The sequence below is a fragment of the Bacillus sp. P14.5 genome (assembly GCF_003316765.1).
Classification (GTDB): domain Bacteria; phylum Bacillota; class Bacilli; order Bacillales; family Bacillaceae_B; genus Rossellomorea.
Genome location: NZ_NIJF01000025.1, coordinates 1 through 47,595, shown reverse-complemented (window position 1 = coordinate 47,595; position 47,595 = coordinate 1). Strand labels below are relative to the sequence as shown.

47 protein-coding genes, 5 pseudogenes and 1 riboswitch are annotated in these 47,595 nt (G+C 40.7%); of the genes and pseudogenes, 36 read left to right on the top strand and 16 right to left on the bottom strand.

Annotated features, from left to right (window positions below; all coding sequences use genetic code 11):
- The 4 genes from B9Z54_RS03210 to B9Z54_RS26060 all read left to right on the top strand — a co-directional run.
- The coding region (locus B9Z54_RS03210; RefSeq protein ID WP_113927074.1) for a reverse transcriptase domain-containing protein at positions 1–1,471 on the top strand (1,471 nt) is incomplete at its 5' end.
- A 144-nt stretch (positions 1,472–1,615) separates the two neighbouring features.
- Positions 1,616–1,912, top strand: a complete 297-nt coding sequence (locus tag B9Z54_RS03205; RefSeq protein WP_113927073.1) for a hypothetical protein — start codon at positions 1,616–1,618, stop codon at positions 1,910–1,912.
- A gap of 124 nt (positions 1,913–2,036) precedes the next feature.
- On the top strand, positions 2,037–2,309 hold the full coding sequence (locus B9Z54_RS03200) for a hypothetical protein (protein WP_162785075.1): 273 nt from the start codon (positions 2,037–2,039) through the stop codon (positions 2,307–2,309).
- Between the two features lie 327 nt (positions 2,310–2,636).
- Entirely contained in the window at positions 2,637–2,861 is a 225-nt protein-coding gene (locus B9Z54_RS26060) for a VanZ family protein (RefSeq protein ID WP_113927070.1), read from the top strand.
- Between the two features lie 152 nt (positions 2,862–3,013).
- On the opposite strand, the gene B9Z54_RS03185 is transcribed toward B9Z54_RS26060, so the two are convergent.
- On the bottom strand, positions 3,014–4,249 hold the full coding sequence (locus tag B9Z54_RS03185) for an IS110 family RNA-guided transposase (protein ID WP_113927069.1): 1,236 nt from the start codon (positions 4,247–4,249) through the stop codon (positions 3,014–3,016).
- Between the two features lie 837 nt (positions 4,250–5,086).
- Here B9Z54_RS03185 and B9Z54_RS03175 point away from each other — a divergent pair.
- A complete protein-coding gene (locus B9Z54_RS03175; RefSeq protein WP_113927067.1) occupies positions 5,087–5,446 on the top strand; it encodes a YciI family protein in 360 nt (119 codons plus the stop codon).
- A gap of 412 nt (positions 5,447–5,858) precedes the next feature.
- On the opposite strand, the gene B9Z54_RS03170 is transcribed toward B9Z54_RS03175, so the two are convergent.
- The 4 genes from B9Z54_RS03170 to B9Z54_RS03155 all read right to left on the bottom strand — a co-directional run bounded on the left by B9Z54_RS03170 (position 5,859) and on the right by B9Z54_RS03155 (position 9,090).
- Positions 5,859–6,311, bottom strand: coding sequence for a cyclic nucleotide-binding domain-containing protein (locus B9Z54_RS03170; RefSeq protein WP_113927066.1), 453 nt, complete (start codon positions 6,309–6,311; stop codon positions 5,859–5,861).
- A 158-nt stretch (positions 6,312–6,469) separates the two neighbouring features.
- Entirely contained in the window at positions 6,470–7,171 is a 702-nt protein-coding gene (ric, locus tag B9Z54_RS03165) for an iron-sulfur cluster repair di-iron protein (RefSeq protein WP_113927065.1), read from the bottom strand.
- 87 nt (positions 7,172–7,258) lie between these two features.
- The gene (locus B9Z54_RS03160) at positions 7,259–7,948 is read right to left on the bottom strand and encodes a Crp/Fnr family transcriptional regulator (protein WP_113927064.1); all 690 of its coding nucleotides are present in this window, start codon (positions 7,946–7,948) and stop codon (positions 7,259–7,261) included.
- Positions 7,949–7,965: 17 nt separating this feature from the next.
- Positions 7,966–9,090, bottom strand: coding sequence for a TIGR04053 family radical SAM/SPASM domain-containing protein (locus B9Z54_RS03155; protein ID WP_113927063.1), 1,125 nt, complete (start codon positions 9,088–9,090; stop codon positions 7,966–7,968).
- A gap of 133 nt (positions 9,091–9,223) precedes the next feature.
- On the opposite strand from B9Z54_RS03155, the gene B9Z54_RS03150 reads away from it, so the two are divergent.
- Positions 9,224–9,940: a YwiC-like family protein gene (locus tag B9Z54_RS03150; protein ID WP_113927062.1), complete on the top strand. Its 717-nt coding sequence runs from the start codon at positions 9,224–9,226 to the stop codon at positions 9,938–9,940.
- A 297-nt stretch (positions 9,941–10,237) separates the two neighbouring features.
- Here the strand turns inward: B9Z54_RS03150 and B9Z54_RS03145 are convergent, their stop codons facing one another.
- The gene (locus B9Z54_RS03145) at positions 10,238–10,975 is read right to left on the bottom strand and encodes an Mrp/NBP35 family ATP-binding protein (RefSeq protein WP_345840680.1); all 738 of its coding nucleotides are present in this window, start codon (positions 10,973–10,975) and stop codon (positions 10,238–10,240) included.
- 173 nt (positions 10,976–11,148) lie between these two features.
- Between B9Z54_RS03145 and B9Z54_RS03140 the strand changes: the two genes are divergently transcribed.
- The 5 genes and pseudogenes from B9Z54_RS03140 to B9Z54_RS03120 all read left to right on the top strand — a co-directional run bounded on the left by B9Z54_RS03140 (position 11,149) and on the right by B9Z54_RS03120 (position 15,754).
- Positions 11,149–12,327 carry an MFS transporter gene (locus B9Z54_RS03140; protein WP_205207663.1) on the top strand — a complete coding sequence of 393 codons (1,179 nt, stop codon included), beginning with the start codon at positions 11,149–11,151 and terminating at the stop codon, positions 12,325–12,327.
- A pseudogene (gene fdhF / locus B9Z54_RS03135) lies at positions 12,324–14,449 on the top strand (formate dehydrogenase subunit alpha). The gene B9Z54_RS03140 and the pseudogene fdhF overlap by 4 nt, the downstream one beginning before the upstream one ends.
- A gap of 29 nt (positions 14,450–14,478) precedes the next feature.
- A complete protein-coding gene (locus tag B9Z54_RS03130; RefSeq protein WP_113927061.1) occupies positions 14,479–15,021 on the top strand; it encodes a 4Fe-4S dicluster domain-containing protein in 543 nt (180 codons plus the stop codon).
- Between the two features lie 21 nt (positions 15,022–15,042).
- Positions 15,043–15,570 carry a QcrA and Rieske domain-containing protein gene (locus B9Z54_RS03125; RefSeq protein ID WP_113927060.1) on the top strand — a complete coding sequence of 176 codons (528 nt, stop codon included), beginning with the start codon at positions 15,043–15,045 and terminating at the stop codon, positions 15,568–15,570.
- The gene (locus B9Z54_RS03120) at positions 15,560–15,754 is read left to right on the top strand and encodes a hypothetical protein (protein WP_113927059.1); all 195 of its coding nucleotides are present in this window, start codon (positions 15,560–15,562) and stop codon (positions 15,752–15,754) included. The genes B9Z54_RS03125 and B9Z54_RS03120 overlap by 11 nt, the downstream gene beginning before the upstream one ends.
- A 168-nt stretch (positions 15,755–15,922) precedes the next feature.
- Here the strand turns inward: B9Z54_RS03120 and B9Z54_RS03115 are convergent, their stop codons facing one another.
- Positions 15,923–16,459: a hypothetical protein gene (locus B9Z54_RS03115; RefSeq protein ID WP_113927058.1), complete on the bottom strand. Its 537-nt coding sequence runs from the start codon at positions 16,457–16,459 to the stop codon at positions 15,923–15,925.
- A 151-nt stretch (positions 16,460–16,610) separates the two neighbouring features.
- Between B9Z54_RS03115 and B9Z54_RS03110 the strand changes: the two genes are divergently transcribed.
- The 4 genes from B9Z54_RS03110 to moaD are packed head-to-tail and all read left to right on the top strand — an operon-like array spanning position 16,611 to position 19,611.
- The gene (locus B9Z54_RS03110) at positions 16,611–17,624 is read left to right on the top strand and encodes a MoeB/ThiF family adenylyltransferase (RefSeq protein WP_113927057.1); all 1,014 of its coding nucleotides are present in this window, start codon (positions 16,611–16,613) and stop codon (positions 17,622–17,624) included.
- A 15-nt stretch (positions 17,625–17,639) separates the two neighbouring features.
- The gene (locus B9Z54_RS03105; RefSeq protein ID WP_113927056.1) at positions 17,640–18,884 is read left to right on the top strand and encodes a molybdopterin molybdotransferase MoeA; all 1,245 of its coding nucleotides are present in this window, start codon (positions 17,640–17,642) and stop codon (positions 18,882–18,884) included.
- Positions 18,885–18,910: 26 nt separating this feature from the next.
- The gene (locus tag B9Z54_RS03100; protein ID WP_113927055.1) at positions 18,911–19,381 is read left to right on the top strand and encodes a molybdenum cofactor biosynthesis protein MoaE; all 471 of its coding nucleotides are present in this window, start codon (positions 18,911–18,913) and stop codon (positions 19,379–19,381) included.
- Positions 19,378–19,611 carry a molybdopterin converting factor subunit 1 gene (gene moaD, locus B9Z54_RS03095; protein ID WP_113927054.1) on the top strand — a complete coding sequence of 78 codons (234 nt, stop codon included), beginning with the start codon at positions 19,378–19,380 and terminating at the stop codon, positions 19,609–19,611. Before B9Z54_RS03100 ends, moaD begins: the two co-directional genes overlap by 4 nt.
- 260 nt (positions 19,612–19,871) lie before the next feature.
- Here moaD and B9Z54_RS03085 read toward each other — a convergent pair whose 3' ends face one another.
- Positions 19,872–20,414 (bottom strand): hemerythrin domain-containing protein, encoded by a 543-nt coding sequence (locus B9Z54_RS03085; RefSeq protein ID WP_113927052.1) that lies wholly within the window; start codon positions 20,412–20,414, stop codon positions 19,872–19,874.
- 222 nt (positions 20,415–20,636) lie between these two features.
- Here B9Z54_RS03085 and B9Z54_RS03080 point away from each other — a divergent pair, with 222 nt between their 5' ends.
- The 3 genes and pseudogenes from B9Z54_RS03080 to modB all read left to right on the top strand — a co-directional run bounded on the left by B9Z54_RS03080 (position 20,637) and on the right by modB (position 22,595).
- A complete protein-coding gene (locus B9Z54_RS03080) occupies positions 20,637–21,149 on the top strand; it encodes a MogA/MoaB family molybdenum cofactor biosynthesis protein (protein WP_113927051.1) in 513 nt (170 codons plus the stop codon).
- Positions 21,150–21,159: 10 nt separating this feature from the next.
- Positions 21,160–21,927, top strand: a complete 768-nt coding sequence (gene modA, locus B9Z54_RS03075; RefSeq protein WP_162785074.1) for a molybdate ABC transporter substrate-binding protein — start codon at positions 21,160–21,162, stop codon at positions 21,925–21,927.
- A gap of 9 nt (positions 21,928–21,936) precedes the next feature.
- Positions 21,937–22,595: pseudogene (gene modB, locus B9Z54_RS03070) on the top strand (molybdate ABC transporter permease subunit).
- An 80-nt stretch (positions 22,596–22,675) separates the two neighbouring features.
- Here the strand turns inward: modB and moaC are convergent.
- Positions 22,676–23,161 (bottom strand): cyclic pyranopterin monophosphate synthase MoaC, encoded by a 486-nt coding sequence (gene moaC, locus B9Z54_RS03065; protein ID WP_113927049.1) that lies wholly within the window; start codon positions 23,159–23,161, stop codon positions 22,676–22,678.
- A gap of 110 nt (positions 23,162–23,271) precedes the next feature.
- Between moaC and mobB the strand changes: the two genes are divergently transcribed.
- Positions 23,272–23,778, top strand: coding sequence for a molybdopterin-guanine dinucleotide biosynthesis protein B (gene mobB, locus B9Z54_RS03060; RefSeq protein ID WP_113927048.1), 507 nt, complete (start codon positions 23,272–23,274; stop codon positions 23,776–23,778).
- 40 nt (positions 23,779–23,818) lie between these two features.
- Here mobB and B9Z54_RS03055 read toward each other — a convergent pair whose 3' ends face one another.
- Both B9Z54_RS03055 and B9Z54_RS03050 read right to left on the bottom strand, forming a co-directional pair.
- On the bottom strand, positions 23,819–25,327 hold the full coding sequence (locus B9Z54_RS03055; RefSeq protein ID WP_113927047.1) for a nitrate/nitrite transporter: 1,509 nt from the start codon (positions 25,325–25,327) through the stop codon (positions 23,819–23,821).
- Between the two features lie 169 nt (positions 25,328–25,496).
- Complete coding sequence (locus B9Z54_RS03050; protein WP_113927046.1) at positions 25,497–26,213, bottom strand: Crp/Fnr family transcriptional regulator; 717 nt, start codon at positions 26,211–26,213, stop codon at positions 25,497–25,499.
- A gap of 182 nt (positions 26,214–26,395) precedes the next feature.
- On the opposite strand from B9Z54_RS03050, the gene mobA reads away from it, so the two are divergent.
- From mobA to B9Z54_RS02985, 15 genes are all read left to right on the top strand, one after another.
- Positions 26,396–26,980, top strand: coding sequence for a molybdenum cofactor guanylyltransferase (gene mobA, locus B9Z54_RS03045; RefSeq protein WP_162785073.1), 585 nt, complete (start codon positions 26,396–26,398; stop codon positions 26,978–26,980).
- A gap of 81 nt (positions 26,981–27,061) precedes the next feature.
- A complete protein-coding gene (gene moaA / locus B9Z54_RS03040; protein WP_113927076.1) occupies positions 27,062–28,066 on the top strand; it encodes a GTP 3',8-cyclase MoaA in 1,005 nt (334 codons plus the stop codon).
- Positions 28,067–28,206: 140 nt separating this feature from the next.
- Positions 28,207–28,551, top strand: coding sequence for a cupredoxin domain-containing protein (locus B9Z54_RS03035; protein ID WP_113927044.1), 345 nt, complete (start codon positions 28,207–28,209; stop codon positions 28,549–28,551).
- Between the two features lie 144 nt (positions 28,552–28,695).
- Complete coding sequence (locus B9Z54_RS26055; protein WP_275887773.1) at positions 28,696–28,830, top strand: hypothetical protein; 135 nt, start codon at positions 28,696–28,698, stop codon at positions 28,828–28,830.
- 14 nt (positions 28,831–28,844) lie between these two features.
- Positions 28,845–29,306 (top strand): cytochrome c oxidase subunit II, encoded by a 462-nt coding sequence (locus B9Z54_RS03030; protein ID WP_113927043.1) that lies wholly within the window; start codon positions 28,845–28,847, stop codon positions 29,304–29,306.
- A gap of 14 nt (positions 29,307–29,320) precedes the next feature.
- Complete coding sequence (locus B9Z54_RS03025; protein ID WP_113927042.1) at positions 29,321–31,000, top strand: cbb3-type cytochrome c oxidase subunit I; 1,680 nt, start codon at positions 29,321–29,323, stop codon at positions 30,998–31,000.
- A 173-nt stretch (positions 31,001–31,173) separates the two neighbouring features.
- Entirely contained in the window at positions 31,174–31,791 is a 618-nt protein-coding gene (locus B9Z54_RS03020; RefSeq protein ID WP_113927041.1) for an SCO family protein, read from the top strand.
- An 18-nt stretch (positions 31,792–31,809) separates the two neighbouring features.
- Positions 31,810–32,370 carry a hypothetical protein gene (locus B9Z54_RS03015; protein ID WP_113927040.1) on the top strand — a complete coding sequence of 187 codons (561 nt, stop codon included), beginning with the start codon at positions 31,810–31,812 and terminating at the stop codon, positions 32,368–32,370.
- A gap of 794 nt (positions 32,371–33,164) precedes the next feature.
- Complete coding sequence (locus tag B9Z54_RS24650) at positions 33,165–33,314, top strand: hypothetical protein (protein WP_162785072.1); 150 nt, start codon at positions 33,165–33,167, stop codon at positions 33,312–33,314.
- A 380-nt stretch (positions 33,315–33,694) separates the two neighbouring features.
- A complete protein-coding gene (locus B9Z54_RS26050; RefSeq protein ID WP_113927039.1) occupies positions 33,695–33,943 on the top strand; it encodes a DUF2711 family protein in 249 nt (82 codons plus the stop codon).
- Between the two features lie 11 nt (positions 33,944–33,954).
- The gene (locus B9Z54_RS03005) at positions 33,955–34,419 is read left to right on the top strand and encodes a DUF2711 family protein (RefSeq protein ID WP_113927038.1); all 465 of its coding nucleotides are present in this window, start codon (positions 33,955–33,957) and stop codon (positions 34,417–34,419) included.
- Positions 34,420–34,599: 180 nt separating this feature from the next.
- On the top strand, positions 34,600–34,908 hold the full coding sequence (locus B9Z54_RS03000; protein ID WP_113927037.1) for a hypothetical protein: 309 nt from the start codon (positions 34,600–34,602) through the stop codon (positions 34,906–34,908).
- 156 nt (positions 34,909–35,064) lie between these two features.
- The gene (locus B9Z54_RS02995) at positions 35,065–35,856 is read left to right on the top strand and encodes a GNAT family N-acetyltransferase (protein WP_113927036.1); all 792 of its coding nucleotides are present in this window, start codon (positions 35,065–35,067) and stop codon (positions 35,854–35,856) included.
- A gap of 363 nt (positions 35,857–36,219) precedes the next feature.
- Positions 36,220–37,182: a helix-turn-helix transcriptional regulator gene (locus B9Z54_RS02990; RefSeq protein ID WP_113927035.1), complete on the top strand. Its 963-nt coding sequence runs from the start codon at positions 36,220–36,222 to the stop codon at positions 37,180–37,182.
- 74 nt (positions 37,183–37,256) lie between these two features.
- Positions 37,257–37,889: a type 1 glutamine amidotransferase family protein gene (locus B9Z54_RS02985; RefSeq protein ID WP_113927034.1), complete on the top strand. Its 633-nt coding sequence runs from the start codon at positions 37,257–37,259 to the stop codon at positions 37,887–37,889.
- A gap of 497 nt (positions 37,890–38,386) precedes the next feature.
- Here B9Z54_RS02985 and B9Z54_RS02980 read toward each other — a convergent pair.
- Positions 38,387–39,037 (bottom strand): annotated as a pseudogene (locus B9Z54_RS02980) (YczE/YyaS/YitT family protein); the annotation flags it as partial.
- Positions 39,038–39,623: 586 nt separating this feature from the next.
- On the opposite strand from B9Z54_RS02980, the gene nhaC reads away from it, so the two are divergent.
- The gene (gene nhaC / locus B9Z54_RS02975) at positions 39,624–41,057 is read left to right on the top strand and encodes a Na+/H+ antiporter NhaC (protein ID WP_240189777.1); all 1,434 of its coding nucleotides are present in this window, start codon (positions 39,624–39,626) and stop codon (positions 41,055–41,057) included.
- A 260-nt stretch (positions 41,058–41,317) separates the two neighbouring features.
- Here nhaC and B9Z54_RS02970 read toward each other — a convergent pair.
- The 4 genes and pseudogenes from B9Z54_RS02970 to B9Z54_RS02955 all read right to left on the bottom strand — a co-directional run bounded on the left by B9Z54_RS02970 (position 41,318) and on the right by B9Z54_RS02955 (position 45,010).
- Positions 41,318–42,017 (bottom strand): annotated as a pseudogene (locus tag B9Z54_RS02970) (ABC transporter ATP-binding protein).
- Entirely contained in the window at positions 42,014–42,826 is an 813-nt protein-coding gene (locus B9Z54_RS02965; protein WP_113927032.1) for an ABC transporter permease, read from the bottom strand. The pseudogene B9Z54_RS02970 and the gene B9Z54_RS02965 overlap by 4 nt, the downstream one beginning before the upstream one ends.
- A 337-nt stretch (positions 42,827–43,163) precedes the next feature.
- Positions 43,164–43,640 (bottom strand): annotated as a pseudogene (locus tag B9Z54_RS02960) (nitrous oxide reductase accessory protein NosL); the annotation flags it as partial.
- A complete protein-coding gene (locus B9Z54_RS02955; RefSeq protein WP_113927031.1) occupies positions 43,637–45,010 on the bottom strand; it encodes a right-handed parallel beta-helix repeat-containing protein in 1,374 nt (457 codons plus the stop codon). The gene B9Z54_RS02955 and the pseudogene B9Z54_RS02960, both read right to left, overlap by 4 nt.
- Before the next feature lie 819 nt (positions 45,011–45,829).
- Positions 45,830–45,931: riboswitch (SAM riboswitch) on the top strand.
- A gap of 136 nt (positions 45,932–46,067) precedes the next feature.
- Here B9Z54_RS02955 and B9Z54_RS02950 point away from each other — a divergent pair.
- Positions 46,068–47,171 (top strand): 5-methyltetrahydropteroyltriglutamate--homocysteine S-methyltransferase, encoded by a 1,104-nt coding sequence (locus B9Z54_RS02950; protein WP_113927030.1) that lies wholly within the window; start codon positions 46,068–46,070, stop codon positions 47,169–47,171.
- The last annotated feature ends 424 nt before the right edge of the window (positions 47,172–47,595 follow it).

Genomic DNA, 47,595 nt, shown 5'->3' with positions numbered 1-47,595 from the left:
AAATTTACACAATCACAGCTATGGATTTAGACAGAATCGAAGCACGCATGATGCGAAAGCTAGATTCGAATTTCTAATCAACCAAACAGGACTCTTCCACTGTATTGATGTTGATATAAAAGGTTTCTTTGACAATGTTCATCATGGAAAATTGCTTAAACAAGTTTGGTCATTGGGAATAAAAGATAAGAAGTTATTAGCCATCATTTCAAGACTTTTAAAAGCTGAAATCGAGGGTGAAGGTGTGCCATCACGAGGCGTTCCTCAAGGCGGCATTTTATCTCCACTTTTATCAAACATTGTCCTTAATGAACTAGATTGGTGGGTAAGTAATCAATGGGAAACATTTGAAAGTGATTTTAAATATAAGTTCATTGGCAGTAAATATCAAGCACTGAAAAAACGGTCTAACCTAAAAGAATGCTACATTGTAAGGTATGCAGACGACTTTAAAGTCGTCTGCCGTACTCGGACACAAGCCATTAAAATGAATTACGCTATCAAAGACTTTCTTAAAAAAAGATTACACCTTGAGACGAGCGATGAAAAGTCAAAAGTGGTGAACTTAAAAAAGAATTCGTCAGAATTCCTGGGGTTTTCTATGAAAGTTCAACGGAAAAAGAAAGCAAGGTTTGGGTACGTTGCGAAGTCCAATATGACGAGGAAAGCGAAATCGCAATCATTCTCTAAAATTAAAGATGCAATTAAGACTGTTCAAAAGAACCCTTGTGCCGAAACCGTCTGGCACTTTAATAAGGTTGTCATGGGAATCCAAAACTACTACGCTCCTGCAACCAACATCACAAATAATCTAAGTGAGTTAACCTCTCTGTTAAACAAGACTTTATACAATCGATTAAAGAATCTAAGAAAAGAAGCAAAATTCTCTGATATGACAAGTACACTACAACAACGCTATAAAGGGTATAAACCAAAATATTATAAGATTCAACAAATGGTTTTTGTCCCCATTTATGCCCAACGGCATAAAACAAATCTATGTTTCTCTCAAGAAATCTGCAATTATACAGCAGAAGGAAGAGATAAAATACACCATAACTTAAAAGCGATTGACAAAAGCGTACTTAGTTACATCATGAAAAACTTCATTCCTAATCGTACAATTGAGTACAACGATAACCGCATAAGTAAGTTCATTGCCCAATATGGAAAATGTGCCGTTACAGGTAGTGAACTAGGCAAACATGATTGGCACTGTCATCATAAAGTCCCGTATCATCTCTCCAGAGATGACACGTACTCAAATTTGATTGTGCTGCATGAAATCGTCCACCGCCTGGTTCATTTAAAGGATATTGAAAAGATGAAAGATTTAATGAAAACTCTAGAGTTAAATAAAAAACAAATCCAAAAGGTAAATGAACTCCGAAAACATTGCGGAAACGACTCAATCATAAATTGGAATCAAAGTGCTTCTATTAATTACATAGAAATGAATGAATTGGATTAGTTGGGGCGCCGTATGCGGTGAAAGCCGCACGTACGGTGCTAGCAGGGGGAAAAGGGAGCGATAACTTCAAACCCTTACCTATCTGTCATGAATAAGAAGGTCGGCAATAAAGTTTTAATTTGTTACTGCAAGGAGGTGTATTCTATGAACTATCTTTTATTCATTTTAGTGATTTTCGTTTTGTTGTTCGCCTTGAGAAAAGTCTCTATGATTAAATATTCCAAAAGGCATTCTGCTTTAATAGATGTTCAGCAAAATGCAAAATCATTATTATGGGGAGTTTTAGTAATTTCTGCAATTATATTTATTCCTTATCAAGTTTGGGTTTTAACTGGAAAATCTCATTACTTTGATGCAGTATACATCATCGGCGGAACGGCTCTTTTAACCATAGCTCTAAGTTTTATTTATTATTATAAAAGTGCAGTGAAATATAACTAACGGTTTCGTTTGCCGAACAAGCAGTCGCCCCTGCATTGTTCAATTATTGGGCAGAATAATTGAATATGAAAAAATAATTTGGTTTTAAAAAAAGAGGTGTCTTAAAATGAGCAAGAGAAGTAGGATGTCAAAGTGGAAAAAAGTTAGAGAAAAAGGGAAAAAACATTATATTCTTTTCTATGGAATTTTAGGTTGGGGAATATCAACTGGAGTTCTATTTTTTCTTCTAGGACAAGCTTATGAGCATAAGGTAAACTTTTCGGAATACTTTAGTGGAGATTGGATGGTAACACTCATTATTAATCTAGTGAGCTTTATGCTTGGTGGAACTTTATTTGGTATTTTCTCTTGGGGTGCTAATGAAAATTACTACCACGATAAATATATTAACACTTAGAAAGGTATCTTCCGTTATAGGGGGCGTTTGCTGGATAAAGCAAATGCCCCCGTTTATAGCAAATGTAAGAGAATGTTAGTCCAATGATTATCATATACCTCTTTAATAAGAGGTGATAAAAATGTTAACAAGCAAACAAAATTCTTTAAATATTTTATTCCTGTCTTATTTCTTATTATTGATGATAGTGAGCTTTTTGGGGATTGATATAAATAATTTGAGAACCCCCCTAATCGGAGTAGAAAGTAATCTTGTTCCATTTAAGACTTTAAGTGGTTTTGTCTCCAATTTTGAACACTATAATCTTGATACCTGGCTTTATAATACATTCGGGCCTATTCTTATATTTTTGCCATTAGGATTTTTACTACCAAGAGTCTCCCTAATTCTGAAATTAAGAGGGTAATTTGTTTTTCGTTCTTCCTAAGTATCTGTATCGAGTTTTTGCAGTTTGTAACCAAGTTAGGGGTATTAGATGTAGATGACATAATACTAAATTTAGGTGGGGTAGCATTAGGGTACTTTGTTTCTAGGGCGGTTTTCAAGAAGTGAGAAGGGTTGTTCAATTAAACCAGCTAATAGTTTGTCAACATTTTTCAATAAAAACTTAAAATAACTCATGTTATACTGAAAATACGCATGCCAAATAACCTTCCACTGACTTATGTTTGGAAGGTTTTGTCTTATTTAGCTGGAAATCTTAATTAGGCTATATCTTGGAAAGTGGTTCTGTTTTTTAATATGGCATAGATCCAATGTAAAAGCTTATTAACACAAGCAATGACGGCTACTTTATATAGTTTACCTTCCTCACGCTTCTTATCGTAAAAGGCTCTTAATCTCTTGTTTCTAGGGATGATTTCATCTGTGGTTTTCTGTTTACGACAATCACGAATACCAGAGCGAACAGCCATATATAAGGCATGCCTAAGCCTGCTTGAACCACGTTTAGTAATTCGAACGAGAGTAGCTTTAAACTTACCTGATTCAAACACTTCTGGATCAACCCCAGCGAATGCTACAAGTTTTTTCGGGTGATTAAACCGGTCTATCTCTCCTATTTCAGAAATGATCGTGGCGGCGATCTTTTCTCCGATACCAGGGATAGATTGGATAATCTTATATTCTTCAACTTCTTTTGCGAGAGTGTCTATCTCTGACTCCATTCTGGATAGATGCTCTTTGTATTGAAGAAGCATATCAATATACATACTTAGACTCAGTAAATGACTCTGATAAAGCGTCTTTTTAAATGGATTCCGTGCTGCAGCTTGCTTAAGATCCCGAGCTTTTTCTTCTGCCCATCTTTTAGAGCGACTCTTACAGAATTCCTTGATTTTATCGGCCAACACATCTTCACTCGCAGCCAGAATATCTTCTGATGCGGGAAATTCCTTTAAAAGAAGCAAGGACACAACGGAATATAAATCTCCAAATACACCTCTATACTCAGGGAAGATTTGATCTAACACTGCTTGGAATTGAAGCTTAGTTTGAACGTATATCCCAGTAATATTTTCATGCTGTCTTGTGAGATTTCGCAGGTTCAAAAGCTGAATACCGCGTCTTTCGTAGGGTTCTAAATCCTCTTTGTAATAAAGCTCACAGAGACGATAGGCATCGATGGCATCCGTTTTAACTTTTCGTAAACTAGAGCTTTTAGCTCTGTGAGAAATCAACGGATTTACGATGATTAATAAATAGTTATGCTGCTCTAGAAACTGAACCACAGGTGCGTGGTAATGGCCAGTTGCTTCTAGTACAACCGAAGATTGAATGCCGGTTTTATCTTTTACGCTTTCCAAAAACTCAAGTAATGACTCTAGCCCTTCAAGATCATGCTTGATGCTAAAACTTTTACCGTAAGGTTTTCCTTTATCTAAAAAGGCCTGTACCTCACTTTCTCCTTTCGATACATCCAGACCAACGACTGGATTCATTCTCAATCTCCTCCTCATATTCATCTTGCCAGTAACCCCTAATCCTCCTAGTAGTATCATAGCTTCGCTTGTTATACGAGATCTTTGTCCCAACCAGCCTCAAACATGTTTCTACCAGTAGGGGGTGAACGGTTTAACTGACGGGATCTAAAGTCCCACGGGGGCGGACGTTCTACCCTGGCTACTGTTATAATAAGACCATATAAAAAATGGTCAACCAGAAAAATCTAACATTCTGGTTAACCTTATAATACGAGGGTTGTTCAATTATAGGGGGCGTATATTGAAGAACACGTCCTTTTCTTGAACGGGGACAGTAGAAAGTCGTCTTCATTGCCCAAGATTTTTAGAAATTGGAGTTGAAATTTTAATATGGTTCAAAAGAAAAAAGTTCAATCAAATATGGTTTACCTTTATGCCCTAATTCTATTCTGGATATTTGATACTATTGATACCTTTTTCATAGAAGAAAAATGGTTTGATTACATATTCTATTCATTAACTATGGTTGCAATAGCTGGTTTTACAATTATTAGTTTAAAAGAACGTAATAAATTTGTGACGGTTATATTATGTCTTTTATTTATTGCGTATTTATATGAGGTAATTTGAGAGTCCTAATTCAATAAACGGGGGCTTATCCAGAACAGGGTAGGCTTCTTTTTCATTGAAAGTTTTCCTTGAGTAAGTAGCTGGATTTTGAAATAATTGGTATTAAGTTAAAGGGCAGTTTAACTTAATAAGAAATAAAAGGAATATTTGTTGAATATATACAGTTTTTCGATTAAGCTAATTATGTGATTTATTTCACATAGTTATAAGAAGGGGATGAGTTGAATGAGGTTTTTAGTATTACTTACACCATCAGTAAATTGGAGAGACGATGTACATTTCCATAACCAACCTTTTATGCCAGAACACGCTGTATACGTTCAAAAACATTATAATAAAGGTGCAGTTGTGCTGGCTGGACCTTTTGAGGATTTAACAGGCGGGGCTATTGTAGTTGATGTAGAGAACGAAGATGAAGTAATGAACTTTGTTGAAAACGACCCCACAGTAATAAATGGAGTCTTTACTTATGAAGTAAAGAGATGGGGCGAGGGAATGAGTAAGTTTGAAAATAAGAACCCTAATTTCGGGCAGGATTATTTAGATTTTAAACATAAAAGACAAAGAGAGTTAGGGATTATATAAAATCTTATTCCTGAATGTATCTTCCGTTAACGGGGGCTTTAATGAAATAAAGTTTGTAACACTAAACCGTTATAAAGCGGTTTAGTGATGGTAGGTCTCTGCGGTAGTTTGTGCACCACATTGTGCACGAACTTCTTTTATTTCGTTTAATTACATTAACGTATTTAATAGCCAAATTAATTACTACCTTGATATACCTGTACTTCTTGATACGTTATTAACTTATTTTTCTCTGTTCATCAGATAAGATAAATCTGGCAGCCAAGAGGTCAGCGGTTCGAGCCCGCTATGATCCTTACCCTAATAAACGGCCGGTCAATTTTTAAAGTAACCGGCCGTTTTTATTATAGAATTGCGAAATTAAAAAGAGCAGAGGTCAATTTTTTTTACTGGCCACTACTCTTTTTTAAAGTTATACATTGTGTGAGTCCCTGCCAATAAGGGTGATCAGCTTATCGAAAGAGGAAAGTAATTTTTCATTCATCCCCTTGATTACATTCTGTTTAAACTTTATATTTTGCATCAGTAAGTGTTCGATGAATAATAAAGGTACTTTCATTAATACGGTACCTTTTCCCGGTTTGATTACCAGCGTCTCTGTAGCAGATTCTAGGGTACTTAATGACTCCCCTATATTTACTGACTGTATTTTAATGGTGGGGTGTTTGGGATTTTCATAGTAAAGTGCCAATTCACCAGTGAGTACGATAAACAGTTCTTCTTCAGTTAGAATCTCTTTCATTTGTTCTGGTGTTTGGACTTCAATCAGCGTTGATGCAGCCACTATCTTTTTCAATACTTGATTATCGAGGCCTTGAAATATTGGCAGACTTTTCAAGTAAAGCATATATTGGGATTTCACCACTATTCTTCCTCCAGATATTTGTAATTTCCGTAGTAGACGAGAGATCAGTATGTTTTACAAAATGAAAGAAAGAGTCGAGCAGCATGCGTATCAAATAGTCAGTTGCCTTAACTCTTTCGACAACGCTCCACCTTCAACTGTTGGTTTGGAATTGACTTTCAAGAAATGGCACGTGGAAACAGGATATTGTTCTCCAGGTGAATATGTTCGAATAGATCGCTCTCCAAAGCTTCCAACCGTTGGTATACCAGTCTGTAAGTGCCGCATGCTTCTTCAGGCGGTGTAAAATCATTCGTGACTTCACGAAGTTCTTTCAATTTATTGCCTGCAGAACTATGTTCGGTTTCGAGTTCACTAATGATATGCTGCAGTTTTTCCTTGTTTTCAGCTGTAGGATTTTCCTCATAAGCCAAAATTAATGGAAAATCTTCCGTTTCTTCTTTGACCGTATGCTGGATCAATTCCGATTTAATATCATAAAACAGCTTATGGACCCTGCCTAAGTGAGAGTGGCGCTCACCATGGACACGGTACACCTTGGTAACGTAAGGGCTTAATAAAGGCAGTTCTTCGTTTAAGTAGCTGTGATGCTTATCGATGATATAATCAATCAATTTTGAAGAGGAGCTTTTCTCCCAATCAATTGATTTTTCATTTAAATCTTTGGACTTTTTATATAGGTTATTCAGTTCTGATAGTACCTCATTTAAAGAAAGCTTTCTTTCTTCTAGTGCTTCGATCAATGGGCGGTTTCCTCCACAGCAGAAATCAATACGATAGGATTTAAATAGGTCACTGGCTTTCGGGAATTTTTTTACGATGTCACTTATTAAAGCTTCTCCTGTAAATGTTTGTTCCATTGTAATCCCTCCAATTATTCTTTCTGACTCTAAGATATCAAAAGAAAATGTAATGTTTTGTGATGCATATCACATAATCCAGAAAAATTATGATACTTCAGATTCAAGGAGGTTGCAGTCGATGACGAGACACCCATTTTCATCAATTTCCAAGAGCCCTTTTTTTCGAAGGTAGTTAAGGTTTCGGCTGACGGTTTCTCTGGTGGTTCCGATCATGTTAGCTAGTTCCCTGTTGGTGAACTGGGTGGTGATTTTCCATTTATCACCATGTGAGCATCCGTTTGACCTGGCTAATCGAATTAACAGCATGATGATCTGTTCAAAAGTGTTGTGGAGGATCTGTTCTTCCAGCCGGTTGTGCAGATCTACAATTTTTTCTCCTAGGACCTTGAATATCTTTATACATAGTTCCGGGTTATTGAGCAGGACTTTTTCAAATTCGGCAATCGGAATGACGATCAGTTGGGCATTCTCGATTATTTCTGCATTCGCAGGAAAGGATCCTTTTCGGAAGAAACCGGCATGGGGGAACATATCCCCGGCTTCCAGTACCGAAACAATTTGTTCCCTGCCCGATAAGTCCATTTTGTGGATTTTCACCTTGCCGGAGTAGATAAAAAATACGCGATCGAGTTTGTCTTCCTGCATAAAGACAACTGAACGCCTATTATAGGTTCTGCAAGATGAAATATTAATAAAAGGCTTGAGTTCTTCCTCTGAGAGATCTTTAAATAAAGATACTGCTTTCAAATGGTTTTCAATCTCATTCCTCTTCATGAAGAACCTCCTTTTTTTTAGCGCTCAGCCTGTTTCTTAGCCCGCATACTTTTCGGTATATAAACACATGCCGGTTCACTTTCCAAATAATCTCCGGTGAGTGCATATGCCCTTGAACGTGAGCCCCCGCATACATATTTGAACTCACATTGTCCGCATTTCCCTTTATAGGAATCGGGATCTCTCAGCTCTTTAAAAATAGGGGAGTGCCGGTAAATCTCTGGCAGTGGTTTCACCCGGACATTCCCTGCTTTAACAGGAAGTAGCCCGCTCGGATAGACATCTCCGATATGGGAAATGAATACAAAGCCATTTCCATCGTTAACCCCTCGAGGAGCCCTCCCGAGACCATCGAAACTTCCTGTCTTTCCTGCTTGAAGAGCATCTTGATATTGGATGGACCTGGTTTCATCCCTGTTACGCTGCATTTTATCCGTTATGACCACCCTGCGGTAATGCTGTGCGGCCGTGGTTTTAATATCAAAACGCACCTTTTTACTTAAATCATTTAGCCAGCGGAAAACTTTTTCATGCTGAACAGGCGTAATCATATCCCTTTCTTTTCCTCTCCCGATCGGTACGAGGAAAAATACACTCCAAAGGACACAGTCCAACTTTTCAACCAGTTCGGCCATTTCATCCAAAACATCCACATTATATCTTGAGATGACCGTATTGATCTGAAGGGGGAGCTCCAGCTCATGGATATAGTCAATGGCTTTCATCGTCAAATCAAATGAGCCGCTGGTTCCCCGGAAATGATCATGGATTTCTGCTGTCGGACCATCCAAACTGAATGCCCATCTGGATAAGCCCACTTCCTTGGCTTTTTTAATGGCTTCTTTTGTTACATTCGGAGTTGCGCTGGGTGTCATGGAAACCCGCAGTCCTTTTTGGATGGCATAAGAAGCAATATCATATACATCCGGACGCATCAGTGGATCTCCTCCGGTAAAGACGAGCATAGGATTATCCATCTCATAGATGGAGTCAACCAACTTCTTTCCTTCTTCAAAATCAAGTTCCAGGGGATGACGGTGATGCTGTGCTTCCGCCCTGCAGTGAAGGCAGTGGAGTTCACAGGCCCTCGTCAGCTCCCAAATGACGATGAAGGGATTTTCATTAAAGTCCCGATCAAACATTGAAACTCCTCCATTCCTTAATTTACTTCAATGGTAAGGAAAACAAGGCGGTATGTAAGTGAAGTACATCACATGGTTAAAAGAAAATATTCATTATAATGAGATCGAATGAGAGAAAAAGGGGGAGAGTAAGTTGAAACCATTATTGCCAAAACAGCATGGAGCCTGGGCAATGCTATTGGTTCCTTTTATATTGGGCATATCGGAAAGTTCTTTTGAATTACCGCATATCCCATTGTTGATAGGCTGGTTGTTTCTCTACCTGGCTACCTATCCAATGTTGATGCTGGTCAAAGGAAAGAAAAAAAGTGAGTATGTAAAATGGTCGGCCATTTATTTGGGGATCAGCATGTTCATGTTGGTCACTGTACTTCTGTTTGACTGGAGGATGTTGTATTTTGGTGTTGCCATGATCCCGTTCTTTCTGGTCAATATATATTTTGCTAAAAAGAAAAAAGAGAGAGCATTTACGAACGATGTTATAGCAATTATTGAATTTTGTATCGGCGGCCTGGCAAGTTTTTACTTGGGATCTGGAGAGATTGATATAGAGGGATGGTCGCTGCTCTTTTATTCATTCTTGTTCTTTCTGGGAAGCACCTTTTTTGTGAAAACGATGATAAGAGAGAAGAAGAATAAGACTTTCCGATTGTATTCATGGGGTTATCATCTATCACTGTTGGCCATGATGCCAATATTCAGTCCGGCTTACCTGATGGTCATCCCGTTCATCCCGAGCGTTGTAAGGGCATTTGTGTTATATGGACGGAAGTTGAGCATCATGCAGTTGGGAATCAGTGAGATTATCAATTCAGCTTTTTTCTTGGTTAGTATGATCATTCTTTTATAAATACTGTTTAGAATCAAGGTTGTTAAACAAATAAAAGAAAGGTTGATTTCCCCTACAGGTGCGTGACTCCGCGGGGCGAGCGGTGATTTTAAAAGCGGAAGCGTCCGGTCAGCGACATATAGATTGGAGGACTCTTTGCATTAGATGAAGGAATCACGAAAGCTTATCCCGCAGGAGATCACGCACCTCCGCTCCAATCAACGCTGAATAAGCAAGTGAAAACAAGAATAGCACAATAACAGTAAACTATATAAACAAAAAGGAATTACCCTCACACAGGTAATTCCTTTTTTACTATTAAATTGTCTTTTTCTCAATAAGAGAAGCCAGGTTTTCATAGTGTTCGAATAGAAGGGAGCCTTCTTCGTAGATAGCTTGTGTCTCAGAATCTGTGTCCGGTTCCTGGATTGGCAGTTGAGCCAACAGGTCGGCTCTAAGGGTTTCGGCCAGAATCTCTCCGCCGCCTGTTCCAAATAAATGATACTTCGTCTGGCTGTCCATTGGTTGGAAGTAGGACATATTCTCGACTACGCCAAGAATGTCGTGTTTTGCCTTGAGTGCCATTGTACCTGCCCTCTCTGCAACAAGGGCAGCAGTTTGGTGAGGCGTGGTCACGATGATTTCCTTGCTTTGCGGAATGTGATGATGCATATCCAGGGCGATGTCACCGGTTCCCGGAGGCATGTCGAGAATGCAATAATCAAGCTCACCCCACATGACATCTTTACTGAAATGCTCCACCATCTTTCCGAGCATCGGTCCTCTCCAAACGACCGGTTCATTATTTTTTATTAAAAATCCCATGGACATGATCTTCACTCCGTGTGATTCCACAGGAATGATTTTTCCATTGAACGTTTTAGGACGGTCTGTAAGATTCATTATTTTAGGAATGCTGAAACCGTAAATATCAAGGTCAATCAATGCGACATTCTTGCCTCTTCGTGCCAGGGATATGGCCAGGTTTGTTGAAACCGTTGATTTTCCGACTCCGCCTTTTCCGCTTGTCACCGCAATAACATGTTTTGCTAACATATTTAAACACCTCATAAAATTTATTTGATGAATTTCCTTTCCTGTGATGAACTTCACAGTGCAATATATCTTCTTTCATTACAATAAAGGAAATTGCTGCATCAGTAACTTAATTCAACCCTAACAAAAATTGAGTTCCTTAGATGTAAAAAAAGTCACATGGGGGGTTTGGAATGGTGAAGTCATTAGAACGTTCATTTTATTCTAAAACAAGCAAATTCGCTTTCTTCATTATTTTGTTTCTGTTGTTTACGGTCTGGGTCGGGACTGAAAAGTTTCTCCATTTTGATATGGCACTGATGGGATATCTCATATCTTCCTTAATTTTCGCCATCGGTTTAACTGTAAGAATGTGTTCATGGCTGCTCAGACCTGCCACTAAGCAGGTGGTTAAAAGAAGTTTTCAAAATTTAAGAACGAAGAAAAGGCAAAAAAGAAATGTAAGGGCGATACTCAAGACTGCCTTTGAAAATATCATATTGCAAAAGTTCATTTTTAAAAGAGGAATTTACAGAGGAGTACAGCATGTTCTTATTGCCTGGGGCTGCATAGGGTCATTTGCCATCACATTCGGATTGACTTTCGGCTGGATGCATTTTGAACTGGTCGATCCGGAGACCTACGTAATCGTCGTGATGGGTGTCGATACGATTACGATGGCTGCTCACGGACTGTTTGCCGAAATGGTGTACAACGGATTGAATATCACGGCCACCATGGTCTTGATAGGAGTGAGCATGGCATTAGCCAGAAGGATTGTCAGCCAGGATGTGAAGGTGACACAAAGGGCCGAATTTGACCTCTTCCCACTGATATTGCTGTTAGCAGTTACGGTCACAGGATTGGTGTTGACGGTTTCTTACGCTCTTTTAGACGGCTGGATGCATCACTATCTGACACTTATTCATCAAATTACGGTCGTTGTCCTTCTTATATACTTCCCATTCGGAAAACTGTTCCATCTGCCGATCAGGCCGCTTGCAACGGCTGTCCCAATGAACTATCAGGAAGAGTGGAAGGTTGATACAAAGCTTTGTCGAAGCTGTGGAACGGCCTACAGCTCCAACGATCAAATCATTGATGTCCAGGAAATTCTTCATGTGCAGAGTTTTGACTTGCAGCTTGCGGACGGTAGCTACCTATCAGATTATTGCCCGGCATGCCGAAGACGGATCAGGGTCATGAAGCAAATGAATATGGAACAACAAGTGCAAGAAAAAGAAAAACCTATTTTAACCAATAATGGAATTCACCTGTCAGGCTTTAGTAAAACAAGACAGAATGATTATTATAAGTTTCCTGAACATGTCCAGAAAGAATTGGAAAAACACCAAAAGGGAGGAAGTAAATGATGAGCCAGTTTTTAGCAAAAGAAGGAGTTAAGAACCTTCATAAGCCAGGTGAGAAACTCATCACCACCCATTGCTGTTACTGCGGGATGCAGTGCGGAATGCACATAAGGGTAAATGAAAAAACAATAAAGTAGTCGGAGTGGAACCCCGTTATGACTGGCCTGTGACGAACGGTAAAATGTGTCCAAAAGGGGTAACTGCTTATCAGACTGTTGATCATAAAGATAGAATCCTGAAGCCCTTGATTAAAAAGAACGGTGAATTTGTAGAGTCTTCTTGGAAAGAAGCACTGGACGTAATAGAAGAAAATTTTAAAAGAATCCAAAGGGAAAGCGGCAAGGATGCTCTGTCTGTATTCGGCGGCGTATCCATGACAAATGAAAAATGTTATTTGGTCGGAAAATATGCAAGGGTCGGGCTTGGAACAAGATTCATCGATTATAATGGACGCTTCTGTATGAGTTCTGCTGCCGGTGGATTTTTGAAGACACTTGGTATCGACCGAGGATCTACGCTTCCTTGGCCAGAGTTAGAACACACAGATTGTTTCTTTATTGCAGGATCCAATACAGCAGAATGCCATCCGACAAGTATTCAGTGGCTGTGGAGAGCGAAGGACAAAGGGGCCAAGCTAATTGTAGCGGACCCAAGGGAAACACCAACAGCCCGGGTAGCGGATGTCCATCTTGACTTAAAACCGGGTACAGATTCGGCCTTAGCGAATGGCATGCTCCATATCTTAATCAAAGAGGGGTATGTGAATCACGAGTATGTGGAGAAGCGCTGCAATAACTTTGAAGAATTAAAAGCAAACGTTGCAAAATTCACACCTGAATATACTTCAGAAATTACAGGGATTTCAATTGATAAAATCATCAAAGCTGCTCACATCTATGGCATGTCTCCACGCTCAGTTGTGATGTTTGCCAGAGGGGTTGAGCAGCAAAGAAAGGGTGTTGATAATGTATCTTTATATACATCAATGGCTCTTTTGAGAGGTCAGATTGGAAAATTTGCGTCAGGTGTAGCAACCTTTACAGGCCAGGGAAATGGACAGGGGGGAAGGGAGCACGGCCAAAAAGCCGATTTGCTGCCAGGTTACCGGAAATTGACTGATCCAGAAGCAGTGAAATATGTCTCAAAAGTATGGGGAATTGACCCGAGTGAAATGCCAAAGCCGGGTGTGTCAGCCTATGAGATGTTTGATGAGATGTTAAATGGAACCATCCGCGGAATGCACGTCATCTGCAGTAATCCTGCAGTATCCGCCCCTAATCTTGAGCATGTCTGGAAAGGATTCAGGGCATTGGATTTTCTGGTGGTCAGTGATTTCTTCCTATCCGAAACCGCCAAATTTGCCGATGTAGTCCTGCCTGCAACGACATGGGCAGAAGACGAGGGTACGACCACTAACCTTGAAGGCAGGGTCATCCATATCCGCAAGGTAACAGAACCGCTTGGTGAATCCCAGCCTGATTGGAAAATCATAGGGATGATTGCAGAAAGAATGGGAAGAGGAAAGTATTTCCCTTATAAAGAGGCGAGTGAAATATTCGATGAATTCCGTCTTGCAACCAAGGGAGGCAAAGCGGACTACTACGGTATTACATGGGAACGCATAGATAAAGAAGATGGTGTATTCTGGCCCTGCCCTTCAGAAGATCATCCAGGAACGCCAACGATGTTCCAGGAATCATTTGGAACACCGGACGGAAAAGCCAACCTGGCTGTCATCAGATGGAAAAACGCGGGAGAAATACCTACCAGTGAGTTTCCACTGTTCCTTACAACTGGAAGGGTTGTCTTCCACTATCTCACAGGAAACCAGACACGGAGAGTGGATTTCCTTATGCAGCAGTGTCCTGAGCCGTATGCTGAAATGCATCCAGCGCTGGCAAGCAAATACGGCCTGGCAGATGGGGACATGGTGAAGCTGACTACTCCGAGATCACATATGACCATCAAAACACGTATTACAAAAGCTATCAGAAAAGATACCGTTTTTGTTCCATATCATTGGGGAGAAGAACTGGCTGTAAACCAATTGACAAGTGACTGTCTGGACCCAATTTCAAGGATGCCGGAATTCAAAGTCTGCTCATTGAGAATGGAAAAAGCGTAATAGAATAACCATGGGAAGGAGCCAGAATAATGAACAAAATAATGTATTTGGAATTTGAACGATGTATCGGCTGCCGGGCATGTCAAGCTGCCTGCCGTGAATGCGGGGACCACGATGCGAAAGAACGAAATTATGTTGAATATGTAGACTTTACGGAAAGCCGCCAAACCTATCCAATGTTATGTATGCAATGTAAAGACCCTGCCTGTGCCAGGGTCTGCCCGGCCAATGCCATCCAAATTACGGAAGAGGGCGTTGTACTTTCTGCGATGGAGGAGAAATGTATCGGCTGCCGAAACTGTACATTCGGTTGTCCGTTCGGTATTCCGAAATTCGATTTTGAAGAAAACAAAATGTACAAATGTGATATGTGTTATGACCGTTCAAAACATGATATCGCTCCGATGTGTGCATCCGTCTGCCCAAGTGATGCGATCCGCTTCATCGAGTTTGAGGAAATGCAGCAGTTGCGCAGAAAACGTTCCCAGATGAATCTTGTTGAGGGGAAAAAACCTCAAGAGGGCAATAAGTGGGATTATGTACCGGAATTCTTTGGCGTCTATACGGATTAACCGAGAGAGGAGAGCTCTAATATGAATAACAAACAAAAGAGAAACAGCAAAGACACACAGGATGACATGATCAATCTGGTAGATAACCTGAACAGAGATGAAGACCTGAAATTTAATCGCAGAGCGTTTTTGAAATCGGCAGTTGGAGCTTCCATTACATTGGGACTGGCGACATTGCCATTCTCTGTGTTGGCTTTAAATGAAAAGGAAGAAGATAAAAACAGAAAATTGATCGGAAAACTTTCTGATATACCAAAAGATAGCTCCATGAATTTTAACTACCCTACTGAGGCTGAGCCGGCTATCATAGTCCACACGAAGGAAGGGAAATTGAAGGCCTATAATAATAAATGTACTCATCTCCAATGTCCTGTGTTTTACGAAAAAGAAGAATCCGTATTACTTTGCCCGTGCCATAGAGGATTTTTCAGTGTAGACAATGGCCATCCGCTTGCCGGTCCTCCGCAAAGAGAACTGCCATTAATCGAGCTCGAAGTAAAAGACGGATATGTTTATGCAGTCGGAAGGAAAGTCCGCCATGGCGAATAAAAAGTACTGGATCGGCATTTTTATTACTATGGCATTGAACGTCATCATGCTGCAGTGGACGATAGAAGCCTATTTCGGACAGGAACATGAACATGTTTGGACGTATTCTTCCATCGCTTTTGTTTCTTCCATCATTTGTTTTGTGATTTATTTACGATGGAGAAAACAGGAGTACACGAAGTGAGAACGGAAAAGAGAGAACCATTGGGGTGGTTCTCTCTTTTTTATGGTATTGTTACTGCCTTTGCTTCATGTGTTTTTACTTTGCGCGATACCTAAGCTTGTTCATTAACATTTCTCATTAGAATAAAAACCAAAAAAGATCAGGAGCATCCTATGCCTGATCTTTGGTTCACCACTCATTAGTAGGTTCAATTTTTAAAGCCTCACCTTTATACGATCTTTCGCCAAATAATGTAATGACAGTGCACTTTATAATTTTATTTGTTATCTCATCTTTCTTGCATTCAACATAAAGGCCTGAAGCCAGTTCCTGATCAGTTTCGTTTAATACCCTGACTTTTTTCCCTTCCAGTGACTTCAATTTTGCATCTTGAAGAAATTCGTGCCATTGAGACCAGTTGGTCAGTATATATGCACCTTCTCCATTTTTTAAATAGCCAAGGAGACTGTTGGTATCATCAAACTTGAGCTCACCATCATTAATAATTTTATTCAATAAACGGTGGATTGTGGTATATCCCTCCAAATTTAACCCTGGTGAGAATTCAAAAAGAAAACTGCTGCTCTCGGTAACATATTCCCCTCTTAGAAGTTCCCGATTGTTTTCCTTATATATATATGAACCGGTTTTATTTGAAAATCCCTGTTTTAATAATGGCAGATGCAGCTCTTCCTTGTTTTGTATATCTACTTTTACAGATAGCATTCATTTTCCTCCTTACCATGTGAAATACATCACTGCGTTTTTCTCTCTTCACTATTAGTATAGGTTATAGACAGCGTTATCGCTGTGACATTTATTACTCTTAACATATAGTCAGTACTTTATATTTATAGATTGAAAGGGAGACATTACATTGGATGACCGTTATTCAAGACAGATCCTGTTTAATCCCATTGGGGAAAGCGGACAAAACAAAATCAGGAATAAGCACGTCCTAGTCGTTGGTTGTGGTGCATTGGGGACTTCCAATGCGGAGTCTCTCGTCCGAGCGGGCATAGGCAGACTGACTCTTGTTGACCGTGATTATGTAGAGTGGAGCAACCTGCAAAGGCAGCAGTTATTTGATGAAGAAGATGCGAAGTTACAATTTCCAAAGGCAATAGCCGCAAAAAAGGCATTAAACAGAATCAATTCAGAAACGAAGATCGAAGTTCATGTCATAGATGCAAATGCTCGATCGCTGCCGCCTTTACTTGAAAATGTCGATCTTATCATGGATGCTACCGACAACTTTGACATCCGTATGGTCATAAATGATTTATCGCAAAAATTTAATATTCCCTGGATCTACGGATCATGTGTGGGAAGCACTGGAATGTCTTACACGATTATTCCGGAAGAAACGCCATGTCTGAACTGCCTGATGCAGGGAATCCCGCTCGCCGGTGCTACCTGTGATACCGCAGGAATCATTTCTCCCGCTGTGGGGATGGTGACAGCCCTTCAAACTACGGAAGCATTAAAAATTCTTGTTGAAGATTATAAAGCTTTGAGGAAGGGGCTTCATACATTTGACCTCTGGAATAATCAGTTCTACACGATGGATGTAACAAAATCAAAGAGGGACAATTGCCCGGCTTGCGGCAGCAGCCCTAAATATACCTTTTTAAAATATGAAAATATGACGAAGGCAGCCGTACTTTGCGGCAGAAACACTGTCCAAATTCGGCCGGGCAGTAAAGAGGTTGATTTGGATCAACTTGATAAGCAATTGTCTCACTTGAAGAAACTTAACAGTAATTCTTATTTGATATCCTATGAATATGACTCTTACCGTCTTGTATTCTTCGCAGATGGAAGAACGCTGATACACGGAACTGCAGATATAGAAAAGGCAAAAAGTATTTATTATAGATTAGTAGGCTAGAAAGGAATGGAACGGATGCTCACGAAAAGAACTCCGATAAAAGTAACGGAAGCTGTGGAAAAGGTAATGGAACTGGCTTTTGCTGGAGACAGTGAAATAGTGGATATAACAAAAGCACACGGACGGTATTTAGGCGGGGATTTAGTGGCAGACCACGACGTTCCCTCGTTCAATCGATCTCCTTATGATGGTTTTGCCATCAGGGCTGAAGATACAGAAAACGCCAGCCGGGAACTTCCTGCCAAGCTTGAGGTGGTTGGAGAAATCGGTGCAGGCAGTGTCTTTTCTGGCAGGGTTGAGAGCGGCCAGGCTGTACGGATTATGACGGGGGCACAAATCCCCGAAGGCTGCAGTGCGGTCGTCATGCTGGAATTGACGAAATCATCTATTGAAAATGATGTCAGCTATGTAGAGATCAACCGAAAATACCAAGTGGGTGACAACATTTCATTCAAGGGAGAAGAGACAAGGAAAGGCGCCATTCTTGTCCAGAAAGGAACGTTTATTAATCCGGGTGTCACGGCTCTTTTGGCAACTTTCGGATACCGGGACGTAACGGTCATTCGGAAACCAAGGGTGGGCGTCATTGCGACTGGCAGTGAACTGCTTGAGGTGAACGAGGCACTTGAGCCAGGAAAAATCAGGAACAGCAATACGTATATGATTCTCTCTCAAATTGAAAGAGCTGGCGGAGTAGGCATTTATTTCGGACAATTCCAAGATGATCTTGAAGAATGTTTCCGGCAAGTAACGACAGCGATGGAAGAAGTCGACATCTTTATCACAACAGGAGGAGTATCTGTCGGTGACTATGATTATCTCCCGGAGATTTATGAAAAAATGGGGGCGAATGTCCTTTTTAATAAAATCGGAATGAGGCCTGGAAGTGTTACGACTGTAGCTGAAAAAGACGGAAAGCTGCTCTTTGGTTTATCCGGAAACCCTTCAGCCTGCTATGTCGGGTTTGAACTATTGACCCGTCCGGTAATCCAAACGTATCTGCATGTGAAAGAACCACACTTAAAAAAAGTCGAAGGAATCCTGGGTGCCGACTTCAAGAAGCCGAATCCGTTTACGCGTTTTGTAAGGGCGTCTGTGTTTTTTGAAGACGGCAGGTTGACGGCAATCCCGTCAGGTCTTGATAAATCAAGTGTAGTCTCCTCGCTTGCATCCGCTAATGCGTTCATAGAACTGCCCGGCGGAACAAGAGGATTTGAAAAAGGGATGGAAATCGAAATTGTTCTTTTGGAAGAAAGGTAGACTTATATATACAAGGAGAATGAAAAATGAATAGATTTGAAATCGTGACAGAGCCGATTTTGACAGACGAAGTCATAGCCAAGGTTGAAAGAAGAGATGCAGGGGCCATCACCACCTTTATAGGTACGGTAAGAGAGTGGACAAAAGGGAAGCGGACTCTTTACCTTGAATATCAGGCGTATATCCCGATGGCTGTAAAAATGCTGGAGAAGATTTCAATAGAAGCGGAAGAAAAATGGCCGGGTGTCCAAATGGCAATAACTCACAGGATCGGCCGGTTGGATATTTCCGACATAGCTGTCGTCATAGCGGTTTCTTCCCCACACAGAAAAGTTGCATATGAAGCAAACGAGTATGCGATTGAGAGAATTAAAGAGATTGTTCCGATCTGGAAAAAGGAACATTGGGAAGACGGAGAAACATGGATTGGCGATCAGCGTGAAACGAAGGCGTATCCATCAGGGAAACCTGACTTAGAGGGAGATGAAGAGAAATGATAAAAGTATTATTATTTGCCCACCTGCAGGAAGAAGCAGGTAGGGCGCAGCTTGAAATTGCTAAGGGAGAATTAACAGTGGGGGATTTAAAAAAACTCTTAACGGATCAGTACCACTTATCCAAGATGGAAAATGTCATGGCTGCAGTGAATGAAAAATTTGCTGTTTCGGAAGACTTAGTGAAATCTGGTGATACGGTTGCGATGATCCCGCCTGTCAGCGGAGGTTGATTAGAAAATAAAAAGCTCATTTAAGGAGATTGCCTCTCATGAGCTTTTTGTTTTGTTAAATTTTGTCGGCCGGTCGATAAATCTTGAAATTCGCTGATAAAATTTGAGAATCGCCGATAAATGACCGGAAGGAATCTTTGATGAGATTCCAAAATAGCCGATAAAGCCATGAATTGCTCTGGTATCCAGCTGGAGATTCATATCGGAATTGAAAAAAGACATCGAATTATCACAGTAGTCGATAGGTTCTCTGCATTACCTTAAGACGCACTCGCTACATGCCTCCAAAGATCTTCTTTTTGTTCATCAGTCAGCACGTTCTCTGCCATAGGAAAGAGAACCTGCTCTTCTTTCATGAAATGGGAAGACAGCACATGATAGGCTTCAATAATCAGCCGGCAATTTTCTATCGCCGCAGTGGTATCCCGGCCATCCTCGGATTGTTCAGTATTAACGAGGAACTGATTGATGAGGCGTTTCGCTTCCTCATGCTCAAATTCCATGACAGCCAGCGGGCCGGAGTGCCGATCCATATGGACTGCCATCATATTGAAAAGGTATTCTTCTTCCTTTTCCGAGTGAATATGAAGTTCCTTGAAGAAAATCTGTACATTATCTCTTAAATCAATGAGTGCCTCTACTTTATATATACCTTTTGAAATAGATGATATTAAACTGCGTGATTGATCATAGATAGTCTGTTTTTGGTCGTTCAAGGCAACATGTTCATTCTTCAACATTTGAAGGCTGGGGGAAAGAGGCAGTCCCTCAATGAATTGACCATTACGATGACATGACAACATAACTTTTACTCCTCCTTTTGGATAATCCTTTCACTATCCATTCTACAAGTTTAGATAAGACACAGCCGTGATAGTCATCACAAACAAAGTGATTTTTTAACTTTTTTACTGTTCGTTCCTTTTTTACGAAAGGCGATTAGCCGGGAGTGATTTTTTTCACAAGGCAAGGAAGCCACTGATGATAAAATTTAAGCAGAACTAAAAAAGAATGGAGTGCAGACAATGGCTCATAACCATATACCAAACAACGAAACCCAAGTGTGTTGCAAAATAATAACGGTGAGTGATACCAGGAACTGGGAGACTGATAAAAGCGGGAGCTTGATGAAAGAGAGGCTGTTGCTGGAAGGGCATATCGTAAGTGATTATGAGATAGTAAAAGATGAGAAAGAAGATATTACTACGGCTGTACAATCAGGACTGCATAATAGTGATATAGATGCGGTTCTGCTGAACGGGGGTACAGGGATTGCGATGAGGGATGTCACGATTGAATCAATCCAGCCGCTTCTTCAAAAGGAACTTCCCGGTTTCGGTGAATTGTTCCGCTATTTAAGTTATACAGAAGACATCGGTTCGTCTGCCATTTTATCCCGTGCAATTGCAGGTATAAGTAAAGGGAAAGTTATCTTTTCTGTACCGGGGTCAACCGGTGCGGTCAGATTGGCGATGGAGAAGCTTATTTTGCCTGAACTGCGCCATATCACAGCTGAGTTAAATAAAGATAAAAGGTGAGGGCGGACTGTTGAATAAATCAATTTTTATTTTACTATTGGCCTGTATTCTTTTATTGTCAGCCTGCACAAGTACTGATTCAGAAAAAGTCGAACTTACCATCTCCGCAGCTGCAAGCTTGAAGGACAGCCTTAAAGAGGTGAAGGACCAATTTGAAACTGAATATCCAGAGATCAAACTCTCTTATAACTTTGGTTCAAGCGGATCTCTCCGTAAACAGATTGATCAAGGGGCTCCGATAGATATCTTTTTATCAGCTTCAGAAAAAGATTATCAGGCTTTAGCAGACAGTGGAGCCGTATCAGCAGGAGACAGATTGTTTTCAAACAGTCTTGTGCTGGTTGTCAGGCAGGATAGCCAGGTTTCAGGACTGAACGATGTAATAGAAAGGAATTTTAAATTGTCAATCGGTACACCTGAAACAGTACCCGCGGGGTTCTATGCCAAGCAGGCCCTTGAGAATATGGGCGTTTGGAAAGAAGCTTTACCCAGAACGGTTTATGCGAAAGATGTCCGTCATGTCATGACTCTTCTTGACCACGGGGCAGCTGATGCCGGGATTGTCTATGAAAGCGACGCTATGGCCGTTCAGGACAGTAGGGTCATCCGCAGGTTTGATGCCGCTACTCACTCACCCATCCTGTATTGGGGCGGATTGGTAGAAGCTGGTGAACACAAAGAAGAATCCATGCTTTTTCTGGAGTTTTTAGAAGGACAAAGAGCTTTAAAGATATTTGAGAGATACGGTTTTGAGACAGAAACAAATGAATTTCAGTAGGTGTAAAAGATGTCCGGATTTTGGTTTCCCATACAATTATCGATACTAGTAGCTGCTTCAGCAACAGTGATTACATTCATTGTCGGTGTATATTCAGCCTATAAATTAAGAGCCTCCAACAAGAGATCAACGAATGTTCTTGAAACTATTTTTCTATTGCCGTTGGTTTTACCTCCTTCAGTTATTGGTTTTTATTATTGATTGTTTTTGGAATCAACAGTCCGGTTGGAGAATTCATTGAGTTATTATTCGGACAAACAATCCTTTTTACTAAAACAGCTGCAGTAATAGCGTCAGTCGTGGTAGCATTTCCACTGATGTACCAGGCAGCTAAAACTGGGTTTTCCGGTGTCAATCAAGATATAGAAGAGGCGGCCAGGGTCGATGGTGCGGGCGAGCGGAAGGTGTTTTACTATGTGTCGATCCCGCTCGCTGTTAAATCACTGATGATGGGTATTGTCCTCAGCTTTACAAGAGCACTCGGGGAATTTGGGGCAACCCTGATGTTTGCGGGGAACATTCCCGGAAAAACACAAACTATCTCGACTGCCATCTATCTTGCGCTGGAGTCCGGGGAAAACCGTCTTGCCTGGCAGTATGTTTTTGTAAGCATTTCACTCTCATTCTTATTGCTGCTGCTCATCAGGGGAATGGAAAAAAGATCATAAATGTCTATCAGTTCTGTTCAAACTTCTTATAAAAGTCCATGAAAAAATCCCCTTGGTCATTCACGCCGAGGGGATTTTATTCATGATTTTCGTTTATAGTCGCCATTTTTCCCGCCTGTTTTTTCAAGAAGGAATGTTTCGCCTATTACCATGCCTTTGTCAGCAGCTTTACACATGTCATAAACGGTAAGTGCAGTGATGGATGCGGCAGTCAATGCTTCCATTTCAACACCGGTGCTTCCTTTAGTTTTTACCTCTGTATTGATGATCAGCTCATGCATATCATTCTCAATTGTCCAATCAAAGCGGATATCGACACCGCTGATGGGAATCGGGTGGCACATGGGAATGACGGAGGAAGTCTGTTTGGACGCCATAATGCCGGCCACTTGTGCAACCGCCAGTACATCCCCTTTGCTGAAATGATTGCCAACAATTTTTTCATAGATTTCTTTATTTACCTTGATGCTGGATCGGGCTGCTGCTGTACGGGTTGTATCGTTCTTGTCTGAGATATCGACCATCTTGGCCCTGCCTTGCTGATTAAAATGCGTTAATTCTGACATCGTAGTCACCTCTTGAAAATATTTTTGATCATGCGGGCTGTATTGATAGGAATGTATTCTTCCTTTATACTAACCCATGAAAGATAAACAATAAATTGGGGCTGAAATAAGTGAACATCATTCAGGTTGTCGGATATAAGAAGAGCGGGAAAACCACTCTATCTTCAAAATTAATAAAAATCTCATCCGAGAAAGGATATCAGGTTGGTTCCTGCAAGCATCATGGACACGGTACACCCGATGTTCTGCCTGGAACGGACAGCGCGAGACACCAAAAAGCAGGAGCTCTGATTTCCGGTGTGGAGGGCGGTGGCACTCTTAATCTGTCTATCCTTAACAAGAAATGGACGCTTGAAAAAATCCTTGAATTTTATCGGCTGATAGAGTTGGATTTGATTATCGTAGAAGGCTTCAAGCAGGAAACCTTCCCTAAGATTGTCCTGGTCAGAAGAGATGAAGATCTTCATCTGACAGCCGATCTTGAGAATGTCATTGCGGTTGTGGGTGAAAACATTTCTAAGCTGAAGACTGAAAAAGGGGTGCGGAACTTCCAATCCTTTCATCAGGAGGATTTTGAAACTTGGTTTATAGATTACTTAAATTTAATAAAAAGATGAAAAGCTGTCCACTATATCTTGATTGGACAGCTTTTTGCTTTTAGTTGACTTTCCTTTTCTCAGTGGTGATATCACTGAATTGGCCTACATAGTATTTCACTTCCCCAGCATCGTTGCATACTTCACTGATGGTCAGCCATTCCAGATAGATTTCGCCGTTTTTCCGCTTGTTCCATATCTCACCTTGCCAGAAACCTTTCTCCCGGACCTGATTCCAAAGTTGAGCATAGAATGATTTTGTGTGTTTTCCAGACTGAAGGACATTTGGTCTCATGCCAATCACTTCATCCTGTTCATATCCTGTCAGTTTTGTAAAAGCAGGGTTGATCTTTTGAATCACGCCACTTGAATCCGTAATGAGCATGCCTTGAGCAGTGCTTTTTATAATTTTACTTTCAACGCTCAACTTTTCCTGGAAGAACATCCACAGCACGATAATCAAGCTGGCTAAAGCAAATTCAGATAAGGCCATGAAACCAATCGCATAATGTCCGGTGGCTCCGAAAACAGTCGTGAGTACCAAAGGAGGGAAGAAGCCTCCAAGGCCCCCGATCGCTGATACAATCCCATTCACAATACCAGCTTGTTTAGAAAAGTACATCGGGACAAGTTTAAAGACGGTTCCGTTGCCGATACCTGCGCAGAAGGCAACGGTCAGTACGCCAATGGTATAGAGCAGCAAAGTAGGTGAAAATGAAAGCAATATCCCTGAAAAAGTTAATCCGGCGAATACAAAGATCAAAATCGCGAATGGATTGAATTTATCGGACAAGTAGCCTCCAATCGGGCGCATTAACGTAGCCAGGGCAATAAATCCTGCTGTGCGGAGTCCGGCATCCACCGGTGTCATCCCGAAATGGTTCACTAGGAAGTTTGGCAGGTATACGGTAAAAGCCACAAATGCACCAAACGTAATGAAATAAAACAGACTTAAACTCCATAAAGTCGTATTTTTATAAACTTCTTTTACTTGTTTCATGATTGGGAGATTCACTTTTTTCTCTTGTTTATCACCCAAGATCAGATTGAGGAGACCGAACACAATCAATAAAACGAGATAAAGTCTTACCGTCATCTGCCAGCCAATTGAACCGGCTATTACCGGTGCGGCAAAAGCGGTGATGGCTGTTCCGATATTGCCTGCTCCATAGATTCCGTTAACCAGACCATGTTTGCCAGGGTCAAAGTATTTAGGCAGAGATGTAACCCCGATTGAAAAGGTAGCGCCACCGATACCGATTAATAGCCCGCCAATGATCAAATCCATTAACGAATCAGCAATACTGATATAGAACACAGGTATCATTAATAGAAAGAAACTTAAGGTAAAGATGATTCTCGCGCCAAATCGGTTTGTATAAAAACCTAATGGCACCCTCAGGAGTGAACCGAGTATGACCGGTATGGCCGTCACAAGCGCTGCCTCTTGGCTGCTCAGCTCAATATCCTGCTTAATATTTGGCATTAAAGATGATATGATGACCCAGATCATGAAGCCTGCTACTAAACTTGATGTTTGAAGAGAAAGTTGGATTTTTGGACTCTTCATTGCTAATTGCTCCTTTCAAGGACGATAGGATATTCTTGATAAGGGTATCGTAGCAAATGAGATTCTTGAGAGTTGTGAAGAACATCACAGCAGGCTAACAAAAACAAAATAAAAAAGCTACCTTTTATTTAAGATAGCTTGGGAAATATCAATTGAATTTATTAAAGCATTAATCTATATTGCAAATGCTGATCGGGCAGTCTTCGCAGCCAATTTCATCTCTAAGGTACTGTAGGTCTTTCACAATGATTCTTCCATCGGATGTCATGCCAATGGCTCCTCTTTTTTTCAGCTCACTTAGCATACGATTGACACTCTCACGGGTTGCGGCACAAAATTTGGCAAACTCCTGATTGGTCAGATGGATATCAATCAAGATTCCTTCGTCGGTGTCGACTCCGTAACTGTTGGTGAAGCGGATTAAAGTAGAATAAAGAGCGCCTTTCTTTCCGTGCATCACGAGATCCCTGATTTTAGACTGGTTTTTTCTTAGGTGGGTGCTGATCCATTTCATGAATTCAAATGTCAAAACAGCATTCTTTACTAATTCTGCTTCCAGGACCTCTTTTTTTATAACAAGTACTTCACTGTCAGAAAGTGACAGGGCACTGAGCATATATTTTGCATCTGTTGTGAATAAGGTCAACTCACCAATAATATCGTTGGCTTTGCAGATCCTCATATTTAGTTCTCTGCCTTCCATTGTCAGTTTGCTGATCTGGAAGAGACCTGATTTAATTAAATATAATTCGGAGGCATCTTCGCCTTCCTGAAACAAAAAGGTATGACCCTTGATTTTTCTTGTGGTACTGATAGACATCAGTACATTTTTCAGCTCTTCGGAAATTAACTCTGTGTCACTTACCCTGAATGAATTTATTGCCATAACCAATCACTCCACCCTATTGAAAGTATTGTTCCATTGACCGTGTAACATTGAGTGTTTTTTATAGAGGGATTAACATATCAGTTAGTGACTGTAACATATATCACACTAACATCTAAGTTATCATGTTATTATTTAATATACAATAGACCATCAGGAAGAAAGTTGGGTATTTTATGACTATGAACAGGACAATCGGTGTTGTCATGGCAGGGGGGTATTCAAAAAGGTTCGGGAGTAACAAAGCACTGGCGGATTATAAAGGAAAGCCTTTATATAGATATTCCATTGAAGCATTGAAAATTGTGGCAGAAGATACCATCCTTGTGACAAATGAAGATTTCTATTCATTCTATAAAAAACAGCTGGACTTGCAGGTAGTGATGGATGAGGAGATATTCAAGGGGGCTGGCCCTTTAGCGGGACTTTATACAGCGATGAAAGTCTGCAAAGCTGAATGGTATTTGGTTACCCCCGTCGATGTACCGATGATTAGTGCCAGCATTCTAACAAAACTCCTTACCTACAGAAACGAAAAGTATCAGGCCGTGATTCCCGTCATAAATGGAAAAAAGCAGCCGTTGATAGGACTTTACCATCGTTCTGTCTTGGAAAGGGTCAGCCAACTCCTCATGGATAAACAATTAAAGATGCACTCCCTGCTTTCCGATATATCCACCTTATATATAGAAGAAGGTTTTATTGGAGAAGAAGCGTCTTTCCATAATATTAACACCAGACAGGATTATGAAAGTTATTTGATCTGAGTGTGATGTATGTCATACCTGTTTGCGAACTAGGATGGTAAGATGACCAACATCAGAAAGAAAAAAGGAGAGAGTCAGGAAATGCTTACGACCGATACTTTATCCCGTCCATTACGGGATTTGAGAATCTCCGTTACTGACAGATGTAATTTTCGCTGCAGCTACTGCATGCCTAAGGAAATATTCGGACCCGATTATCCGTTTATGAATAACGATGAAATACTATCATTTGAAGAAATTGTCCGCACAGCTGAAATTTTCGCTGAAATAGGAGTGGAAAAAATTAGGCTGACCGGCGGGGAACCTTTGCTGAGAAGAGATTTGCCTGTATTAATCAAACAACTTTCGGCAATCAAGGGAATTAAATATCTTACTCTGACAACCAATGGTGTGTTCCTGGCTAAATATGCCCAGGCATTAAAGGATGCAGGTATCTGCAGAGTGAATGTAAGCCTCGATACGCTGGATGATGATGTTTTTAAATCAATCAATAATATGAATACTGGTGTGTCACCAGTATTGAAAGGAATCTTTGAAGCAAGAGAGATTGGGTTGGAAGTAAAGGTCAACATGGTGGTAAAAAAAGGGCTGAATGATGACCAGGTCATGCCAATGGCTGAATTCTTCATGAAAGAGGTAATCATGCTACGTTTTATCGAGTTCATGGATGTTGGCTCTACGAACGGCTGGAATTTAAAAGATGTCGTCACCAAGAAAGAGCTATATGAAATGATCCATAGTAAATTTCCGCTTGAGCCAGTCAGCAAGGATTATTTTGGCGAAGTGGCCAAAAGATACAAGTATAAAGGTTCCAAATCAGAAGTTGGTTTTATTTCCTCTGTTTCAGAAACTTTTTGCGGTTCATGTACAAGGGCGCGGCTTTCCACAGACGGAAAACTTTATACTTGTCTGTTCGCATCCTCAGGCTTTGACCTCAGGACAATGCTGAGGGAAGGATTCACTGATACGCAAATCCTTAAAAAGGTACAAGACATCTGGGTAAGACGGGATGACCGTTACTCAGAAATTAGGACGGAAGCTGGCAAGAAAAGAGAAAAAATTGAGATGTCTTATATTGGAGGGTAAAAGGGAGGCCGGGAAAGGCACTTCCTTTTTTGTCTGTTGAAAAAAGTCAAAAAGAAATTTTGATAATGTGATACCAATCACTTTTTGGTTAAATGGATGCTGATATAGTAAAGACAGAAAAATGAAAGGAGCCGATTGAAATGAAAAAAGGATTATGGTTATTACCGCTTCTACTCATCAGCATCTTGACGATGGCTGCTTGCGGATCGGAGGATGCCAGCAGCAATGAAGGAAACACTGTGACAGTGGAGGCTTCGAACTGGGAGTTTGATAAGCAGGAGTACACAGTACCTGCAGGAAATGTAACAATCAACTTGAAAAATGCCGATGGTTACCATGGCATAACAATCGATGGTACTGATATAAATATTGACGGAGAAGGGAAAGCAACGGCCAATCTGAAAGCGGGAGAATACACAATAAAATGTAACATCCCTTGCGGGGAAGGTCATCAGGAAATGACAGCACTGCTGGTAGTCGAATAGAAGATATTTTATAAAGAGCTGCTCTAAAAATATGGAGCAGCTTTTTTGTGTTTTTTTAGACACATAAGTTGTGATATGAATCACAAAAATGATAATCATTATCAATTATGATGATGATAAGAACCTAATAAGGGAGGGGATTTCATGAAAACGGCGAGAGAAAAGGGCGCTGATCGGCAAGAATCCAAAATTGGCACATGGATCTCGGTTGGAGTTGTGGGACTGGTCATTCTTTTAACTTACTTTCTTTTGTTTGGAATCTACATGGATCGAGTATAGGGAGGGGTTTGAAAATGCATTTGGATGAGAAAATCTGGCTTACACTTAGTTTTGGACTGATTATGGGTTTTATGATCATTACCGGTTATCAGGCATATGCCTTCGGGATGGGGCCGCCTAGTCATCAGGAAACAATTGATCCACAAAAAGTAGACGAGACAGCACCTTTCGATAAACCCGGTATAAGGCAGATCGGTGAAAATGAGTATGAAGTGGTAATGACCCTGCAGTTATTCACCTTCACGCCTTCAGAAATTGAGGTTCCAGCAGGAGCAACTGTCCACTTCGTTTTGACATCAAAAGACGTAGTGCATGGATTCCAAATTGCCAATACCAATGTGAATGCCATGGTCATGCCCGGCCAAATCCAAAAAATTAAACAGACATTTGATGAGCCTGGCAGTTATCTTGCTCTTTGCAATGAATACTGCGGAGCCGGTCATCAAGCGATGAGCACAACTATAACGGTGAAATAAAGGAGGGACGCAGCATGGAAGCCGTACAAATCCACTCATTTAACGAAAAAACGAAGAAAGTGTTGGGAATCAGCATTGAAGATTCACGTTTAACGAAATCATATATATCTGTTGCTTTTGCAGCATTGCTGCTGGGAGGAGTCCTGGGATTATTGCAAGGGTTGAACCGCGCCGGAGTATTGGAATTACCTTCATGGGCTAATTACTATCAAATACTGACAGCCCATGGACTACTCCTGGTTGTCGTCCTTTCAGCCTTTTTTACCATTGGTTATTTCTATGCGGCATTATCCCATACTTTAGGAGGAATTGTTCCCCTCACAAGGAAGATGGCCTGGACTGGATTTTGGATGAAGATCATTGGGTTTGTCATGGCCGTAATTCCTATTCTCCAGAACAAAGCATCTGTTATGTACACTTTTTATCCGCCTATGGCTGCCTCTCCGTACTTCTACATTGGATTGGTTTTTATTGTACTTGGTGTCTGGATGGCAGCGTTTGGGGCATTCATCAATGTTGCCGGCTGGAGAAAGGCGAATAAAGGAAAGCATTTGCCAATTCTGACCTATTTCGCCACAGGCGTTTTTGTCCTCCTGTTTTTCGGAAGCCTGCCAGTCACTGTTGAAGTGTTAATGATTATTCCATGGGCATTTGGCTGGGTTGAAACCATCAATGTCATGGTAGCCCGGACCTTGTTTTGGGCGTTTGGTCACACACTGGTAAATATTTGGTATCTAACCGCCATATCTGCATGGTATGTAATTGTCCCGAAAATTATTGGCGGACGACGTTTCAGCGACACATTGACCCGGGTTGTGATCATTGGGCTGGTCGTGATGAATATCACCGGCGGATTTCACCATCAGATAATCGATCCTGGAATTTCAGAGTCTATTAAATTCATGCATGTATTCATGAGCCTAGCCATCGGATTTCCTTCCTTGATGACTGCTTATGCCATGTTCCGAGTATTTGAACGGACGGCAAGGAAGCAGGGAGGAAAGGGATTTGTAGGCTGGTATAAGAAGATGCCATGGGGAGACGTAAGATTCCTTGCCCCGTTTGTTGCCATGGCTGCTTTCATTCCCGGAGGAGCGGGAGGCATCGTGCAAAGCACGAACCAGTTGGATCAGGTCGTTCACAATACAATGTGGATCGTCGGGCACTTCCATTTGACACTAGGGACCACCGCAATTCTTACTTTCTTTGGCATTAGCTACTGGCTCGTCCCGTTTATTTCAGGCCGGATTTTAACATCTGCTATCAATAGGCTGGGTGTCATCCAGACCATCATCTGGGCTGTCGGAATGTTGTTTATGTCTGGAGCAATGCACTATGTTGGTTTGCTCGGGTCACCAAGAAGGACCTCTTATACAACGTATGGAGATCATGCGACAGCACTGAGCTGGGATCCTTACTTGTTCCTGCTGGCTATAGGAGGAACGCTATTGATGGTGGGCGTGATCATCCAGGTTTATGCGGTTTTCCATCTAATGTTCCGTGCGCCAAAAGGTGAGACGGAGTTTCCCATCGCAGAGGAAGAGGGCCATGCCAGCAGAACGCCCTATTGGACTGAACGATGGGGTGTATGGATCATTATCATGCTGGTCCTGGTAGCCATGGCTTATGTGCTGCCGGTAGTCGATATGGTCATAAATGCGCCTCCAGGCTCGCCTCCTTTTAAGACCTGGTAATCTATTAAACAAGGTTGAGGAATTGAGCGGCATCCAAGGCAGTGGTGCCGCTTGGAGCACAGGAAAGGGATGCTCACCTCTCTTGGGAGCGGGCATCCTTCTGCCTTGCATCCGGCCGGTACACTCTCAGTTGAAGTTGCAGAATTAGTGCGAACCCAAAAGGAAGTGATCCAATGAAAAAGCCTGCTCCAACTGTATTAGCTTGTCTTTTTGTCTTCTTGTTCGGGATAGGAATATTCTATATTGGAACAGACGGCTTTAAAGCGTATACCGCAGAAACGGCCAGAGTGAACCGGCTTGTTGATCATCAGCCGGCATTCCCTGCTGTATTATTGGAAGATAGTTCAGGCAGGAAATACAGTATCGATGAGTTTAAGGACAAATACGTTTTTATCACATTTTTTTATACTGCCTGTACAACGGTATGTCCGCAGTTGGAATATAATATGTCCCAGGTTTATGAAAGACTTCCTGCAAAAGATTTAGGGGAGGAAATTGTGTTTTTGAGCATAAGTTTTGATTCGGAGAGGGACCATCCGGATACATTGGATAGGTACAAAGACTATTTTTATAGTGACGGAGAAACCTGGAGAATGGCACGGGTTCCCGATCAAAAGGAGCTGACTTGGCTACTGGAATATTTTGGAGTAATTGTCATTCCCGACGGTGATGGAAACTTCGCCCATAACTCTGCATTCTATCTGGTTGATAAAAAAGGTAAGTTAATCAATATCATGGATTACACAAAGGTGGAAGAAGCTGCTACTGAATTGAAGGCTGTCCTGAAATAGGGAGAGGGAGGTTGATATATGAACAGTCAGTTTCTATTAGGATTGTTCCTGCTCATTGCACTGGCACTTCCACCTGTGGCCAACTTGATGGAATCCATTATGCTGGTGCACATGCATATGCAGATGCCGATGGTTGTTGCAGCAGGATTTTTAATGGGGAAATACTTACAATGCAAATTCCCTAGATTTTTTAACAAGTGGAATGAGAATGGAGTTCCGGGGATTCTGTTGTTTTCGATCATAATGGTATATTGGATGCTCCCGCGAACAATGGATGAAGCATTAACGGTTATGTCAGTAGAAATATTTAAATTTATCAGCCTGCCTTTCCTGGCAGGACTCCCTCTGCGCAACAGTTGGAAAAAGCTCAATACTGCCGGTAAAAATATAGTGGTCATCATTTTTACCATCTTGTTTATTGCAGGGGGCTGGTTATACATTAAAACTCCAGAACCTTTATGTAACAATTACCTGGTCACTGACCAAATCATCCTGGGTTGGGGCTTTCTTGTCACGGCTGTTTGTATGGTCATTTACCTGGCATACTCCTTCTTTATTGATCCTTCTCAATATGAGTAATCGAGTAGGGGGCTAATCATTAATTGATTAGCCGACCTCTCTCACCACCGTAGTACGGTTCCGTATACTGCTGTTCTATAACTTAAGTATCAACGCTTTTATAGAAATTGTGGTCTTTAAGACCCCATTTGTTGAGCGTTTTTATTTTAATTGCTTTCTGTAACGCTTCACTTCTGGAAATCCTCCAATATCCCTTACGGGAATTAGCTACTTTCCAGGCTTCCTCGTTTCTGATGCCCAACCTTCTTAGTTGATGGTATTAACAGCAGGATCCTTCCTTAAATGTTTGTTATCAATTTTATGATTTAAGGATTTTCTTGATAATAAAGTGTTTTGCCCCGTTCTATATTAAGGACGGGGTTTTACTCATCCTCGAATAACAAATACCCATTTAAATTGAGATAGCAGAAAGTAGAAATAGTGATGATTGACACAAAAGTCGTGGCAATACTGTATTTTACATTTACCAATCAGGGCTATTGTGTCTTTTTTTGAGAAAAATGTAGTGCCTCCCCTGTTAAATGACACAAAGGGATTAACAATATTGAAAAATCCATAATATACCCTTGTTTTGTTAAAGGGCCAGTAAATTAAATGATAGCATTGCTATAATATAGATGTTTTGAAATAATTGGTATTTGTATATTGTTGTACTAGAGAATGAGAAGGATTCCTTGCTACTCTTAAAAAGAACAACCAATAACTGCAAAAATAATCTTTAGTGAACCATTTAATCCATAACAACTAATCTTGACAAGTGTCAGTGAATTCTTTGTCTTTTAGGATGGTAAAGTATGAAAAATGACCTTTTATATCAGGTTTTTTATAAGAATCTGAGTGAAGAAAAAGCATTGAAGATTTTCGATAAGACTGTTGATGAGTTTCATGAAGGCTTACTTGAGGATGACATTGCAAGTGAACTTAAATTAAGTAATGAGGAATAAACAGCTTTAGCAGGATGGTCCATTGACCTTACGGATTTGGCTAATTTCCGCTATTTCGGTTGGCCGAGTAAATGTGCTAATTGCTCTAAGAAAATAAACATTAATGAGTACTACTGGAAAATTGATGACAAAAATAACTTAATTTGTGTAACGTGTAAATAATTATTAATTTTTATTCTCATATGGACAACCATTACTATTTCAAAGTCCAAGTATTGCCCTTCTTCAATTATTGGAGCAGGATTCTTGGAATAAACTGAAACTTAGGTATTCGTATAATTTATAATAGAGGATGTGGAATAAGCATTCCCTCAGGAAATCCTTGAGAAAGTTACCCAGTAGGAGTGAGTATTAAATATAACTGGTAGGAGGATGAAAACGTGGTTATAAACAAAATGGAGTTTTTCTACCCAAGGATAAAAAGTCCTGAAATAGACCCTTTGTTAAGTAAATTGCCAAAAGGATATACATTTGCAGCGAAAATATTCTTTCCTTTTATCAAGATTCCAGATGACTGGGAATCTGATAAAAGTGACAGCCCACACCAGTATTATCCTATTAAAGGTGACATTCTTACATATGGTACTCCTCTATCTTGGGATACATTAAGAATGAGGTTTGTTTTATAAGTTTAGGTGAAATGTCTAAGGCTGTAATTGCAAGTTTATTTAGCGGTGCAGCTAGAGAAATTTATCGAAGAAATGATCTGTCTATACGCCTGGAAAGCGTATTAGATAACCAGACATATTATCCTATGGAAGATGAATTTTCTGTATTAATAATAGACGACATTATAACAATACTAGCCTGCAAAGGAGCCAATCACCTGTACTATTTGACATTACACGGTGAAAAAGAAACTTATGCACTAAGTGAAATAGACACTGACATCAAAATAAGACTATCTTCCTCCTCTGGGCCAGTAACTATCACAGACGAGAACGGCGACTTTGTGTTTACCTGCTACTTTGATGAGGTTTCCGGCCTTTTCTTTGCAAAGGAAGACGCTACTGATTTATTAGCTAAAACAAAGCTTGAAGGGATTATATTCGATAAATTTACCCCGCTTATTTGGGAAGATAGTTCTTGTCAACTATTTAAGTAAAGGAGGCAATGCTAAACAAGCAGCCACCTCCCTTCGTTTACGTCAACAGATTTAACCATCTTGGGCTAACGGGCAGATTAACAGAAGAGGGAATTTATGGTCGTTAAGTGAAAATGAGGTCCATAAGCTCAGAAAATAATAAAATTTTTATAAAATAACATTATCAGGTGGGTATTAAATGTGAAGAAAAATAACATTAAATCAAATGTCGGATACACTTTATTCAAATCAACAGGTGTAACTCACAATTTTCCTGTGGTTGATTTGGCAAAAAAACAAGTGACAGGGACCGTTTCATACAATGATAAAACCTATATGACTGTTCTGGTAGATTTGAACTTAGATACAGTTAGTGTTGAAGGTAGCGTTGATGAGTTAGTAGAGATTGCTATGGACAAAGAGTCCTACATAAATATGTTTAAGAGCCAGGCGGAGTTTTTTGTTGCAAATAATATTGTTAACCCAAAGAAATATTATGATGAGTTCTAATGCTTCTTTTATCAAGTAATGGTGGCGTTGGCTGAATAAGCAGTCGCCCTTTGTTCCAGTAACGGGCAGGTTAACTGAATAAGTTGAACCTAAAATTATTGGGATTTCGTCTAATCAAAAGAAGAATTGAAAAAGTGTTTTACGGGGGGATGGGAATTGCAATTAAAAAAGCTGACTGCTGCTAATCACCAAGATGTTATTAAATTATTTGGTGAGGATGTTGTTCATTATCATTTTTTAATTGATGGTATGAAAAAGAATAATTATGAGGGTAATTTTAAAATATTTGGTGAATATCAAGATAACTTGTTAGTATCTATACTTATCAATAACTATAACAACATTTCTTATTTTTCTCAGTGGGATAGAGACATCAGTATTTACAAGGAACTGCTAAGGGATTTAGATTATACAAAGTTAAGTGGACCTAGCTCCCTAATGAAAAAATTCTTGCCTTATGTTGATGCAAAAGCTGATACATTATCCTATTTAGGTGTAGTGAAAAATATTTCTACACCAAGAAAACTTAAAAATCCGTTAAAAGTTATCCAAACGGAAGATGAAATAGGTATGCAGTATGACTTATTGCTATCTACCAATGAATTTACGCAAAGCCTTCCTAAAGAAAAGGAAGACTATGTTCAAATTGAATATAAGAGGTTAAAAGAGAGTAGTGACAGAACAGTGTATTTAGATATTAATGGTGAAATGGTCTCCTCTTGTGCAACAATTGCGGAAGACATAAATAGTGCCATTATTATTGGAGTGGTTACAAATCCACATTTTAGAAACAAGGGTTACGGTACAGAGGTTTTAATAGGGTTATTTCAAATGTTACTAGAAGAAGGTAAATATCCATATCTATTTTATAATAATCCCGCAGCCAGAAGTGTATATAAGAAAATTGGTATGACAGAAGTTTGTGAATGGCGAGTGATTAATCTTTAGTCCATCTTCAACAAACGGGGGCTTTAATTGAATAACACATCAAAAAGAGGCACTGCGATTAATATCCGCAGCGCCTTTTTTTGAGTGATTAATTTCGCATTCGTATTACACTTCAAAACCGCTTGCAAAAGGGAGTGCATTTTCACCTGCAAATGCGGTTATAAATATACATTTTCTCCCTATGATCAAACGGATTATTCTGTGTAGCAGATCAAATGACTTTAAGGTGAATTGACAGGTTATGTTTAGTGCGGTTGAAAGTAACTGAATAAGGGGATTGCTCAATATTAAGATATTTGAAATAATTGGCAGTGTAAGATGGTTGTTAGTTATATAGAGAGAGGGAAATAGAGGTGGAATTATATGCCTAAAATTGACAATATGTTAGCGATTATATGGATGCTTCGTTCAGGTGAAAAAGTTACTGCACAACAAATTTCAGAAAAGTTAGAGATGAATATTAGGACTGTGTATCGTTATATTGATACCATTTCAACAAGTGGTGTACCGATTATTTCAGAACCGGGTCATAACGGTGGATACAGTTTATTGAACAATTTTATTGAGGCGCCTCTTTTTTTTGATTCTGAGGAGCAAACTTCACTTTATCATGCTGCTGTTTTTGCGGAAGAAGCCGGATATTATGGAGGAGAAGCATTAAATAGGGCTATTTCAAAGCTAAGCAAACATTCAAATCAAGAGCAGGAAACAAAGATAAACCAACATTTAACCAGCCTTGAAGTAATAAGTCGAGTAAGTTCACTCTCTATAGAACCTTTTTTGAAGGAGTTGGAGCAGGCCGTAGCTGAAGGGTTCTCAGTAAAGATTTTTTATCAAAAAAGTGGCGAAAAGCAATTAAATGATAGATTGGTCGATCCGTACAGAATCATCTATTGGAATAATAAGTGGTATGTGATTGGATTTTGTCATCTTAGGAATGATATCCGCAGTTTTAGAGTAGATCGAATTGAACGTCTAATGCTGACCGAAGATAAGTTTAACCGGCCGGAAAATTTTTCAGCACGTGACTTTTTTACGAAAAATCTTCTTCCAACTATAGAAGATAAGGAAGGGATTATTTCCTTGGTTATTCATGGGGATAAAAGTGTATTGGCTGATATTTGCCAACATTGGTTTTTAGGACATTATCTTCAAGAACAGACTTCAACTCAAGCAGTATTCCTTCTCGATAAAGACGTGATACATACATATGTACCTTATTTACTTTTACCATTCAACAAATCTATTAAAGTGATTGAGCCAGTAAGTCTTAAGAAAAGACTTATTGAAGTTCTGTCCGAATTAATCGAATTTCATCAAGTATGATAACTTCCCTGACGCTAACTGTCAGGGAAGTTGTTTTATACTAGCTATATAAATGGTGAATGGAGTGTTAATGGATGCAGACAAAAAAAGCTTTTCTCTATGTTTTTAATACAATGTCGGACTGGGAATATGGATATTTAATTGCTGAACTAAACTCAGGAAGATATTTCAAAAAAGATTTAGCACCTTTAAAAGTAATTACAGTAGGAGCTGCTAAAGAAATTATAACGACTATGGGAGGACTGAGCATAAAACCAGATATTTCTCTTGATGAATGTACTCTTGAGAGTGAAGATCTTTTAATTTTACCGGGAGGGACTACTTGGAGTGAAGAAATTCATCAACCTGTCTTGGAAAAAACAGGCGGTGCTTTAAAACATGGCACGCTTGTGGCTGCAATTTGCGGTGCAGTTGATGCCCTTGCGAATATGGGATACTTAGACACCAGAAAGCATACAAGTAATAACTTAGAATACACTAAGATGATATGTCCTAACTATAAAGGAGAAAAGTTCTATGAGGTGGCATCTGCTGTATCTCATGAGAATTTAGTTACTGCATCAGGAATAGCTCCTCTGGAACTTGCGATGGAAGTACTGAAAAAATTAGATGTATTTGCACCAGAAGCATTAGATTCATGGTATAACCTAAACAAGTCTCATAAACCTGAGTACTTCTTCCAGTTGATGAATTCATTAAATAAGTGAAGTAACTGAAAAGCTCAATTTCTCTTATTTGATTTGTAGAGAAGCTGGGCTTTTTAATTTGAAATTCCTTATCGTCCCTGACGCTGCCCCATAATAGGGTAAGCCCTATTAATATGAATATTTTTCTTGAGTGGACCGCTTGAACTTGTGAATAATTAGATACTCTATTTAAAGGTTGTTTTCGCATATATTGTATAGGAAAAATCCCAGGAGCCGGATTTTCCCCCGGATACTAAGGGATTTCTCTCTAATCGTGAAAAGCAGCTCTTTTCAAGATTACCAGGTTATTAAGGTGATATATAGTTGGTTTTTTCGGAATCAGTATCAATAGCAACGTTACGAAAAGTGCCAATTTAAAAAAGGGAGGGGGATATATGCGAACATGCACAAAATGCCAAAAAGGCTGATCACTAACGATAATAAAGAAAAACCAAATAATATGCCAGAATTGCAGTGCTGTAATTTCAACAAATACTACGCCCCTTATTTGGCCGCAGTCAAGGCAAGCGCCTGTCCCTCTGTTCTACCGGAAACTCTCCTGCATACAATTTATCCTTTTTAGCAATGCGAGAAAGTGCCTCGATCCATCTTGTACATATTTTATAAGACAACTGAAAAATGGGGCTTTGGATGAAGGTGAAAACAAATGTGAAAATGAAGACGGGTCCGCCGAGCAAAAGAGCGACGAGGAGGGCTGTGCTCTCGACAACTATGCGGACCTTGCTTATGGAGTATCCAAGCTTATCTGAAATGGAAAGCATGAAACCGTCCCTTGGCCCCGCGCCTATCCGCGAAGAATTATACATTCCTCCGCCAATCCCCATAATGACAATCCCGGTAATCAGTGTCAGAATATCCAACGGCAGGTTAGAGGGCTGGGGAAGAATATCCAACCATAGAAACATATCTACCATCGGACCGACCATCAGAGCGTTAAAAAAAGTACCGACATTGATGTACCGGCGGTCAATCACCAATGAAACCAGAACAAGAGCAAGGCCGACCAGGACACTCCAAGTACCAATGGTGAGACCCCATCTTTCAAAGAGTGCCAGATTCAGCACATCCCAGGGGTGGACGCCCAGATATTGAACTTTGATGGCCACGGCTATCCCATAACTAAACAAAATTAGGCCAAAAAGAAAAAGGGGACTTGTATACGCAGGCTCATATCATCACGGCTTTCCTGGAATTATTTCTCATTAGTTTAACGTATTACGCGAGGAGAGGAAAGATGTTTTTTAGGTAAAGGATGAGCGTTGAAATCGGGAAAATAGATGTGAAGCTTTTATAGATTCAGAGTTGCTGGAGTTTAGTTGGGAAGGTTCTCTTAGAGTAACAGTAGTCAGGCACTTTGAGTAGGGCTGCGCTGTTCTGTTTTAACGTTTTTTGGGGGGATGAACCTGGCTTTCTATTTTATCCAGGATTTTCTGGTTTGAAAAAAGAATGGACTATCATAAAACAGGAAATGGGAGCATGGCTGTGTATTATTACACTGAAAGCGCTGTCAATATAACCATATCGTTGTATGGCACTTGATATCGTGTTTTATCGAAATTTACTAACAATTCAATCTATAGTACTATATTTATATAACTTATGGCAGCTTGGTATTACGGAGGCACCTCATAATCCCTTCCAATTCCCTCTAAGGAACATACCAACATTTCAATTTCATTTTGTTTATTGAACGAGTACCAAGGTTATTATACTTATAAAAAAAGGAGTGGTTGGTTGGACACCGATAATATTAAAACACCATCTTTCATGTACGCAATGTTCATGTTGATCTCAGCGATTGCGATCATTTCGGTCGGAATCCTTGTTTTCGATGCACCTATTCAAATTCTGATGTTTATTAGTATGCTTGTGCTGATTCCTTTTATGATGAAATTGGGATTCAGTTATAAACAAGTGGAAAAATCGATGATAAGGTCGATGAGCAGGGCTTTGCAGCCGGGCTTGATTCTATTGACCGTCGGGATTTTAATAGGTGCATGGATTGCTTCGGGAACCGTGCCTACCTTGATTTATTATGGAATTGAATCCGTTTCGCCTAAATACTTTTTAGTGACGACACTGCTTTTCTGTTCTCTTGTGGCATTGGCCACAGGTACTTCCTGGGGAACAATCGGAACGGCGGGGATTGCCATGATGGGGGTTGGAGCTAGTCTGGGCGTACCCGCCGGCTTAACGGCAGGGGCCATCATCAGTGGAGCCTACTTTGGGGATAAAATGTCTCCTCTTTCCGATTCGACCAATTTGGCTCCGACCGTGACAGGAGGAGAATTATTCTCCCATATTAAACATATGCTGTGGACGACGGTGCCCGCTTATGTGATCTCAGCCATCATATTCACCGTAATTGGTTTGCAGTACAATGCCGGTTCTGCGGAGGAACAAAGTGTAGCTGCACTGACTTCTTATTTAGCTGAAACGTTTAACCTTGGTTTGGTTCCAATGGTTCCGATTGCCGTTCTAGTGACATTATTGATGTTAAAAAAACCTGCAATCCCTTCTATCTTCCTTGCTTCAGCGGCCGGGGGCCTGGTTGCGGTTTTGTACCAGGGGTTTGGATTTGGAGAGACGATTGGAATTTTCTATAACGGCTATGCTGTGGAATCCGGGATTGAAGTCGTGGATAGTTTACTGCAGCGCGGAGGATTGACAAGTATGCTGGCCCTTGTTGCATTATTCCTGTTTGCCCTTGGGCTTGGAGGTATGCTTGCTGATTCCAAAGTGCTGGAAGCATTGATTGCTTCGTTTGCTGACAAAATTCAGCATACGGGAGTTCTTGTGTTTGTTACAATTATTGTAAGTTATTTCACCCTTGCCATTGGGGGCGCGATTTACTTTTCAACAGTGATGGGCGGTACATTAATGAAACCGATTTTCGAGAGGCTGAATTTAAAGCCTGAAAATCTCTCAAGGATATTGGAGGATACCGGAACACAGGGTGGTGCCCTTGTTCCATGGACGGGAAGCGGTATTTACACAGCCGGCGTCCTTGGAGTCGCAACCCTGACGTACCTTCCGTTCTGTTTCCTTGCACTCATCACACCGCTGGTTTCTCTTTTCTACGGTATCACCGGGTGGACGATGACAGAGTATGAAAAGCCGAGGAAAGAGAGAAGGAATTCAAGTAAATTTGAGACGGTGGGAGCTTAAAATTTAATATTGGAGTAAACCCCTGAAGTGCTGCTCTTATTGGACAGCTGCACTTCAGGGGTTTTTTGTGAGGTTAACCAGGGAGAGAGTCCGGCTGCTGGAACTTTTTCGGTAGCAGCAATTTATGCGAAACAGCTTTATAATAAAGGAAAATCAGCTCTAGTTTCTTAGAGCAGCCTTTGTACTGATACTAGATCGGATCGTCCACTTCAATTTTGTGAATCAATAGGTGAATGTGAACCAGGCAAAAATCTCAGCCTTCATACGCTTCGATGCAGTTTTAAAAGCTGAAGGGTTGTTTTTCCTTGTCAGTCTCATGAAGAAACTCATGCACAATTCTGCCTTCCTTCATGAAATAAATGATGTCTCCAACCTCAGCTGCGACATCCATCATGTGGGTAGACAGAATGATGGTTGTTCCTGATTTTTTTACTTCATTAACGATATTTATGAATTCATTGATCCAATAAGGATCCAGGCCATTTGTCGGCTCATCCATTAATAATAAAAGGGGATTACCCAAGAGAGCTTGGCCGAACAAGAGCCGCTGGCGCATACCTTTAGAAAGATTTTTAATCAATTCATCTTTTTTTCAATGAGTCCTATGCGTGACAAAATCTCTTCCACTTGTGTCTTGGAAGCATCAGGACGGTAAGAGGCGTAAAAGTGAAGCATTTCCCCAACAGACATCAGCTGTTGTGCAGGGAAACTGTCAGGCATATAGCCAATTCGGTTCACATAGTTCCCCCGGCTTTTCTCCATTTCGATCCCGTCCAGAACCACATGGCCGGCAGTTGGCTTTGACAGGGCAGCCAGTATTTGTATTAATGTACTTTTTCCAGCTCCGTTTCCCCCGCACAACACCACACACTGTCCTGGTTCTGCTGTAAAGGATAGAGGAAGAAGAGCTTCTTTATTTTGATAGACCTTTGACACTTCTGCTACTTTCAATAGACTCAATTCATCTTCCTCCTTTCGAGTTTCCATCCGGCTGCTCCAAGCACTGCGGCTATAAACAAAAAGGAATAGGTACCAAGCAGCGGAAAGGAAACAGGCAGTTCTAATAATGAGATCACCGTATCGAATTCCTGGCCAAAAACTGCTCCGCCGCCGAATTGAACAACGAAAAAGACACGCAGAAGCTCGGCGGGGTTAAGAAGTAATGAAAGTGCCAATATATTCGGTATCAGCGGGTAAGGGATAAATTGCAGAATAGCTATTAACAGGCTTGCCCACATCATAATGAGAATGAACCAGACGGTCACCGACCCCATCAAAGCCTGCCAGCGCGTAGAAGCGAAAGAGCCCAATAATATTCCCAACCCGAGAAAGAAGCTTTGCAGAAATATAGAAAATAGATAAATAAGGATGATCCATTTCAAAGAGACAGAGAACTGCAAAACTGTGCTTATTAAAATGCTGATTCCGAAGCTTAAGGTGAATATGGCAATCTGAGCCACAAGCTGGCCGAGAAATTTTCCGCTGATATAACGAATGGCTGATATTGGGTAAGTACTGATGATGGCCCATTGTCCGCTTTCCACTTCATTTGTAATAGAAAGAGAGCCAATGATCAGCATGAATAAAGGTAAAAGATATAATAGGAGATTAATGATCGTGCCTAACATATTGGTATAGCCTTCGAATTGCGGCAAGCCTCTATTTAACAAAAACAGCAGACTTATGACCGACGTCCACAAAATAACAAAGGTATAGGAAGAGGGCTGTCTTAATGTCGTCCGCCACTCTGTTAAAAATGCTGTTTTCATCCTAAGCCCCCTTACAAAAATTTAATAGGACGGTGTATTGATTGGGTATACAGCCGTCCCTTGATTATTATTAAGGTGTTTCTAACATCCATCCTGGAGGAAAACTTTAACTAAGTTATCCACGTCGAGCTTCAGCCTCCGAGGTTCGTACCCACCGAATCGAACTCAGCCCATGGGAGTCAAATGTCCCAAGAGAATAAACTCGGGAAGGGTCGGGGCACTTGCGCTTTTGTTCCTAACATTAATGGTCTGAGCTATCATGGTCGCCATTTTCGGAATGGTCCATTTCTTCTTCAGTATCATCGTGATTATGTCCATCGTCACCCTCAGTTTCTTCATGATCATGTCCGTGATGATGGTCCTTCATTTCTCTATTCATTTTCCATTCATGAGTCTGCAGGTCATCATAGGTCAAAAGGTCGCCATTGTTTTCTTCGACAAATTGTTCTGCGTCCTCTTTTTCCTGGAAAGAGATAATATTATAACTCATAGGTGTTTTGACGGATTCGTTGTATACATACGTTGCTTGTTCTCCCTCAATCCAGTCATCAGTATGGAAATCTCTTACGAAGTGGGCAGCCATATCTTCTGTTCCATTCTCATCCATCCAGTCATACATACATCCAACATCATCAAACTTAAGTGCTTTGTCATTAGTCAAAATGATTTCAGTGGCAAACTGGCTGTTCATTACTTGCATATTGCAAACCGCACATGTATCCGTTGACTCATCGATCGCAACAGGGTCGATCGCATTGTTTCCGCAGCCTGCTATGAACATAGCCGCTGCTAATAAAACGATGATTTTCTTCATTTATATTTCCTCCTAGTGTTAAATAACTTAATGCCTATTATGGTAAAACCGAGCCCGATGAATACTTTTAGGATGAAAGGTAACAAGTTGAAACCATCTCCATCAGGTTGGACAGGCGGAGTCATTAATGGGTTTTCGTCCTGCATCACATTCTCTGCCGGCACTTTGAATAACGCCTTTAATACTGTGATGCCGGGTGAATCGAAGAATAACTGATAAGCAGGGGTGTCCTCGGTTAACAGTAAGTAAAGCGGTTCCGCAGCGTAAGGAAATATGCTGGTTCCTTCATTTCCTTGTTGAAGTTTCATTGAGGCATCCCAATAATTATGGTCTACGTTGTTCTTGATACTATCAACAGCTTGAAGTTCGTTCACATTTCCAATGAAGCTGTTATTCGTGACGGTATTTAGATTGGTTTTGTTGAATTGAACTCCAATGAAATTGCTTGTAATAAGGTTGTCCATTACTTCATTGCCTTCTGCAGATTCCATGAAGATACCCACTCGATTTTGAGTAATGGTATTGTTCCGTACAATCGTGTCATCAGCATCAAATAATAGAAGGCCCTGGGAATGGACATTGGAATTGTTGAAACTGAAAGTGTTATCGATTACTTGGGCGTTATTGGTCGTCATAACCATTGCTCCAGTGAAGTTTAGATGAGAAAGATTAGACTGAACGACCACTTCATCGGAATACATCAGATGAAGCCCATACCTAGCTGACTGGATATTGTTTTGCAGAATCTTGTTCTTGCTCCCTCGTTCCATGTAGATACCGTCCAGCACATGATTGATTTCTACGCCTTGGATGACATTTTCTGTCGAATCCCAGACATCAATCGCATGACCCGCTCCATTTGTGGTGATCTTACCACCTTTAATAACAGAATTGGTGACGCCGTCCAGCCTAATGCCAGTGCTTCTGCTGTTAATCTGAATATTATCCAGAGTGATGTTACTGCCCGACAGGTATATGGAGGGCCCTCCAATTTCAGTCTCTTCCTGCTCATGGTTGTCATGTTCATGGCCGGCACCGGATTGACCCTGCGGTCCTATTGTTGAATTATCGTCCTTGCAATGTTCAAGTTGGATGTTTTGTAATTTAACATCATCAGCTTGGACTTGTAGCAGAGGCTGATTAGAGCAGGAGCGAATTACCGTATACTCCGATCCTATTAATGTTATGGGCTTTGTGATAATGATTTCATCCTCGTAGGTATGGTCTAATAATGTAACTGCACTCCCAGCAGAGGCTTGATCAATCAAAGCCTGCAATTGACCTTCACTTGTAGCGCTGTCAGGTTTGGTCAAGAAAAGGATAAATAAGAGAGAAAGAGCCGAAATACCAATATATTTATTCCTATTCACTTTGAGGTATCATCTCCCATGTAAGCGTTAAATAATATGAGCAATAAAATGCTGATCTCAGACTACCCAAGAATAATCTTAAATTGTATATGTGAAATTACAATGAAGTTTCTGGGTATTTTAAATGAACTAACGGTGTGTCAGGCGTAAAAACACTAGTTAAGAATCAACGCTGAATGTGCTGCCGAATTCAACAGTATTATCAAGTATGCCAAAGATAATTACTTTCAATCATTGTCTATTGAAGTACAGTAAAAATATGAATAGGAATAAAAGGGTGAATTGGATTAACAGGCGCATTACAGATAACGGCTGTAAAGGAAATTTGCAAGATTTTTAGAATGCTTAATGGATATAGCTGCAGTACAATGAGTCCCTTGCCTTCATTGAAAGAGGCTCAGATTAAGTGTAACGATTTTCAATCCTTCAAGTTGGCAGGTCATATTATTTAAATAAAAATAGTAGTGGACCCACGTCTGTATTTGAATGGTTTAATATGAATTTCGTAAGATAACGCCAACATTCACTTAAAATAGTCTGTTAAGCAAAAAAGGAAAGACCTGATCCCTCCGATTAGAGAGAGATATCCGAGAGCAAAAATATTTGCAAAAACAGCCATTTGAATTAAGAACATGGCAACCCATGTTTGCTGCCGATGCCACCCTGAAAATTGGGAGAGTTCACTAGCAGGAAATCTCAATTGAGGGGGAAGATATATAATTTTTCCTCAGAACAATCAGTAAATTTTAAATATTCACAGTTGACAATTTATATATCGGGGATTATAGTAAGGCTAATAACTTAATAGCAACCAATTTTTTCTTATCCAGAGAGGTGGAGGGACTGGCCCTTTGATACCTCGGCAGCGGACTTTCAATAGTACTGTGCCAATTCCAGTAGCGTAATGCTAGCAGATAAGAAGAGAAGGTCTTTTAAATTCGTTTATTGCCCCCTCTTCTTATTTTTGAGAAGAGGGGGTTTTTGTGTTACATAACAGCACCGGCTGAGATGATGGAAAACCGGATGTACCGGAAAAAATGAAAAGGATGGGATTTATATGACAAAAACATTGATTAGAGCACCATTCAGAGCCGATCACGTAGGGAGCCTGCTGCGCCCGGACAGGATTCACCGCGCGAGGAGGGAGTTTCAAGACGGAACTCTTTCTGCTGAAGAACTTCACGCTATTGAAACAGAAGAGATCAAAAGAATTGTAGATAAGCAGATTGAAGTGGGCTTGAAAGCCGTAACAGACGGGGAGTTCCGCCGCAGGTTCTGGCACACTGATTTCCTTGAGCATCTGAACGGAGTGGAGGGATATGTTCCCGAGCATGGCTTCCAGTTTAAAGGCGAGGAAACGGAAAGATACGACGTTCGTGTCACCGGAAAAATTTCTTTTAACGGGGATCACCCGCATATAAAGGATTTTGTTGAATTCAAGGAAATCGTCGGAGACCGGGCAGTTGCCAAGCAGACGATCCCGAGTCCGAACCAGTTGTTCAATGCCGGCATCCGTAATCTTGACATTTATCCGGATATTGAAGAATATACGAAAGATGTGATCCAGACATACCGTGATGCCGTCCAAGCCTTTTATGCTGCAGGCTGCCGCTATTTGCAGTTTGACGATGTTTATATTGCGGGCCTGAATGCTCCTGAAATTCCATTCAATGACAGCGGCCATTCCCGTGAGGAGCTGATCGATTTAGCGCTGCATGTGGTGAACAGCGTATTGGAGGATAAACCGGAAGACCTGACAATCACCACCCATCTCTGCAGGGGCAATTACCGCTCTAAATGGGCGTTCGAAGGCAGCTACGCTAAAATCGCTCCTACCCTGTTCGCAAAAGAAAAAGTGAACGGATTCTTCTTGGAATATGACGATGACCGTTCCGGAGATTTCCAGCCGCTGGAGCATATCCCGAATGGCGGCCCTCAGGTTGTGCTGGGCGTATTCACTTCCAAGCATGGTACCTTGGAAGATAAGGAAAATATCAAGGCGCGAGTGGAAGAAGCCACCCAATTTGTGCCGTTGGAACAGTTATGTATAAGCCCGCAATGCGGCTTTGCTTCCACGCATCATGGAAATATTTTGACTGAGGAAGAGCAGTGGGCGAAGCTGAAGTATATTGTGGATGTTTCTAAAGAAATTTGGAGGTGAGGGTTTTCGGGTTTTTAAGGAAGCCGGCTTTTAAAAGGCAGGGACAAGGGGAAGCCATCTTGTTCCTGTCTTTTGTTTTGGGCGTGAGATATAGTTCCTCCGTTCCTAAAAGGGGTTTAAACGGCATCAACGGTAGAGGTTTGTAGGTTTGATGGTGTATAACCGGGGTTTAAGCAGCATCAAGTATAGGGGGGGTGTGGATTTGATGCTGTATAAATGAGGTTTAAACGGCATCAACTGTAGTGATTTGTGAACTTGATGCTGTATAAGTGAGGTTTAAATGGCATCAATGGTAGGGGTTTGTGGGTTTGATGCTGTATAAGTAAGGTTTAAACAGCATCAAGTATAGGGGTTTGTGGATTTGATGCAGTATAAATGAGGTTTAAACAGCATCAAAGGTAGAGGTTTGTAGGTTTGATGCTGT

Coding starts and splice junctions, on each gene's coding strand:
- B9Z54_RS03205 (WP_113927073.1), top strand. CDS start 1,616: ATGAACTATCTTTTATTCATTTTAGTGATTTTCGTTTTGTTGTTCGCC.
- B9Z54_RS03200 (WP_162785075.1), top strand. CDS start 2,037: ATGTCAAAGTGGAAAAAAGTTAGAGAAAAAGGGAAAAAACATTATATT.
- B9Z54_RS03185 (WP_113927069.1), bottom strand. CDS start 4,249: ATGAATCCAGTCGTTGGTCTGGATGTATCGAAAGGAGAAAGTGAGGTA.
- B9Z54_RS03175 (WP_113927067.1), top strand. CDS start 5,087: ATGAGGTTTTTAGTATTACTTACACCATCAGTAAATTGGAGAGACGAT.
- ric (WP_113927065.1), bottom strand. CDS start 7,171: ATGGAACAAACATTTACAGGAGAAGCTTTAATAAGTGACATCGTAAAA.
- B9Z54_RS03160 (WP_113927064.1), bottom strand. CDS start 7,948: ATGAAGAGGAATGAGATTGAAAACCATTTGAAAGCAGTATCTTTATTT.
- B9Z54_RS03155 (WP_113927063.1), bottom strand. CDS start 9,090: ATGTTTGATCGGGACTTTAATGAAAATCCCTTCATCGTCATTTGGGAG.
- B9Z54_RS03145 (WP_345840680.1), bottom strand. CDS start 10,975: ATGTTAGCAAAACATGTTATTGCGGTGACAAGCGGAAAAGGCGGAGTC.
- B9Z54_RS03140 (WP_205207663.1), top strand. CDS start 11,149: ATGGTGAAGTCATTAGAACGTTCATTTTATTCTAAAACAAGCAAATTC.
- B9Z54_RS03130 (WP_113927061.1), top strand. CDS start 14,479: ATGAACAAAATAATGTATTTGGAATTTGAACGATGTATCGGCTGCCGG.
- B9Z54_RS03125 (WP_113927060.1), top strand. CDS start 15,043: ATGAATAACAAACAAAAGAGAAACAGCAAAGACACACAGGATGACATG.
- B9Z54_RS03120 (WP_113927059.1), top strand. CDS start 15,560: ATGGCGAATAAAAAGTACTGGATCGGCATTTTTATTACTATGGCATTG.
- B9Z54_RS03115 (WP_113927058.1), bottom strand. CDS start 16,459: ATGCTATCTGTAAAAGTAGATATACAAAACAAGGAAGAGCTGCATCTG.
- B9Z54_RS03105 (WP_113927056.1), top strand. CDS start 17,640: ATGCTCACGAAAAGAACTCCGATAAAAGTAACGGAAGCTGTGGAAAAG.
- B9Z54_RS03100 (WP_113927055.1), top strand. CDS start 18,911: ATGAATAGATTTGAAATCGTGACAGAGCCGATTTTGACAGACGAAGTC.
- moaD (WP_113927054.1), top strand. CDS start 19,378: ATGATAAAAGTATTATTATTTGCCCACCTGCAGGAAGAAGCAGGTAGG.
- B9Z54_RS03085 (WP_113927052.1), bottom strand. CDS start 20,414: ATGTTGTCATGTCATCGTAATGGTCAATTCATTGAGGGACTGCCTCTT.
- B9Z54_RS03080 (WP_113927051.1), top strand. CDS start 20,637: ATGGCTCATAACCATATACCAAACAACGAAACCCAAGTGTGTTGCAAA.
- moaC (WP_113927049.1), bottom strand. CDS start 23,161: ATGTCAGAATTAACGCATTTTAATCAGCAAGGCAGGGCCAAGATGGTC.
- B9Z54_RS03055 (WP_113927047.1), bottom strand. CDS start 25,327: ATGAAGAGTCCAAAAATCCAACTTTCTCTTCAAACATCAAGTTTAGTA.
- B9Z54_RS03050 (WP_113927046.1), bottom strand. CDS start 26,213: ATGGCAATAAATTCATTCAGGGTAAGTGACACAGAGTTAATTTCCGAA.
- mobA (WP_162785073.1), top strand. CDS start 26,396: ATGAACAGGACAATCGGTGTTGTCATGGCAGGGGGGTATTCAAAAAGG.
- moaA (WP_113927076.1), top strand. CDS start 27,062: ATGCTTACGACCGATACTTTATCCCGTCCATTACGGGATTTGAGAATC.
- B9Z54_RS03035 (WP_113927044.1), top strand. CDS start 28,207: ATGAAAAAAGGATTATGGTTATTACCGCTTCTACTCATCAGCATCTTG.
- B9Z54_RS26055 (WP_275887773.1), top strand. CDS start 28,696: ATGAAAACGGCGAGAGAAAAGGGCGCTGATCGGCAAGAATCCAAAATT.
- B9Z54_RS03030 (WP_113927043.1), top strand. CDS start 28,845: ATGCATTTGGATGAGAAAATCTGGCTTACACTTAGTTTTGGACTGATT.
- B9Z54_RS03025 (WP_113927042.1), top strand. CDS start 29,321: ATGGAAGCCGTACAAATCCACTCATTTAACGAAAAAACGAAGAAAGTG.
- B9Z54_RS03020 (WP_113927041.1), top strand. CDS start 31,174: ATGAAAAAGCCTGCTCCAACTGTATTAGCTTGTCTTTTTGTCTTCTTG.
- B9Z54_RS03015 (WP_113927040.1), top strand. CDS start 31,810: ATGAACAGTCAGTTTCTATTAGGATTGTTCCTGCTCATTGCACTGGCA.
- B9Z54_RS24650 (WP_162785072.1), top strand. CDS start 33,165: ATGAAAAATGACCTTTTATATCAGGTTTTTTATAAGAATCTGAGTGAA.
- B9Z54_RS03005 (WP_113927038.1), top strand. CDS start 33,955: ATGTCTAAGGCTGTAATTGCAAGTTTATTTAGCGGTGCAGCTAGAGAA.
- B9Z54_RS02990 (WP_113927035.1), top strand. CDS start 36,220: ATGCCTAAAATTGACAATATGTTAGCGATTATATGGATGCTTCGTTCA.
- B9Z54_RS02985 (WP_113927034.1), top strand. CDS start 37,257: ATGCAGACAAAAAAAGCTTTTCTCTATGTTTTTAATACAATGTCGGAC.
- B9Z54_RS02965 (WP_113927032.1), bottom strand. CDS start 42,826: ATGAAAACAGCATTTTTAACAGAGTGGCGGACGACATTAAGACAGCCC.
- B9Z54_RS02950 (WP_113927030.1), top strand. CDS start 46,068: ATGACAAAAACATTGATTAGAGCACCATTCAGAGCCGATCACGTAGGG.